General features: G+C 74.9%; 58 protein-coding genes and 2 tRNA genes (1 of these 60 only partly in view). 33 read left to right on the top strand and 27 right to left on the bottom strand.

Annotated features, from left to right (window positions below):
* The 4 genes from KK617_RS08335 to KK617_RS08320 form a co-directional block, all read left to right on the top strand.
* Positions 1 to 342: the final stretch of a DNA polymerase Y family protein gene (locus KK617_RS08335; RefSeq protein WP_277499432.1), read on the top strand. It extends 1,245 nt beyond the left edge of the window; 342 of the gene's 1,587 nt are visible here — the last part of the coding sequence; its start codon lies off the left edge, out of view; it ends in the stop codon at positions 340 to 342.
* Between the two features lie 45 nt (positions 343 to 387).
* Complete coding sequence (locus tag KK617_RS08330; protein ID WP_277499431.1) at positions 388 to 1,380, top strand: D-2-hydroxyacid dehydrogenase family protein; 993 nt, start codon at positions 388 to 390, stop codon at positions 1,378 to 1,380.
* A gap of 35 nt (positions 1,381 to 1,415) precedes the next feature.
* Complete coding sequence (locus KK617_RS08325; RefSeq protein WP_277499430.1) at positions 1,416 to 2,030, top strand: NAD(P)H-dependent oxidoreductase; 615 nt, start codon at positions 1,416 to 1,418, stop codon at positions 2,028 to 2,030.
* A gap of 85 nt (positions 2,031 to 2,115) precedes the next feature.
* Positions 2,116 to 5,445 carry an error-prone DNA polymerase gene (locus tag KK617_RS08320; RefSeq protein WP_277499429.1) on the top strand — a complete coding sequence of 1,110 codons (3,330 nt, stop codon included), beginning with the start codon at positions 2,116 to 2,118 and terminating at the stop codon, positions 5,443 to 5,445.
* Between the two features lie 47 nt (positions 5,446 to 5,492).
* Here the strand turns inward: KK617_RS08320 and KK617_RS08315 are convergent, their stop codons facing one another.
* Complete coding sequence (locus KK617_RS08315) at positions 5,493 to 6,509, bottom strand: NADP-dependent oxidoreductase (RefSeq protein WP_277499428.1); 1,017 nt, start codon at positions 6,507 to 6,509, stop codon at positions 5,493 to 5,495.
* A 93-nt stretch (positions 6,510 to 6,602) separates the two neighbouring features.
* Here KK617_RS08315 and KK617_RS08310 point away from each other — a divergent pair, with 93 nt between their 5' ends.
* Genes KK617_RS08310 through KK617_RS08300 form a run of 3 tightly spaced genes read left to right on the top strand, consistent with a single transcriptional unit; the run spans position 6,603 to position 9,048 of the window.
* Entirely contained in the window at positions 6,603 to 7,247 is a 645-nt protein-coding gene (locus KK617_RS08310) for a TetR/AcrR family transcriptional regulator (protein ID WP_277499427.1), read from the top strand.
* Between the two features lie 17 nt (positions 7,248 to 7,264).
* The gene (locus tag KK617_RS08305) at positions 7,265 to 7,561 is read left to right on the top strand and encodes a Dabb family protein (RefSeq protein WP_277499426.1); all 297 of its coding nucleotides are present in this window, start codon (positions 7,265 to 7,267) and stop codon (positions 7,559 to 7,561) included.
* Between the two features lie 35 nt (positions 7,562 to 7,596).
* Complete coding sequence (locus tag KK617_RS08300; RefSeq protein WP_277499425.1) at positions 7,597 to 9,048, top strand: MFS transporter; 1,452 nt, start codon at positions 7,597 to 7,599, stop codon at positions 9,046 to 9,048.
* A gap of 15 nt (positions 9,049 to 9,063) precedes the next feature.
* Here KK617_RS08300 and KK617_RS08295 read toward each other — a convergent pair whose 3' ends face one another.
* Both KK617_RS08295 and KK617_RS08290 read right to left on the bottom strand, forming a co-directional pair.
* Entirely contained in the window at positions 9,064 to 9,687 is a 624-nt protein-coding gene (locus KK617_RS08295; protein ID WP_277499424.1) for a TIGR00730 family Rossman fold protein, read from the bottom strand.
* A gap of 42 nt (positions 9,688 to 9,729) precedes the next feature.
* Positions 9,730 to 10,479 carry a ZIP family zinc transporter gene (locus KK617_RS08290; RefSeq protein ID WP_277499423.1) on the bottom strand — a complete coding sequence of 250 codons (750 nt, stop codon included), beginning with the start codon at positions 10,477 to 10,479 and terminating at the stop codon, positions 9,730 to 9,732.
* A gap of 79 nt (positions 10,480 to 10,558) precedes the next feature.
* On the opposite strand from KK617_RS08290, the gene KK617_RS08285 reads away from it, so the two are divergent.
* Entirely contained in the window at positions 10,559 to 11,029 is a 471-nt protein-coding gene (locus tag KK617_RS08285) for a Fur family transcriptional regulator (protein WP_277499422.1), read from the top strand.
* Positions 11,026 to 12,657: a catalase gene (locus tag KK617_RS08280; RefSeq protein ID WP_277499420.1), complete on the top strand. Its 1,632-nt coding sequence runs from the start codon at positions 11,026 to 11,028 to the stop codon at positions 12,655 to 12,657. Before KK617_RS08285 ends, KK617_RS08280 begins: the two co-directional genes overlap by 4 nt.
* An 81-nt stretch (positions 12,658 to 12,738) precedes the next feature.
* On the opposite strand, the gene aztD is transcribed toward KK617_RS08280, so the two are convergent.
* The 4 genes from aztD to aztB all read right to left on the bottom strand — a co-directional run bounded on the left by aztD (position 12,739) and on the right by aztB (position 17,178).
* On the bottom strand, positions 12,739 to 13,956 hold the full coding sequence (gene aztD / locus KK617_RS08275; protein WP_277499419.1) for a zinc metallochaperone AztD: 1,218 nt from the start codon (positions 13,954 to 13,956) through the stop codon (positions 12,739 to 12,741).
* 35 nt (positions 13,957 to 13,991) lie between these two features.
* Positions 13,992 to 14,939, bottom strand: coding sequence for a zinc ABC transporter substrate-binding protein AztC (gene aztC, locus KK617_RS08270; protein WP_277499418.1), 948 nt, complete (start codon positions 14,937 to 14,939; stop codon positions 13,992 to 13,994).
* Positions 14,940 to 14,941: 2 nt separating this feature from the next.
* On the bottom strand, positions 14,942 to 16,198 hold the full coding sequence (locus tag KK617_RS08265) for an ABC transporter (RefSeq protein WP_277499417.1): 1,257 nt from the start codon (positions 16,196 to 16,198) through the stop codon (positions 14,942 to 14,944).
* A gap of 104 nt (positions 16,199 to 16,302) precedes the next feature.
* Complete coding sequence (aztB, locus tag KK617_RS08260; RefSeq protein WP_277499416.1) at positions 16,303 to 17,178, bottom strand: zinc ABC transporter permease AztB; 876 nt, start codon at positions 17,176 to 17,178, stop codon at positions 16,303 to 16,305.
* A 56-nt stretch (positions 17,179 to 17,234) separates the two neighbouring features.
* Between aztB and aztA the strand changes: the two genes are divergently transcribed.
* Positions 17,235 to 17,936 (top strand): zinc ABC transporter ATP-binding protein AztA, encoded by a 702-nt coding sequence (gene aztA, locus KK617_RS08255; RefSeq protein ID WP_277499415.1) that lies wholly within the window; start codon positions 17,235 to 17,237, stop codon positions 17,934 to 17,936.
* On the opposite strand, the gene KK617_RS08250 is transcribed toward aztA, so the two are convergent.
* The gene (locus KK617_RS08250; RefSeq protein ID WP_277499414.1) at positions 17,903 to 18,529 is read right to left on the bottom strand and encodes an acyltransferase; all 627 of its coding nucleotides are present in this window, start codon (positions 18,527 to 18,529) and stop codon (positions 17,903 to 17,905) included. The genes aztA and KK617_RS08250 overlap by 34 nt on opposite strands.
* A gap of 169 nt (positions 18,530 to 18,698) precedes the next feature.
* On the opposite strand from KK617_RS08250, the gene KK617_RS08245 reads away from it, so the two are divergent.
* Positions 18,699 to 19,685 (top strand): cation diffusion facilitator family transporter, encoded by a 987-nt coding sequence (locus KK617_RS08245; RefSeq protein WP_277499413.1) that lies wholly within the window; start codon positions 18,699 to 18,701, stop codon positions 19,683 to 19,685.
* An 11-nt stretch (positions 19,686 to 19,696) separates the two neighbouring features.
* On the opposite strand, the gene KK617_RS08240 is transcribed toward KK617_RS08245, so the two are convergent.
* The 5 genes from KK617_RS08240 to KK617_RS08220 are packed head-to-tail and all read right to left on the bottom strand — an operon-like array spanning position 19,697 to position 24,378.
* A complete protein-coding gene (locus tag KK617_RS08240; protein ID WP_277499412.1) occupies positions 19,697 to 19,972 on the bottom strand; it encodes a hypothetical protein in 276 nt (91 codons plus the stop codon).
* Positions 19,969 to 20,340, bottom strand: a complete 372-nt coding sequence (locus KK617_RS08235) for a DUF202 domain-containing protein (protein ID WP_277499411.1) — start codon at positions 20,338 to 20,340, stop codon at positions 19,969 to 19,971. Before KK617_RS08235 ends, KK617_RS08240 begins: the two co-directional genes overlap by 4 nt.
* Entirely contained in the window at positions 20,337 to 21,611 is a 1,275-nt protein-coding gene (locus KK617_RS08230; protein ID WP_277499410.1) for an alkyl sulfatase dimerization domain-containing protein, read from the bottom strand. The genes KK617_RS08235 and KK617_RS08230 overlap by 4 nt, the downstream gene beginning before the upstream one ends.
* Entirely contained in the window at positions 21,608 to 22,786 is a 1,179-nt protein-coding gene (locus tag KK617_RS08225) for an acyl-CoA dehydrogenase family protein (protein ID WP_277499409.1), read from the bottom strand. Before KK617_RS08225 ends, KK617_RS08230 begins: the two co-directional genes overlap by 4 nt.
* 11 nt (positions 22,787 to 22,797) lie before the next feature.
* A complete protein-coding gene (locus tag KK617_RS08220) occupies positions 22,798 to 24,378 on the bottom strand; it encodes an AMP-binding protein (protein WP_277499408.1) in 1,581 nt (526 codons plus the stop codon).
* An 84-nt stretch (positions 24,379 to 24,462) separates the two neighbouring features.
* On the opposite strand from KK617_RS08220, the gene KK617_RS08215 reads away from it, so the two are divergent.
* The gene (locus KK617_RS08215) at positions 24,463 to 25,110 is read left to right on the top strand and encodes a TetR/AcrR family transcriptional regulator (protein ID WP_277499407.1); all 648 of its coding nucleotides are present in this window, start codon (positions 24,463 to 24,465) and stop codon (positions 25,108 to 25,110) included.
* A gap of 68 nt (positions 25,111 to 25,178) precedes the next feature.
* The gene (locus KK617_RS08210) at positions 25,179 to 26,528 is read left to right on the top strand and encodes an MFS transporter (protein WP_277499405.1); all 1,350 of its coding nucleotides are present in this window, start codon (positions 25,179 to 25,181) and stop codon (positions 26,526 to 26,528) included.
* Positions 26,529 to 26,561: 33 nt separating this feature from the next.
* Here the strand turns inward: KK617_RS08210 and KK617_RS08205 are convergent, their stop codons facing one another.
* Positions 26,562 to 26,969 carry a hypothetical protein gene (locus KK617_RS08205; RefSeq protein ID WP_277499403.1) on the bottom strand — a complete coding sequence of 136 codons (408 nt, stop codon included), beginning with the start codon at positions 26,967 to 26,969 and terminating at the stop codon, positions 26,562 to 26,564.
* Positions 26,970 to 27,067: 98 nt separating this feature from the next.
* Between KK617_RS08205 and KK617_RS08200 the strand changes: the two genes are divergently transcribed.
* From KK617_RS08200 to KK617_RS08190, 3 genes are all read left to right on the top strand, one after another.
* Positions 27,068 to 27,217, top strand: a complete 150-nt coding sequence (locus KK617_RS08200) for a hypothetical protein (protein ID WP_277499402.1) — start codon at positions 27,068 to 27,070, stop codon at positions 27,215 to 27,217.
* Positions 27,218 to 27,219: 2 nt separating this feature from the next.
* Positions 27,220 to 28,140 carry a DUF72 domain-containing protein gene (locus tag KK617_RS08195; RefSeq protein ID WP_277499400.1) on the top strand — a complete coding sequence of 307 codons (921 nt, stop codon included), beginning with the start codon at positions 27,220 to 27,222 and terminating at the stop codon, positions 28,138 to 28,140.
* Between the two features lie 271 nt (positions 28,141 to 28,411).
* A tRNA-Pro gene (locus KK617_RS08190) sits at positions 28,412 to 28,485 on the top strand.
* A gap of 94 nt (positions 28,486 to 28,579) precedes the next feature.
* Here KK617_RS08190 and KK617_RS08185 read toward each other — a convergent pair.
* The gene (locus KK617_RS08185; RefSeq protein WP_277499399.1) at positions 28,580 to 28,963 is read right to left on the bottom strand and encodes a CrcB family protein; all 384 of its coding nucleotides are present in this window, start codon (positions 28,961 to 28,963) and stop codon (positions 28,580 to 28,582) included.
* Positions 28,960 to 29,412 carry a CrcB family protein gene (locus KK617_RS08180; RefSeq protein WP_277499397.1) on the bottom strand — a complete coding sequence of 151 codons (453 nt, stop codon included), beginning with the start codon at positions 29,410 to 29,412 and terminating at the stop codon, positions 28,960 to 28,962. Before KK617_RS08180 ends, KK617_RS08185 begins: the two co-directional genes overlap by 4 nt.
* A 147-nt stretch (positions 29,413 to 29,559) precedes the next feature.
* Here KK617_RS08180 and KK617_RS08175 point away from each other — a divergent pair, with 147 nt between their 5' ends.
* Together KK617_RS08175 and KK617_RS08170 are read left to right on the top strand one after the other, a co-directional pair.
* Complete coding sequence (locus KK617_RS08175; RefSeq protein WP_277499396.1) at positions 29,560 to 30,204, top strand: TetR/AcrR family transcriptional regulator; 645 nt, start codon at positions 29,560 to 29,562, stop codon at positions 30,202 to 30,204.
* An 84-nt stretch (positions 30,205 to 30,288) separates the two neighbouring features.
* On the top strand, positions 30,289 to 31,122 hold the full coding sequence (locus KK617_RS08170; protein WP_277499395.1) for a siderophore-interacting protein: 834 nt from the start codon (positions 30,289 to 30,291) through the stop codon (positions 31,120 to 31,122).
* Between the two features lie 48 nt (positions 31,123 to 31,170).
* Here the strand turns inward: KK617_RS08170 and def are convergent, their stop codons facing one another.
* Positions 31,171 to 31,773 (bottom strand): peptide deformylase, encoded by a 603-nt coding sequence (def, locus tag KK617_RS08165; protein ID WP_277499394.1) that lies wholly within the window; start codon positions 31,771 to 31,773, stop codon positions 31,171 to 31,173.
* A 106-nt stretch (positions 31,774 to 31,879) separates the two neighbouring features.
* Between def and KK617_RS08160 the strand changes: the two genes are divergently transcribed.
* A complete protein-coding gene (locus KK617_RS08160) occupies positions 31,880 to 33,244 on the top strand; it encodes an acyl-CoA dehydrogenase family protein (protein ID WP_277499393.1) in 1,365 nt (454 codons plus the stop codon).
* Between the two features lie 42 nt (positions 33,245 to 33,286).
* Positions 33,287 to 34,498: an acyl-CoA dehydrogenase family protein gene (locus tag KK617_RS08155; protein WP_277499392.1), complete on the top strand. Its 1,212-nt coding sequence runs from the start codon at positions 33,287 to 33,289 to the stop codon at positions 34,496 to 34,498.
* 85 nt (positions 34,499 to 34,583) lie between these two features.
* On the opposite strand, the gene KK617_RS08150 is transcribed toward KK617_RS08155, so the two are convergent.
* A complete protein-coding gene (locus KK617_RS08150; protein ID WP_277499391.1) occupies positions 34,584 to 34,880 on the bottom strand; it encodes a YiaA/YiaB family inner membrane protein in 297 nt (98 codons plus the stop codon).
* On the opposite strand from KK617_RS08150, the gene KK617_RS08145 reads away from it, so the two are divergent.
* From KK617_RS08145 to KK617_RS08135, 3 genes are all read left to right on the top strand, one after another.
* On the top strand, positions 34,879 to 35,844 hold the full coding sequence (locus KK617_RS08145; RefSeq protein ID WP_277499390.1) for a methyltransferase: 966 nt from the start codon (positions 34,879 to 34,881) through the stop codon (positions 35,842 to 35,844). The genes KK617_RS08150 and KK617_RS08145 overlap by 2 nt on opposite strands.
* A complete protein-coding gene (gene glpK / locus KK617_RS08140; protein ID WP_277499389.1) occupies positions 35,841 to 37,379 on the top strand; it encodes a glycerol kinase GlpK in 1,539 nt (512 codons plus the stop codon). Before KK617_RS08145 ends, glpK begins: the two co-directional genes overlap by 4 nt.
* A gap of 72 nt (positions 37,380 to 37,451) precedes the next feature.
* Entirely contained in the window at positions 37,452 to 38,888 is a 1,437-nt protein-coding gene (locus KK617_RS08135) for a GuaB1 family IMP dehydrogenase-related protein (protein WP_277499387.1), read from the top strand.
* Here the strand turns inward: KK617_RS08135 and KK617_RS08130 are convergent.
* Positions 38,783 to 40,762, bottom strand: a complete 1,980-nt coding sequence (locus KK617_RS08130) for a BCCT family transporter (protein WP_277499386.1) — start codon at positions 40,760 to 40,762, stop codon at positions 38,783 to 38,785. The two genes, KK617_RS08135 and KK617_RS08130, sit on opposite strands and share 106 nt — an antisense overlap.
* A 91-nt stretch (positions 40,763 to 40,853) precedes the next feature.
* Positions 40,854 to 41,450 carry a LysR family transcriptional regulator substrate-binding protein gene (locus KK617_RS08125; protein WP_277499384.1) on the bottom strand — a complete coding sequence of 199 codons (597 nt, stop codon included), beginning with the start codon at positions 41,448 to 41,450 and terminating at the stop codon, positions 40,854 to 40,856.
* A 93-nt stretch (positions 41,451 to 41,543) separates the two neighbouring features.
* On the opposite strand from KK617_RS08125, the gene KK617_RS08120 reads away from it, so the two are divergent.
* The 3 genes from KK617_RS08120 (at position 41,544) to KK617_RS08110 (ending at position 43,011) form a co-directional block, all read left to right on the top strand.
* On the top strand, positions 41,544 to 42,221 hold the full coding sequence (locus KK617_RS08120; RefSeq protein WP_277499383.1) for a SatD family protein: 678 nt from the start codon (positions 41,544 to 41,546) through the stop codon (positions 42,219 to 42,221).
* Positions 42,222 to 42,260: 39 nt separating this feature from the next.
* Positions 42,261 to 42,345 (top strand) — tRNA-Leu (locus tag KK617_RS08115).
* A 102-nt stretch (positions 42,346 to 42,447) separates the two neighbouring features.
* On the top strand, positions 42,448 to 43,011 hold the full coding sequence (locus KK617_RS08110; RefSeq protein ID WP_277499382.1) for a hypothetical protein: 564 nt from the start codon (positions 42,448 to 42,450) through the stop codon (positions 43,009 to 43,011).
* A gap of 39 nt (positions 43,012 to 43,050) precedes the next feature.
* Here KK617_RS08110 and KK617_RS08105 read toward each other — a convergent pair whose 3' ends face one another.
* A complete protein-coding gene (locus KK617_RS08105; RefSeq protein WP_277499380.1) occupies positions 43,051 to 43,839 on the bottom strand; it encodes an inositol monophosphatase in 789 nt (262 codons plus the stop codon).
* An 81-nt stretch (positions 43,840 to 43,920) separates the two neighbouring features.
* On the opposite strand from KK617_RS08105, the gene KK617_RS08100 reads away from it, so the two are divergent.
* Positions 43,921 to 44,688 (top strand): MBL fold metallo-hydrolase, encoded by a 768-nt coding sequence (locus KK617_RS08100; protein WP_277499379.1) that lies wholly within the window; start codon positions 43,921 to 43,923, stop codon positions 44,686 to 44,688.
* Positions 44,688 to 45,413 carry a hemerythrin domain-containing protein gene (locus KK617_RS08095; protein WP_277499438.1) on the top strand — a complete coding sequence of 242 codons (726 nt, stop codon included), beginning with the start codon at positions 44,688 to 44,690 and terminating at the stop codon, positions 45,411 to 45,413. The genes KK617_RS08100 and KK617_RS08095 overlap by 1 nt, the downstream gene beginning before the upstream one ends.
* Before the next feature lie 216 nt (positions 45,414 to 45,629).
* Here the strand turns inward: KK617_RS08095 and KK617_RS08090 are convergent, their stop codons facing one another.
* Together KK617_RS08090 and KK617_RS08085 are read right to left on the bottom strand one after the other, a co-directional pair.
* Complete coding sequence (locus KK617_RS08090) at positions 45,630 to 46,772, bottom strand: putative manganese transporter (RefSeq protein WP_277499378.1); 1,143 nt, start codon at positions 46,770 to 46,772, stop codon at positions 45,630 to 45,632.
* Between the two features lie 11 nt (positions 46,773 to 46,783).
* A complete protein-coding gene (locus KK617_RS08085; protein WP_277499377.1) occupies positions 46,784 to 47,701 on the bottom strand; it encodes a manganese catalase family protein in 918 nt (305 codons plus the stop codon).
* 357 nt (positions 47,702 to 48,058) lie between these two features.
* On the opposite strand from KK617_RS08085, the gene KK617_RS08080 reads away from it, so the two are divergent.
* Entirely contained in the window at positions 48,059 to 48,781 is a 723-nt protein-coding gene (locus KK617_RS08080) for a BTAD domain-containing putative transcriptional regulator (RefSeq protein WP_277499376.1), read from the top strand.
* A gap of 27 nt (positions 48,782 to 48,808) precedes the next feature.
* Positions 48,809 to 49,579 carry an isocitrate lyase/phosphoenolpyruvate mutase family protein gene (locus KK617_RS08075; RefSeq protein ID WP_277499375.1) on the top strand — a complete coding sequence of 257 codons (771 nt, stop codon included), beginning with the start codon at positions 48,809 to 48,811 and terminating at the stop codon, positions 49,577 to 49,579.
* Between the two features lie 11 nt (positions 49,580 to 49,590).
* Here the strand turns inward: KK617_RS08075 and KK617_RS08070 are convergent, their stop codons facing one another.
* Entirely contained in the window at positions 49,591 to 50,364 is a 774-nt protein-coding gene (locus KK617_RS08070) for a hypothetical protein (protein ID WP_277499374.1), read from the bottom strand.
* Between the two features lie 133 nt (positions 50,365 to 50,497).
* Between KK617_RS08070 and KK617_RS08065 the strand changes: the two genes are divergently transcribed.
* On the top strand, positions 50,498 to 51,838 hold the full coding sequence (locus KK617_RS08065; RefSeq protein WP_277499372.1) for a M20/M25/M40 family metallo-hydrolase: 1,341 nt from the start codon (positions 50,498 to 50,500) through the stop codon (positions 51,836 to 51,838).
* Here KK617_RS08065 and KK617_RS08060 read toward each other — a convergent pair.
* On the bottom strand, positions 51,835 to 52,071 hold the full coding sequence (locus KK617_RS08060; RefSeq protein WP_277499370.1) for a DUF5703 family protein: 237 nt from the start codon (positions 52,069 to 52,071) through the stop codon (positions 51,835 to 51,837). The two genes, KK617_RS08065 and KK617_RS08060, sit on opposite strands and share 4 nt — an antisense overlap.
* Before the next feature lie 43 nt (positions 52,072 to 52,114).
* On the bottom strand, positions 52,115 to 53,074 hold the full coding sequence (locus KK617_RS08055; protein WP_277499368.1) for an aldo/keto reductase: 960 nt from the start codon (positions 53,072 to 53,074) through the stop codon (positions 52,115 to 52,117).
* A gap of 129 nt (positions 53,075 to 53,203) precedes the next feature.
* Here KK617_RS08055 and KK617_RS08050 point away from each other — a divergent pair, with 129 nt between their 5' ends.
* A complete protein-coding gene (locus KK617_RS08050) occupies positions 53,204 to 54,028 on the top strand; it encodes an undecaprenyl-diphosphate phosphatase (RefSeq protein ID WP_277499366.1) in 825 nt (274 codons plus the stop codon).
* A gap of 51 nt (positions 54,029 to 54,079) precedes the next feature.
* Here KK617_RS08050 and KK617_RS08045 read toward each other — a convergent pair whose 3' ends face one another.
* Entirely contained in the window at positions 54,080 to 55,063 is a 984-nt protein-coding gene (locus KK617_RS08045; RefSeq protein WP_277499365.1) for a magnesium and cobalt transport protein CorA, read from the bottom strand.
* A 35-nt stretch (positions 55,064 to 55,098) separates the two neighbouring features.
* On the opposite strand from KK617_RS08045, the gene KK617_RS08040 reads away from it, so the two are divergent.
* A partial coding sequence (locus tag KK617_RS08040; RefSeq protein WP_277499364.1) for an MSMEG_4193 family putative phosphomutase occupies positions 55,099 to 55,836 on the top strand: 738 nt, incomplete at its 3' end.

The following is a 55,836-nucleotide window of genomic DNA, read 5'->3' as shown; positions in this document are numbered from 1 at the left end:
GCCGTCGACCGACCGTGGCCGGGCCGCATCCCGGGGCCGGCGCCCGCCCGGGTCTTCGCCGAGCCGCTGCCCGGCGAGGTCCACGACGCCTCCGGGGTGCCGGTGCGCGTGGACGAGCGCGGCTGGGTGACGGGGGAGCCGACCACGGTCCGGGTGCCCGACGCGGGCTGGCTGCCGGTCGACGCCTGGGCCGGCCCGTGGCCGGTCGACGAGGCGTGGTGGGAGGAGACGGGCTCGCCCGTGCGGCGCGCGGCCCGCTTCCAGGTGGTCGGCGTCGACGGTCGCGCCTGGCTGATGGCGTGCGTCGACGGCGCCTGGTGGGTCGAGGCCGGTTACGACTGAGCGACGCGGGCGCGGGTGGCATGCTCGCCGGGAGGGCCACCGCCGGTGGCGGACGGACGGAGGTCGACCGTGCGGGTCGCGGTGCTCGACGACCACCAGGGCGCGTTCGCCGGGCTGGCGGCGGCGCGGCCGCTGCTCGACGCCCCCGAGCACGAGGTGGTCACCTTCCCCGACGCCGTGACCGGCGACCGGCTGGTCGCGCGGCTCGACGGCTTCGACGCCGTCGTCCTGCTGCAGCAGCGCACCGCGCTGCCACGGGCCGTGGTCGAGCGGCTGGACACGGTGCGCCTCGTCAGCCAGACGGGCCGGCACACCGACCACCTCGACCTCGACGCCTGCCGCGAGCGGGGGATCGCCGTGTCCGCCGGCGGCGCGGGTGACCCGGCCGCGACGGTCGAGCTGACGTGGGCGCTCGTGCTGGCGGCGAGCCGCCGGGTCCCCGAGGAGGTCGCGCGGCTGCGCTCCGGCGGGTGGCAGGGATCGGTCGGCACCCTGCTGCGGGGCCGCACCCTCGGCGTGCTCGGGCTGGGGCGCATCGGCACGCGGGTGGCCGACGTCGGGCGCGCGTTCGGCATGCGGGTCCTCGTCGACGGGCGGGAGGGCTCCCGGGCGCGGGCGCTCGCGGCCGGGCACGAGGTCGCTGCGGACCGGGCCGAGCTGTTCGCGACCAGCGACGTCCTCACGGTGCACCTGCCGCTGGTGCCGGCCACGCGGGGCGTCGTCACCGCCGACCTGCTGGGCCGGATGCGGCCCGACGCCCTCTTCGTCAACACCTCGCGGGCGGGGCTCGTCGCGCCCGGGGCGCTCGCCGCGGCCGTCGCCGCCGGACGGCCGGGACGTGCGGCCGTCGACGTGTTCGACGTCGAGCCCGCCGAGGGCGACCCGCTGCTGCGGCTGCCGGGCGTCACCGCCACCCCGCACCTGGGCTACGTCGTCACCGAGGTGCTCGAGAGCCTGTACGGCGCGGCCGTCGAGCAGGTGCTGGCGTTCGCCGCGGGCCGGCCGGTGCGGGTCGTCGTGTCCGCCCCGGGGGCCTGATGGTCGCGACGGGCGCAGGCCGGGAGGATGGGGGCGTGCGCACCCTGATCGTCACCGCCCACCCGGACACCGGCTCGCTCACCCACCACGCGGCCCGACGGCTGCAGGAGGAGCTCGGGGCCGACCGGACGACGCCGGCCCACCTGGCCCAGGAGGGGTTCGACCCGCGGTTCGCGGCCGGCGACCGGCGGGACTACCTCGAGCGGACGCTGACCGACCCCGCCGTCGCGGCGGAGCAGGCGAGGATCGACACGGCCGACCACCTCGTGCTCGTCTTCCCGGTCTACTGGTGGTCGCTGCCGGCGCTGCTCAAGGGCTGGATCGACCGCGTGTTCGTGGGCGGGTGGGCGTTCGGCTTCGACGACGAGGACCGCGTCGTCCCGTGGCTCGACCGGCTCACGCTCCACCTGCTGCCGCTCTCGGGGACCTCCGCGGCGTCCTTCGCCCGGCACGGCTACGACCGGGCGTTCACCACGCAGGTCGAGGAGGGCATCGTCGACTTCTGCGGCATGCGCCGCGGGGCCCGCGCCTTCGTCCACGACTCCGAGTCCACCGACCGCGAGGCCGTCGGCGCCGCCGTCGAGACCGCCGTCGCCTCCGTGGTCGCTGCGATCACCGGCGCCGCCAGGACGACGACGATCGCGGGGTAGCCCGACCCTGCCGGCCCCGCCCGACGTTCCGGGAAGCCGGGGAACGCCGCTCGCACATCGAACACGTGTTCGATACGGTGGGTGCGTGGGATGGAACAACCCGGCGGTGCCGTGGAGCGAGCTGGAGCGCCGTCTGTCGGGGCGCCCCGGCGCCGACGACGCGCCGGTGTCGCGCCGCAAGCGCGCGCCCGTCGCCATCCCGCCGGCCACCGGGTCCGCGGGGGGCGTGCCCTACGCCGAGTTGCACTGCCACAGCCACTACAGCTTCCTCGACGGGGCGAGCGCCCCCGACGCGCTGGTCGCCGAGGCGGTGCGCCTCGGCCTGCACGGGCTGGCGCTCACCGACCACGACGGCTTCCACGGCGCGCCGATGCTCGCCGAGGCGGCCCAGGGCCAGCCGCTGCGCACGGTGTACGGCGCGGAGCTCTCCCTCGGCCTGTCCGGTCCGCAGAACGGCGTGCCCGACCCGGAGGGTCACCACCTGCTCGTGCTGGCGCGCGGGGTCGAGGGCTACCACCGGCTCGCGGGCGCGATGACGGAGGCGCACCTGCGCGGCGACGAGAAGGGCCGGCCGGTCCACGACGTCGACGAGCTCGTCGACCGCGGCCGGGGCCACTGGCTGGTGCTGACCGGCTGCCGCAAGGGCGCCGTCCGGGCGGCGCTCGCCCACGGCGGCCCGGCCGCCGCGGCCGCGGCGCTCGACGACCTCGTCGACCGGTTCGGGGCGGAGCACGTCGTCGTGGAGCTCACCCACCACCGCCGCCCGGGCGACACCGAGGCCAACGACGTGCTGGCCGGCATCGCCGCCGACCGCGGGCTCCCGGTGGTCGCGACGGGCAACGTCCACCACGCGACGCCGTCCGAGCACCGGCTGGCCACGGCCATGGCCGCCGTGCGCGCCCGCCGCAGCCTCACGGACATGGACGGCTGGCTGCCGCCCGGCCCGTCGGCGTACCTGCGCAGCGGGGTGGAGATGACCCGCCTCCTGGGCCGGTACGACGGAGCGGTCGCCCGCAGCGTGCAGCTCGCCGACGAGCTGGCCTTCGACCTGCGCAAGGCCTCGCCCGAGCTGCCGACGCGCAACATCCCGCCCGGGCACACGGCGACGAGCTGGCTGCGCGAGCTGGTGCGCCGCGGGTTCGCGGAGCGCTACGCCGGCACCGAGAACGAGGCCGAGGCCGCCCCGCGGATCGAGCGGGAGCTGGACGTCATCGAGCGCAAGAACTTCGCGGGCTACTTCGTGATCGTGCACGACATCGTCGCCTTCGCCCGCAGCCAGGACATCCTCTGCCAGGGCCGCGGGTCGGCGGCGAGCTCCGCGGTCTGCTACGCCCTGGGCATCACCGCCGTGGACGCCGTCTACTACCGCCTGCCGTTCGAGCGGTTCATCTCCGAGCACCGCGACGAGGAGCCCGACATCGACGTCGACATCGACTCCGACCGGCGCGAGGAGGTGATCCAGTGGGTCTACGACACCTACGGGCGGCGCAACGCCGCCCAGGTCGCCAACGTCATCACCTACCGCCCCCGGATGGCGGTGCGCGACGCCGCGAAGGCCCTCGGCCACTCGACGGGCCAGCAGGACGCGTGGAGCAAGCAGGTCGACGGCTGGGGCCGCGAGATCGACCGCAGCCTCGACATCCCCGGCCCGGTGCTCGACCTCGCCGAGCAGCTGGTCGGGGCGCCGCGCCACCTGGGCATCCACTCGGGCGGCATGGTGCTCACCGAGCGGCCCATCGGGGAGGTCGTGCCCATCGAGCGGGCCCGGATGGACCGGCGCACGGTGCTGCAGTGGGACAAGGACGCCTGCGAGACGATGGGCCTGGTCAAGTTCGACCTGCTGGGCCTCGGCATGCTCGGCGCGCTCGACCACATGATGCGGCTGGTCGAGCAGCACCTCGGCGTGCGGTGGCGGATGGACACGGTGCCCCGCGAGGAGCCGTCCGTCTACGACATGCTCTGCCGCGCCGACTCGATCGGCGTCTTCCAGGTCGAGAGCCGCGCGCAGATCGGCACGCTCCCGCGGCTGCAGCCGCGCTGCTTCTACGACCTGGCCATCGAGATCGCCCTCATCCGCCCCGGACCCATCCAGGGCGGCGCCGTGCACCCCTACGTGCGCCGGGCCACGGGCAAGGAGCCGATCCGCTACGAGCACCCCGACCTCGAGCCCGTGCTCGAGCGCACCCTCGGCGTGCCGCTGTTCCAGGAGCAGCTCATGGCGATGGCGGTCGCGATCGGCGACTGCACCCGCGACGACGCCGACCTGCTGCGCCGCGCCATGGGCTCCAAGCGGGGCGTGGAGCGCATCGAGTCGGTGAAGGAGAAGCTCTTCGCCGGCATGGAGCGCCGCGGCATCACCGGGGAGCGGGCCGAGGGGATCTACCTGCAGATCCTGTCGTTCGCGAACTTCGGTTTCGCGGAGTCCCACGCGCTCAGCTTCGCGCTGCTCGTCTACTACTCGTCGTGGTTCAAGCTGCACTACCCGGCGGCCTTCCTCGCCGGCCTGCTGCGCAACCAGCCGATGGGGTTCTACTCCCCGCAGTCGCTCGTCGGCGACGCCCGGCGCCACGGGGTGCGGGTGCTGCGTCCCGACGTGGCCCGCTCCTCGGCCCAGGCCGACCTCGAGCCGCTCGAGGCGGGCACGGCGCCGCCCACCCGGTTCCCCGAGCAGGTCGAGCACCGGTACGACGGGGAGCTCGCCGTCCGCCTCGGGCTCGACGGCGTGCAGGGCATCGGGCTGGACGTGGCCCGGCGCATCGTCGCCGAGCGGGAGCGCGCGCCGTACGAGAGCGTCACCGACCTGTCGCGGCGCGCGGCCCTGACGACGCCGCAGCTCGAGGCGCTCGCCACGGCCGGCGCGCTGGGCTGCTTCGGGCTCGAGCGGCGCGAGGCGCTGTGGAGCGCGGGGTACGCCGAGAGCGCCGAGCACCTGCCCGGCACGACACCGGCTCCCGCGCCGCCGACGCTGCCGGCGATGGCGGAGGTCGAGGAGACGCTGGCGGACCTGTGGGCGACCCGCATCTCCCCGGAGCACCACCCCGTCGAGCACCTGCGGGGGCTGCTGCGGGAGGCGGGGGTGCGCTCGGTGGCCGACCTCGAGCACACGGAGGCCAACCGGCGGGTGCACGTCGCCGGCCTCGTGACCCACCGGCAGCGGCCCGGCACGGCGCAGGGCACGACGTTCCTCAACCTCGAGGACGAGACGGGGATGCTCAACGTCGTCTGCTCGGTGGGGGTGTTCGCCCGCCACCGGCACGTGGCGCGCAACCGGGTGGCCGTCGTCGTCCGGGGGATCCTCGAGCGCAGCGACGGGGTGACGAACCTCGTCGCCGACCGGCTCGAGGCCATCGACACGGTGGTGCCGGGCGCGGGGGAGGTGCTGCAGTCCCGCGCCCGGTCCCGCGACTTCCGCTGAGCCGTCCTGCGGGTGGGACGGTCGCAGCGGACGGGCCTGCGGCCGCCTCAGTCGCCGGTGCGGACGACCATCTTGCCGACGTTGCCGCCGCGCATCATGGTCAGCAGCGCCTCGACCGCGTTCTCGACGCCGTCGACGACGGTCTCGTCGTACGCGATCCGCCCGTCGGCGAACCAGCCGGCCATCCGCTCGCCGAACTCGCCCGCGAGGTCGCGGTGGTCGCCGAGCGTGAAGCCGCGCAGGGTGAGGCCCTGGGTGATGATCCGGAACATGTTGCGGGGGCCCGGCACGGGGGCGTCGGCGTTGTACGCGGCGATCGCGCCGCACAGCGCCATCCGCCCGCCGCGGTTCATGGCGCCCAGCGCGGCCTCGAGGTGCTCGCCACCGACGTTGTCGAAGTAGAGGTCGACCCCGTCGGGCGCGGCCTCGGCGAGCTGGTCGCGCACCGGCCCGGCCTTGTAGTCGAAGGCGGCGTCGTAGCCGTACTTGTCGCGGAGCAGGGCGACCTTCTCCGGGGAGCCCGCCGAGCCGACGACGCGCCCCGCGCCCAGCAGCCGCGCGACCTGCCCCACGGCGGTGCCCACGGCGCCGGCGGCGCCGGAGACGAAGACGGTGTCGCCCTCGCGCAGGCCGGCGATGCGGGTCAGCCCGACGTACGCCGTCAGCCCCGTCATCCCGAGGATGCCGAGGTGCAGCGAGAGCGGCGCCCCCGGGACCTCGCGCACCGGGCGGAACGCCCGGACCGGGCCCTGGGCGACGTCGCGCCACCCGAGGTCGTGGAGCACCGGCGTACCGACCGCCAGGGCGTCGTCGCGGGACGCGACCACGCGGCCGACCGCGCCGCCCGTCATCGTCTCGCCGAGCACGAAGGGCGGGATGTAGCTCTTGCCCTCGTTCATCCGCCCGCGCATGTAGGGGTCGACGGAGACGAACGCGTTGGCGACGCGCACCTCGCCGGGCTCGAGGTCGGGCAGCTCGACCTCCACCGTGCGGAAGTCGTCGGGCTCCGGCCACCCCGTGGGGCGGCGGACGAGCTGGACCTGGGTGCTGGTGGTGGGGACCACGGTGCTCCTCTCGAGCGGTTCGGGCGCTTGTTGGACCGGTCGATCCAGAATAGGCTCGAACAGGAGGACCGCAAGTCGTCGAGGAGGTGCGTCGTGGCCCGGACCCAGGCGTTCGACACCGGGGCCGCCGTGCGCGCCGCCCGGGAGGTGTTCTGGCGCGACGGCTTCGAGAGCGCGGCCCTGCCGGCGCTGGAGCGGGCGACCGGCCTGTCGCGCTCCAGCATCTACAACACGTTCGGCAGCAAGCAGGGCCTCTTCGAGCGGGCGGTGGCCAGCTACCTCGACGAGGTCGTCCGCCCCCGGCTCGCGCCGCTGCTCGCCGACGAGGTCGACCCCGGCGCGCTCGCGGCGTACCTGACCGGCCTGCGCGCCGTGCTGGCCGACGAGCGCACGACCTCCGCGCGGCACGGGTGCCTGCTCATGAGCGCCGCCGGCGCCCCCATCGGGCGCGACGACGTGGTCCGCGCGGCCGTCGCCGACTACCGCGCCGAGCTGCGCCGGGCGATCGGCCGGGGGGTCGACGCCCGCGACCCCGCCCACGGCACCTCGCCCGACCCCGCCGACCCCGCCCCCGAGGCCTCGGGCGGCGGTCGGTCGGCGGCCTGGCGCGGCGCCGTCGCCGACGCCGTCAGCGCCCTCGTCCTCGCTGCACTTGCCCTCGTGCGGATCGACCGGGGCGAGGCGCTGCGCTCCCTCGACGCGGCCCTCGTGCTGGTCGACGGTCCCGTGGGGACCTGACCCGCACACTGGAACCCATGATCCGCAACGTGGTGCTCGGCGTCCTCAAGCCCGGAGTGACGACCGAGCGCCTCGACGCGGCCCTCGCGGCGGTGCGGGGACTGGCGGTCACCGGGCTCGACGCGCGCGTGGTCGCCGGGCGCGACCTCGGCCTGCGGCAGGGCAACGCGTCGTACGCGATCACCGTCGACGTGGCGAGCGAGGCCGACCTCGTGCGCTTCGACCGCGACCCCGAGCACGACCGCGTCCGGCGCGAGCTCCTCGTGCCCATCTCGCGCAGCATGCAGCAGGTGCAGTTCCGGCTCCCCGGCTGAGGAGCGCCGTTGCGGCCGGTGGCTAGCGTGTCGAGGTGACCGGGACGACGCAGGAGACCGAGGAGACCGCGTCGTACGAGCCGGACCCGCGGCGCTGGCGGATCCTCGGCGTGAGCCTCGTGGTCGGGTTCATGGTGCTGCTCGACGTGACGATCGTGAACGTCGCGATCCCGTCGATGAGCGCCGGCCTCGACACCGGGCCGGGCACCATCCAGTGGGTCGTGTCGGGCTACGCGCTCGCGTTCGGCCTCACCCTCGTCACCGGCGGGCGCCTGGGCGACGCGTTCGGCCGGCGCCGCCTCATGGTGGCCGGCCTGCTGGGCTTCATCGCCTCCAGCGCGGCGGCCGGGCTCGCCCCCGACGCGACGTGGCTGATCGTGGCCCGCCTGGTGCAGGGCGCCTCCGCCGGCCTGCTGACGCCCCAGAACTCCGGGCTCATCCAGACGCTGTTCCGGGGCCACGAGCGCGGCGTCGCGTTCGGCACCTTCGGTCTCGTCGTCTCCGTCTCCTCGGCGCTCGGCCCGGTCCTCGGCGGCCTCCTCATCGCGCTCGCGGGGGAGCAGGACGGGTGGCGCTGGATCTTCCTCGTCAACGTGCCCATCGGGCTGCTGCTCGTCGTGCCGATCCTGCGGATGGTGCCGGGCCGCGACCCGGCCGCCGCGGGGGAGAGCGTGCACCTCGACCTCGTCGGCGCCCTGCTGCTGGGCGCCACCGTCCTGGCCGTCCTCGTCCCCGTGATCAGCCTCGAGGGCGGGGCGCTGCTGCCGCTCGTGCTCCTCGTGCTGGTGCCCGGGCTCGCCGTCGCCTTCGTGCGCTGGGAGCGGCGGGTCGTGGCGCGGGGCGGGGCGCCGCTGCTCGACGTGAGCCTGCTCGTGCGCACGCCCGGCTACGCGAGCGGCGTGACCATCGGGACGCTGTACTTCACCGGGTTCACCGGCGTGTTCCTCGTGCTGAGCGTCTTCCTCCAGGAGGGCCGTGACCTCTCCGCCCTCGAGGCCGGTCTGCTGCTGTGCCCCTTCGCCGTCGGCTCGGCCGTCGCCTCGCCGCTCGCCGGGCGGGTCGTGGACCGCGTCGGGCGCGTGCTGACCGTCGTGGCGCTCGTCGTGCTGATGACGGGCCTCGTCGTGCTCGCGCTCGCCGTACCGCTGCAGGGCGCGCCGCTGTGGCTCGTGCTGTCGGTGCCGCTGCTCGTCGCGGGGGCCGGCGGTGGCGCGGTCGTCTCGCCCAACATGACCCTCTCGCTCGCCGACGTGCCCACCCGCATGGGCGGCGCCGCCGGCGGCGCGCTGCAGACCGGGCAGCGCATCGGCGCGGCCATCGGCGCGGCGGTCGTCATGACGGCCTACCAGCTGGCGGTCGACGCCCTGGGCGACCCCGACGCCGCCCTGCGGTGGGGCATCGGGGTGTCGGTCGTGCTGCTGGCCGCGGCCCTCGCGGCCGCGACGTGGTCGTGGCGGCGCGAGTCGCAGCCGCTCGTCCGCGGCTGACCGCGCCCGGGAGCCTCAGACCGGCGGGGGTACGGCGTCGCGCCGGCCCCACTTGTCGGTCCATGTCGGCGGCGAGGCGAGCGTGGCGAGCAGCCGGTCGAGGTCGTCGTCGAAGGTCACGATCCCGCCCTGCTCGGGACGCACGAAACCGCGCTCGACCATCCGGTCGCGCATGTCCCGCAGCGGGGCCCAGAAACCGTCGACGTCGAGGAACCCGCTGCGCTTGTGGTGGATGGACAGCTGCGCCCACGTCCACTGCTCCGCGACCTCCTCCAGCGTGCCCGCCCCGCCGGGCAGGGTGAGGAAGGCGTCGGCGCGCTCGGCCATCAGCGCCTTGCGCTCGTGCATCGACTCGACCACCACCAGCTCGGTGCACCCGGTGTGGGTGAGCTCGCGCTCGTCGAGCGCGCGGGGGATCACGCCCACCACCTCGCCGCCGGCCGCGAGCGCAGCGTCGGCGACCGTGCCCATGAGCCCGACGCGGCCCCCGCCGTACACGAGGGTGGTGCCGCGCTCCGCGAGCGTGCGCCCGACGAGGCGGGCCGCGTCGGCGAAGGCGGGGGAGTCCCCGTAGGACGAGCCGCAGAACACGGCGACGGCCGAGAGCGGGCGGGGTGCGGCGGCAGGCTGGACGGTCACGCGAGGACGGTATCCGCCCGTCCCAGCGGCCCGTCGCAGGGCTCAGCCGCGACTGATGGCGAAGGCGCTGATGAAGCCGAGCACGCACAGCGCGCCGTTGTAGAGGCCGGTCTCCTCGAACGCCTCGGGCACCATCGTGTCGACCACCATGGCGAGGATGGCGCCCGCCGCGAGCGCGGTGATGACGGCGACCGTGCCGCCCGGGGCGCCGGCGAACACGACGTACCCCAGCAGGCCGGCGATCCCGCTGGCGACCGCGATGGCCGACCACACGCCGAAGACGAAGGCGGCGCTGCGCCCGCTGCGCTTCATGCCGGCGGCGCTCGAGAGACCCTCGGGCAGGTTGGAGAGCAGGATGGCGGCGAGCACCGCGAGCCCGACCCCCTCGCCCCCGGTGAGCGACAGGCCGAGGACCGTGGACTCCGGGACGCCGTCGAGCAGGGCGCCGATCGCGATGGCCGCGCCGCTGCCGCTCACCTGCCCCTCGCTGGGCTGCTGGTCGCCCGACCGCTTCCGGTGCCGCGCGCCCCGGCGGGCCAGGGCGACGTTGGCCGCGACGTAGGCGCCCGCGCCCACCAGCAGGCCGACGACCGTGGCGCCGAGCCCGCCCGTCCGCTCCGCCTCGTCGACGAGCTCGAACGACAGCGCCGAGACGAGCACGCCGGCGCCGAACGCCATGATCGCGGCGATGACGAGGCGCGGGACGCGCACGAACCAGGCGATCGCGGCGCCCACGACGAGCGCCCCTCCGGACACCAGCCCCCACAGGCCGGCCTGCATCCACTCGGGCACCCGCCCATCATGCCCCGGGCGCTGGTCGCACCCGGACCGAGGGCGCATGCCACCCCCGACCTCGGGTACCCGGACGGACGTGGGCGACGACGCGGGACGACTGAAGCGCGCGGGGCTGCGGGTCACGGGCCCGCGGCTCGCGGTGCTCGCCGCCCTCGACCGCGCCACGGACGCCGGGCGTCACCTCGCCGTGGCCGAGCTGGCCGAGGAGGCGCGGGCGCTACGCCCGCGCACGTCGACGCAGACCGTCTACGACTGCGTCGACGCGCTCGCCGAGGGCGGGCTGGTCCGCCGGGTCGAGATCCCCGGCTTCCCGGCGCGCTACGAGGCCCGCGTCGACGACAACCACCACCACCTGGTCTGCCGCTCGTGCGGCCGGACCGTCGACGTCGACTGCCCGGTCGGCTCGGCGCCCTGCCTGACGCCGGCCGGTGGTCACGACTTCACGGTGGACGAGGCCGAGATCGTGTTCTGGGGCCGCTGCGGCTCCTGCACGGACGAGGCAGGCGCCGTGGACCACGCCGTACCCGAGGAGAGGACAACGCGATGACCGCACCCGACCGTCACCTGACGACCCGGCAGGGCCACCCGGTCTACGACAACCAGAACACCCGCACGGTGGGCCCCCGCGGCCCGGCGACGCTGGAGAACTACCACTTCCTCGAGAAGGTGAGCCACTTCGACCGCGAGCGCATCCCCGAGCGGGTCGTGCACGCGCGGGGCGCCGTGGCCTACGGCACCTTCGAGGCGACGGGGCAGTGGGGCGACGAGCCGATCGCGACCTACACCCGGGCGAAGCTGTTCGCCGAGGCCGGAAAGACGACCGACGTGGCCGTGCGGTTCTCGACCGTCATCGGGGGTCGGGACTCCTCCGAGGCGGCGCGCGACCCGCGCGGGTTCGCCGTGAAGTTCTACACCGAGGACGGCAACTGGGACCTTGTCGGCAACAACCTGGGCGTCTTCTTCATCCGTGACGCCATCAAGTTCCCCGACGTCATCCACTCGCTGAAGCCGGACCCGGTCACGTTCCGCCAGGAGCCGGCGCGGATCTTCGACTTCATGAGCCAGACGCCCGAGTCGATGCACATGCTCGTCAACCTGTTCAGCCCGCGGGGCATCCCGGCGGACTACCGCCACCAGCAGGGCTTCGGGGTCAACACCTACCGCTGGGTCAACGCCGAGGGCGTCTCCCACCTGGTCAAGTACCACTGGCTGCCGCGTCAGGGCGTGAAGTCGCTGACCGAGGCCGACGCCGCCGCGATCCAGGCGACCGAGCTCGGTCACGCGTCGAAGGACCTGTACGAGGCCATCGAGCGCGGCGAGTTCCCCCAGTGGGACCTCTACGTGCAGCTCATGGAGGACCACGACCACCCGGAGCTGGACTTCGACCCGCTCGACGACACCAAGGTGTGGCCGGAGGAGGTCTTCGAGCCGAGGCTGGTCGGCACGATGACCCTGGACCGCAACGTGGCGGACTTTCACAACGAGAACGAGCAGATCGCCTTCGGCACCGGCGTGCTCGTCGACGGGCTGGAGTTCTCCGACGACAAGATGCTCGTGGGGCGCACGTTCTCCTACAGCGACACGCAGCGCTACCGGGTCGGTCCGAACTACCTGCAGCTGCCCGTGAACCAGGCCAAGAACGCCTCGGTCGCGACGAACCAGCGCGGCGGGCAGATGTCGTACGGCGTGGACCTCGCGGAGGGCCAGAACCCGCACGTCAACTACGAGCCGTCGACGACCGGCGGCGTGCAGGAGGCCCCGCGGCCCGGCCCCGCCGAGGTCGGGCCCGAGCTGGGTGGCCGGCTGACCGGTGCCCGGATCCCGCGGACGAACGACTACGCGCAGGCGGGCGAGCGGTTCCGGCTGCTGGAGGACTGGGAGCGCGACGACCTCGTCGCCAACCTGGTGGCCAACATCGGGGAGGCGACCCGTGAGGTGCAGGAGCGCATGGTCTGGCACTTCTTCCTCTGCGAGGACGAGCTCGGCCAGCGCGTCGGCGAGGGCCTCGGCATCACGGCCGACGACGTCCGCCACCTCGAGCCACTGGCGACGCAGACGTTGTCCGAGGAGGAGCAGCAGCGCGCCGCGAACCTCGGGAAGAACGGCCCCCGGGACGTCGAGGGCCACACGATGACGCACTGCGTCCCCAACGAGCGGGTGGTCCTCGCGGGCTGAGGGCCCGGACCACCCCTCGGGGTACGGCGACGCCCCGGCCTGCTCGGCAGGCCGGGGCGTCGCTGCGTCGTACGGCGGGTCTCAGCCGGCGGCGGGCGCGAGCTCGTTCGGCGTGGCCTCGAGCTCCGTGCTGGCCAGCACCTCGCCGGTCGTGAGGTCGACGGCGTGCACCTCGTTCGTGGCCGGCTCGGTGACGTAGCCGGTGTCACCCGACACGACGATCGCGGGGTGCGGGTCCTGCCAGTCGGCCGGGCCCTCCCAGGCCTCGATCACGGGGAAGGACTCGGTGAGCTCGCCGGTGGCCGGGTCGAGCACGTGGATCGAGCCGTCCGTGGCCAGGACGTAGGCCAGGTCGTCCGGGCCGCGGGCCACGTCGCGGAAGGTGTACTCCACGCCCTCGGGCAGGTCGACCACCTCGAGGGTGCCCGCCTCGGTGTCGATGAGGGTCACGGCACCGAGCAGGTAGCCCTCGGCGTCGGGGTCGGTCTTGTAGTCGCCCACGACGAGCGGGCTGGTCTCGCTCACGTACGCGTTGCCCATGCGGCCGTAGGGCTGGTCCGGCGCGGCCAGCTTCGTGAGCTCGCCGTCGACGTACAGCAGCGCGCCGTCCTCGCAGCCGAAGACCACGGCCTCGCCCTGCGCGGTGCCCTCGCCGTGCACGCCCGGGCACTGGTCGCTCTGCGCGACGACCGCGCCGGAGGCGTCCTTCACCACGACGCCGTTGCGGCCGTCCGCGTTGCCGACGGTCGTGAGGAAGGTGCCGTCCTCGAGCACGACCGAGACGCCGTGGTGGGCCTCGACGCCCTCGACGGTCTCGTGCTCCGGCAGGTCCTCGGTCGCCGCCAGGTCCGCGGTGTCGAAGATGGTGGTGTCGCTGGTGCCGTCGGCGTACAGGATCGTCTTGCCGGCGTGGCGCACGACGTGGCCGGGGGTGTCGGCCTCGAAGAGGCGGTCGGTGAGCTCCGGCTCCTCGGTGGTGCCGGCGCCGGTGTCGAGCACCTGGAAGCCGTCGCTCACCGTGACCATCACGTTCCGGTCGTCACCGGCCTGGTTGAGCCGGGTGAACTCCTCCGAGGGCAGGTCGGCGAGCGTGTCGAGCGAGGTGCCGTCGAGCACGAGGATGCCGCCCTCGTAGGAGACGGCGAGCCGGGGACCGGCCGCCGGTCCGGACGAGGACGAGCCGGCGGCGTCGCTGCCGGAGTCGTCGGCGGCGTCGCCGGAGGAGCAGGCCGCGAGGCTCGCGACCGCGCCGAGGGCGAGGGCCGCCGTGCCGAGGCGGAACGGGCGGGGAGTGCGCATCGTCATCTCTCTCTTTCCAGGGTGGGGGTGGGCGCTCACGCGGAGAGCCCGGTGGCGATGCGCTCGGTGTTGACGCGCATCATGGTGAGGTAGTCGGGGGCGCCGCCGTCGGGCCCGGTGAGCGACTCGGTGAACAGCTCGACGACGTCGACGTGCACGTCGGCCTCGCTGGCGAGGGCCTGCACGAGCCGGTCCGGGGACGACGACTCCGCGAAGATGGTGGGCACGCCGGTCTCCTCCACCGCCTCGACGAGGTCGGCGAGGTCGGAGGCCGAGGGCGCCGCCAGCGTGGTGCCGCCGGGGATGACCGCGCCGACGACCTCGAAGTCGAAGCGGTCCGCGAGGTAGCCGAAGACGTGGTGGTTGGTGACGAGCGCGCGCCGCTCCTCGGGGATGGCCGCGAACGCCTCCGTCATCTCGGCGTCGACCTGCTCGACCTTGGTGCGGTAGTCCTCGGCGCGCTCCGCGAGGGCGTCGGGGTCGACACCGTCGAGGTCCGCGAGCACGGGGCCGAGGGCGTCGACGACGTCGAGCACCCGGGCGGGGTCGGTCCAGAAGTGCGAGTCGGGCGTGCCCGCGGCGTCGCCCTCGGCGTACTCGAGCACCTCGACGACGTCCCCCGCCACGAAGGTGGGGACGTCCTCGTCGGCGGCCGCGTCGAGGTGCTGCTGCAGCCCCTCCTCGAGACCGAGACCGTTCGACACGACGAGGTCGGCCGAACGGAGGCGGGCCGCCTCCTGCGCCGAGATCTCGAACGAGTGGGGGTCGGCGTCGGGCTTCATGAGGGTCATGACCTCGACCTGGTCACCGACGAGGTTGTCGACGACGTCGCCCAGGATGTTCGTCGAGACCACCACCAGCGGACGGTCGTCGTCCGTGGCCGAGCACGCCGACAGGGCGCCGGCCGCCAGGGCGGTGGTCACGGCGGTCGCCAGGGCCCCGGCCAGGGGCCGGCGGGTGCGGGGTGCGGGGGTACGGCGCACGGTCAGCGTCCCGTCTCGGCGGTGAACGCCGGCTCGGTGGTGGTCTCGAAGGTCCGCGCGACGCGGGCGGCGTCGGCGAAGTCGATCTCGTGCAGCCGCTGCTCGAGGGGGGCGCTGAGGTAGGCCCGCTGCTGGTCGGCGACGAGCGTCGGCCGGACGCCCGCGGCGAGGGACGCGGCGGCGAGCGGCTCGGTCGCGGCGAGCACGGCCCCGTCCTCGCCGGACAGCACGAGCACGCGCCCGGTCGCGGTGAGCGCGAGGACGTGCTGGTCCGCGTCGTCGACCGCGCTCACCGCCACGAGGGGCTCGGGGGCGGGCAGCAGCGTCCACGCCCGCTCGCGGGTGTCGAGCAGCCAGATGCCCGCCTCGCCCGCGTCGCCCGCCAGGGCCGCCACGGTCGGCCGGCCCTCGCGGTTGGCGAAGGTGGTGGCCGGGGGAGCGGTGGTGCCCGCCGGGTAGGGGATCCGCTCGACGACCAGCTCCTCGTCCTCCACGTGGGCGAGGAGGGCGCCGTCGGCGCAGCCGATGACGGCTCCCACGCGGGTGGTGATCGTGCCGGAGGCACGAACGCACGGCTCCTCGAGACCGGTGGGCTCGCCGTCCGCGCCGCGGGCGACGACGGACGCCGCGACGCCGTCGGTGGCCTCGGTGACGAGCGCGAACGAGCCGACCGGCACGACCAGGCCGGCGTGCGGGTCCACCTCGACGCGGAACTGCTCGGAGATCTCGCCCTCCGACAGCGCCTCGGTGTCGAGGAGCACGGCCTCGCCGGAGTCGGGGAAGAACAGGCCGGTGCCGCCCGTGGTGGACAGGTTGGTCGTCGCCACGGTCGCGTCCCCGTCGCCCTCGACGGTACCGAGCAGGGCCGGGTCGGCGCGGTAGTAGTGGAAGTGGTCGACGTGGTCCCACGTCCAGACCCCGCTGTCGACGACCTCGACGCCGGCGTCGGTCTGCGCGAAGAGGTAGCGGCCGTCGGTGGTCAGGGCGCTCGGCGCGCCGACGCTGCCCAGGTCGCTGACGCTCTCGTCGAGGAGGTCGAGGTGCGTGACGGCGCCGGCCGGGTCGATCGTGGTGAGGCCGAGCTGCGGCTCGGAGACCTCGGCGGCGCCGGCGACGGCGCCGTGGCCGTCACCGGTCGCGTCACCGGCGGCCGCGTCGGTCGCGTCGGCGCCGGACGACCCGGCCGGGTCGCCGGAGCAGGCGACCAGGGCGAGGCCGAGGACGCCCCCGAGGGCGAGGGAGGAGATGCGTGGACGCACGGGGTCCTTCCGTGGGGTGGGCGCAGCGCCGCGCGCCGGGACGGCGGACGGTGGTGCGTCGGGTGGGTGCGGTGGGTGCCGCGGGTGAGGTGGGCCGGGGTGGATCAGGTGGTCGCGGGTGTGGTCGCGGGTCTGGCGGTGGTGCGGGCGCGGACGGCGTCGAGCGCCGCGCGGGTGGCCCAGGACAGGACGGCGAGCGCGATGGCCGCCGCGGCGACGGAGGCGCCCGCCGCGGTCGCGGCGTGCCACGACACGAGGAGCCCGACGAGCACGGCCACGACGCCGAGCACGGCGGCCAGCGCCATCCGCGTCGGGATCCGGGTGGTCCAGTGCTCGGCCGCCACCGCGGGGGCGAGCAGTAGCCCGACCACGAGGAGCGAGCCGACGGCCTGGTACGACGCGACCACCGCCAGCGTGACGAGGCCGACGAGCGCGGCCTGCGCGAGCCGGGGCCCGAGGCCGAGCACGGCCGCGATCCGCGGGTCGAGGGCCAGTGCGACGAGCGAACGGTGCGCGACGACCGCGACGACGAGCCCGACCGCCGCGGCGATCGCCAGGAGCACGAGGTCGACGGGCGCGATGGCGAGGATGTCGCCGAAGAGGATCGACGTGGCGTCGGTGGCGAAGCTGCCCGAGTGGGACACGATGATCACGCCGAGCGCCAGCATGGCGACGAACAGCAGGCCGATGCTGGTGTCGTACGACAGCCGGCCGCGGCGCTGCAGGCCCCCGATGCCCAGGCTCATCGCGATCGCGCTGACCGCGCCGCCGGCCATCGCCGGCCACCCGAGCACCGTGGCGAGCGCCACGCCGGGGAGCATGCCGTGCGCCAACGCCTCCCCGAGGAACGCCATGCCGCGGATGACCACCCAGGTCCCGACGACGCCGCAGAGCACAGCGACGAGCGCACCCCCGAGCAGGGCACGTCGCAGGAAGTCGAGGGCGAAGGGCTCGAGCAGCCCCTCGGTCAGGGTGGTCACGAGGAGCGACCCTAGACCGAGATAGGAATGATTATCAAAAGCGGTAGGGTGTGCGGGTGAGCACGTTCCCCGCCCCCGGCGATCTCGTCCCCCTGGCCGCCCGCCTCCGCGGGGTCCGCGTGGACTTCGGCGCCCACCCCGCCGTGCGCGGCGTCGACCTCGACGTGCCGTCCGCCTGCGTGACGGTGGTGGCCGGCCCCAACGGCGCGGGGAAGTCGACCCTGCTGGAGGTCGTCGCGGGCACCCGCCCCCCGAGCGCGGGCACGCGCTGGGCCGTCGACGCCGTGGCGTTCGTGCCGCAGCGGGCCGCCGTGCCCGACCGGCTGCCCCTCACCGTGCGCGACGTGGTGAGCGTCGGGGCCTGGGGACGCCGCGGTCCGTGGCGGCGGCTGGACGCCGCGGCGCGCGCGGCCGTCGACGAGGCCATGGAGCGGATGGAGGTGGCGGCGCTCGCCCGCCAGCCCTACTCCGCGCTGTCGGGTGGCCAGCGCCAGCGGGCCCTGCTCGCCCAGGGACTCGCCCGCGGGGCCGAGCTGCTCCTCCTCGACGAGCCGACGACCGGCCTCGACGCCGACAGCGGGGACCGGATCCGCGCCATCGTGCGGGCGGAGGCGGAGCGCGGCGCCGCCGTGGTCTGCGTCTCCCACGACTCCGCGGTGCTCGCCCTAGCCGACCGGCTCGTGCGCCTCGTCGACGGGCGCGTGGCGGACGACACCTCGCCGGGTCAGCGCCCGGCCGCCTCCCTCGCGGCGAGGTAGGCCGTCACCTCCTCCGGCGACCACGCGGGGCGGACGTCCGCGGGGTCGTCGCCGACCCACCCCACGCCCGGCTCCAGCCGGCGGACGACGCGGGCGGGCACACCGGCGACGACGCAGTGGTCGGGCACCTCGCCCCGTACGACGGAGCCCGCCGCCACCACGACGTTCCGCCCCAGGACGGTGCCGGGCAGCAGGATCGCGTGGTGCCCGACCCAGGTGCCGGAGCCGACCCGCACGGGCTGGTGGCGGCCGAGCTGACGCCCCACCGGTGTCGCGGGGTCCTGGTAGCCGTGGCTCGCGTCGGAGACGAAGACCCCCTGGCCGAACCAGACGTCGTCGCCGATCTCGATGGACTCGTGGGCGGTCAGGGTGCTCCGCGCGCCGATGACGCAGCGCTCGCCGAGGACGAGCCCCCGCTCCGGGAGCGGCCGACCGTCGCCGTACCCCACCGTGAGGGTGGCCGAGCGGCCGACCAGCGTGTCCGCGCCGACGTGGATCGCCGCGGTGCCGGCCAGCGTGGCGGGCGGGAAGGCGATGCAGCTGCCGGGCCCCATGCTGCCGAAGGAGTCGGCCGCCCGGGTACCGGGGGCCACGGAGCCGGCGAGGGGACGGCAGTGACGGCAGGGTCGGGAGGACCGGCAGGGACGGGAGGGCGGGCACCCGCGCAGGCTAGCGACCGCGGTGCGACAGTGGCCCGATGGGCGGGAGGCGCACCAGCCCGCACCAGCCCGGACCAGCAGGGCATCAGACGGAGGAGGAGCGGTGGGCGGGGAGCAGGAGACGGGGGAGCCCCGGCCGGCGGGCGGCGGCGAGTCGCTGCTGACCGTCGTCGTGGCGCTGGTGGCCAACGCCCTCATCGCGGTGGCGAAGTCGGTGGCCGCGGCGCTGACGGGGTCGGCGTCGATGGTCGCCGAGGCGGCCCACTCGTGGGCCGACACGGGCAACGAGGTCGCGCTCCTGGTCGCCGAGCGCCGGGGGAGCCGACCGCGTGACGCGGCCCGGCCGCGGGGCTACGGCCGCTCGGCCTACCTGTGGTCCCTCGTCGCGGCGTTCGGGCTGTTCACCGCGGGCTCGGTGGTCTCCCTGTGGCACGGCGGCACGGAGCTGTGGGCGGACCTGCAGGGGGAGGCCGAGACCGAGGCACCGGCGTACACGCTCAACTACGTCGTGCTCGCCGTGGCCTTCCTGCTGGAGGGGGCCTCGTTCCTGCAGGCGCTGCGGCAGGTGCGGCGGGAGTCGCGCCGCTGGCACCTGCGCCCGCTCGCGTTCGTGTACCGCACCTCGGACCCGACGCTGCGGGCCGTGTTCCTCGAGGACTCCTCGGCGCTCCTCGGCCTCCTGCTCGCCGGGGCGGGGGTCGCGGCCCACCAGGCGACCGGCGACCCGGTGTGGGACGCGCTGGGCTCGATCGCGGTGGGCCTGCTGCTGGGTCTGGTCGCGCTCTTCCTGATCCGCCGCAACATGGACTACCTGCTCGGCGAGGCGGTCCCGCCGGTGCTGCGCGGGCGGTTGCTGGACCTGGTCGCCGGCCACCGCACCGTCGCGCGGGTCACCTACCTGCACGTGGAGTACGTCGGTCCTCGCCGCGTCTTCCTCGTGGCGGCCGTCGACCTGGTGGGCGACGAGCCCGAGCCCGAGGTCGCGCGACGGCTCCGCGCGCTCGAGGCCGACCTCGAGCGCGACCCGATGATCGAGGACGCGGTGCTGACCCTCGCCGCCCCCGAGGAGGCGTCGCTGCCCCGGGGCTGAGACGGGCGGGCTCAGGTCACGACGACCACGAGCGCGACGGCCGCGAGCAGCACCACCCCGGCCGCCAGCGCCGGCACCGGGGGCCCGCCGGGCCCGCGGGACCGGCTGCGGGTACGGCGACGTCCCAGCAGGACCGTGCCGGCCAGCACCGCCACCGCCCCGGTCGTCGCCGGTCCGGGCTCGAGCCGCACCAGGGCCGCCGCGGTGCCGAGCAGCAGGGCCCAGATGCGGGTCCGCGCCAGCGCCGTCCGCTCGACGGCGAGCCCGGGGTCGCGTTCCGCGCTCACCCGCCGAGCCCGAGGCTCGCAGCGGCACCGACTGCGGCCACGACCAGGTAGGCCACCAACCACACCGGCGCGGCCCGGGGGAGCGGACGGCCCGACCGCAGGGCCGCCTCCACGGCCCGCCAGTGCACGCAGCCCTGCACGGCGACCGCCGCCGCCACCCCCAGCGTCGCGACGACCAGGACGCGCCCGGCCGGTCCGGGCAGCACCAGCTCGCGGGCGGCCTCGAGGGCGAGCGCGGCGACGACGAGCGCGAGCGCGGTGCGCGTCCACGCCAGGAACGTGCGCTCGTTGGCCAGCGTGAAGCGCGCGTCGGGCTCCTCGCCCTCGACCAGCGGTCGTCGCCAGGCGGCCCGGGGACCCGGTCTCACGCCTCCGGACCGTCGGGCACGTCGGCGACCCGGCGGGACTCGGCGGCCGCCCAGGTGTAGACGCCCCGGGCCATCAGCGACTCCTCGACCTCCGCGCGCGCCGCGTAGACGGCGGCGCGCACGGCGTGCAGGCGGGTGTCCTGCGGATCGGCCTGGACCGCCATCTCGGCGAGGTGGGCGGCGAGGCGGTGGTCGGCCGCGTCCCGGGCCCGCTCGGCGGCGTCGGCGAGCCGCCCGGCGCCGCCGGCGAGGTCCGCGACGGCCCGCGCGAGCTCCGCGTCGGGGGCCGGCTTCAGCCGCGCCGGGTTGCCGTCGTACCACCCGCCGTAGCGGCGCCACAGGTTGCGGACGATGAACTCGGGCTCGTCGTAGCGGGCGCGGAGGTAGGACCGCTGCGCGAGGGCCGCGGGTGGCCGCACCCGCTGCACGACGTCGTCCAGACGCAGCCCCTCGTTCATCATCGCGAGGGTCTGCTCGACGATCGACTCCAGCCACTCCGCGGTCTCGAGCAGCGCCTGCTCGATGCGGTCGGCGCCGAAGACCGGCGCGCCGTGGGAGGGCAGCATGGTCTCCGCCCCCAGCGCCGCCATCCGGCGCAGTGCGTGCGCCCACTCCCGCGGGTAGCGCTGGGCCTTCTGGGGGTTGCCGCAGTTCGGCACCAGCCAGATGAACAGGTCGCCCGGGAGGAGCAGGCGGTGCTCGGGCACGTAGGCGACCGTGGCGTCGTCGGTCTCGCCCTCGGCGTGGAACAGCTCGAACGTCAGCCCGGCCCGGGTCACCGTCAGGGCGTCGCGGTAGGTCACGTCGGGCAGGCGGTACTGCGTCGGCCAGCGCAGGTCGGGGATCTGGAACTGCCGCTGGTTGACGACCGCGTTGTAGCCGGCGGTCAGCGCGTAGCGGTCGAACCGGTCCCGGACCCGCTCCTGCGCGACGACCTGCGTGCGGGCGCCCGGCTCCGCGTCGAACGGCGCGAGGCCGGCGACGTGGTCGACGTGCCCGTGCGAGTAGAAGGCGGCGGTGAGCGGCGCGGTCGACCAGCGGCGCAGGTGCGCGTGCGAGCGCTCCGCCGTCAGTGCGTTGCCCGTGTCGAACAGCAGCAGCTCGTCGGCGGCCTCGAAGGCGATGACGTTGCCGAAGCCCGGCAGCCAGCCGAGGCCGTCGGCGACGTCCACGACCTCGCCGCCGCCCCGGGCGCTGTGCGCGATGTCGTCGTCGAGCCGACCCGCCCAGACGTCGTCGGCGTACCGGCGCAGGTCCGCGGCGGCGCTCACAGCACCGCTCCGACGAGGTCGCGGACGATGCCGTTGCGCTGGATCTCCGAGGGACCGGTCAGCACGCGGAACATCCGCAGCGCGTGCCACAGGTGCTCGATCTCGGTGCCCTGCACCATCCCGGCCTTGCCCAGCAGCTGCAGGGAGCGGTCGGCGATGGCGAACGCCGTCTCCCCGACGTAGAGCTTGCACATGAAGGACTCCATCCGTGGTCGGGCGCCGGCGTCGAGGTCGGCCAGCGCCGCGTAGGTCATGGAACGGGCGGCGAACAGCTCGGTGGCCATGTCGGCCAGGGTGTGCTGGACGGCCTGCTTCTCCAGCAGCAGCCCACCCGAGACGGGTCGGGCGGCGGCGTGGCGCAGGGCGATCTCGAGCGCCCGGCGGGCGCCACCCAGCGCCGTCGGGCAGTGCAGGAGCCGGTTGGCGGTGATGCGCCCCAGGGCGATGCGCAGGCCCTCGCCCTCGGCGCCGAGGAGGTTGAGGGCGGGGACGAAGCAGTCGTCGAGGACGACGTCGCTCTCCACGTTCTGGCCGGTCAGCGGCAGCCGCCCCGGCACCACCCGCACTCCCGGAGCGTCGAGGTCGACGAGGAACGCGGAGTACGCCTCCTGCTCGCCGGCCATCCGGGCGACGACGACGGCGAAGTCGGCGAAGGTGCCCCCGGTGCTGAACACCTTGCGGCCCGTCAGGCGGTAGCCGCCCGGCGCGGGGGTGGCGGTGGTGGTCATGCGACGCACGTCGGAGCCGGCGTCGTCCTCGGTGATGGAGAAGCAGCACGCCCGGTGCCCGTGGACCACGGGCAGGAGGAACTCCTCGACCTGCTCGGGCGTCGCCACGTCGAAGAGGGAGCCGACCCGCAGCGGTCCGCCCATGTCGCCGAGCACGCTGGTCGCCAGCACCCGGCCCGACGCGCCGATCTCCTCCTTCAGCGCGGCCAGGGCCGTCCAGCTCAACCCCTCGCCACCCAGCTCGGGCGGGAGGTGGATGCCGTAGAAGCCCAGCTCGCGGCTGCGCAGCCACACCTGCTGCAGCGTCGCGCGGTCCAGCGTGCTCGTGTGCTCGAGGCCCAGCTCGCGCTCGTGGTCGGCGAGCTCGCCCTCGAGGTAGTCACGCAGCCGCTCGACGAGCGCCTGCACCGTGGGGTCGTCGTACGTGGGTCGCAGGGAGAACGTCATGGCCCCGCCCCTCAGCCGACCCGGCGCGCGGCGCCGGCCCAGTCGCGCTCGCGCAGCGCGCGGCGGTCGATCTTGCCCGTGCGGTTGCGCGGGAGGGCGTCGAGCACCTCGACCACGCGCGGGACCTTCACGCGCGAGACCTGGCGGGCGCAGGCCTCGACCAGCTCCTCGGCCGTCACCGCGGCGCCGGGCGCGAGCACCACGCTCGCCTTCACCGTCTCGCCCCAGCGCTCGTCGGGTACGCCGTACACGCAGGCCTCGAGGACCGCGGGGTGGGAGTAGAGGGCGGCCTCCACCTCGGAGCAGTACACGTTGTATCCGCCGCTGACGATCATGTCCTTCACCCGGTCCACGAGGAACAGGTAGCCGTCGGCGCGGAAGCGGCCGAGGTCGCCGGTGTGCACCCAGCCGTCGCGGAAGGTCTCGGCGGACGGTCCCGGCGCGTGGTGGTACTCCCGGACGCAGTCCGGTCCGCGGGCCACCACCTCGCCGACCTCGCCGGGCGGCAGGGGGCGTCCCGCGTCGTCGACGACGCGCACCTCGGTGTCGAAGACGGGCCGGCCGCAGGACAGGAGCAGCTCCGGGTCGTCGGTGATGCCGCGCACGACCTCCTCGGCGGACAGGTAGGTGATGGCGCTGGTCGTCTCGCCCTGGCCGTAGCCCTGGTTGACGACCGGGCCGAACAGCTCGACGGCCTGGCGCAGACGGGTGGGGGAGACGGGGGCGCCGCCGATCGTGACCGAGCGCAGGCTCGACAGGTCGCGCGTGGGGGCGCTCGGGCTGGCCAGCACCAGGTTGAGCATCGCGGGCACGAGGAAGGTCGAGGTGACGCGCTCGCGCTCGAGCGTCGCCAGGTAGTCCTCGACGTCGAACGCGGGCAGCACCACCACCGTCGATCCGCGGAAGAAGCAGGCCAGGATGCCCATGCCGCTGGCGTGCGTGATGGGGCCCGGGGCCAGGTACACCTCGCCGTTCGCCGAGCGGTCCCCGTTCATCACCACCTTGCGCAGGTTGGCGAGGCGGTTGCCGACCGTCTGCACGGCGGCCTTCAGCGTCCCGGTCGAGCCGGAGGTGAAGTTGAGGACCGCCGGGTCGTCGAGGGAGCGGTCGACGGCCACCGCCGCGGGGTCGCCCGCGGCGACGAGGGCGTCGTACGACGTGGGGCGGGGCCCGCTCGCGGCGCCGCCCGTGGTGTCGCCCGCGGCGTCCAGCGTCACCACGAGCAGCGGCGGGGTCGCCGCGGCGGCGACGTCGAGGACGGTGTCGAGGTGGGTGCGGTCGGCCAGGACGACGCGGGCGTCGGCGTCGACGAGCACGTGCCGGACCTCGGCCGGGGCGAGCCGGGTGCTGACCGGCACCCGCAGGTGGCCGGCCTTCGCCATCGCCATCTCGGCCACGACGAGCTCCCCGCGGTTGCCCGCGACGGTCGCCACGGCGGTGCCCGGGCCGTGGCCGGCGGCCAGCAGGGCCGAGGCCAGCCGGTTCGACTCCTCCTCGAGCTGGGCGTAGGTCCACCGCCGCTCCCCGCACACCAGGGCGGTGGCGTGAGGGCGGTGGGTGGCGGTGCGGGTCAGGTAGTGACCTAGGTTCACGGATGCTCCTTGTGACGACGTTCCGACCAGTTATAGACACACTGTCCAGGAAAGTCCGGGGCGATCAGTGCTAGAACCTCGTCCATGGCCACCGAGGACCGCCGCAGTCGTCGTACCCGTTCCGCGCTCCGCAGCGCCCTGGTGGACCTCGTCCTCGAACGGGGGTACGCGGCCGTCACCGTCGAGCAGGTCGTCGAGCGCGCCGACGTGGGCCGCGCGACCTTCTACACGCACTTCAGCGACAAGCAGTCGTTGTACGACGACCTGGTCGCCGCCCTGCTCGCCGACCTCGCCGCCCGGCTCGAGCCGGGCGACACCGCCGGTCCCGGGTTCACCGGCCGCCCGGTGCACGCGCTCTTCGAGCACGCCGAGGACCAGGAGGCGACGTACCGCATGGTGCTGCGGGGCGACGGGGACGGCCGGGCCCTGCGCTCGCTGACCGACGCCCTGGCCGGCGCCGCCCTGCGCGTCTTCGAGGACCGCGTGGCCGAGCAGGGGCTGGCGCCGCGCGTCGACCTCCGGGTGCTGGCCCGGGCCTGGGTCGGCGAGCAGCTCGCCGTGCTGACCTGGTGGTTGGCCGAGGAGCCGCGACCCCTGCCCCGCGCCGACGTCGTCGTCATGCTCGCCGACCTGGCGCGTCACGGCCGGTGGTGGGCCACCGGCTTCGGCGACGACGCGCCCGACGCGCCCGACGTGCTCGGCGGGGCGGATTCGCCGGTGCCTCTTGTGTGACGGGGGCCACGCGGCTTTTCTGGACACGGCAGCCAGAACTGGCCGTTCTGTCCGATTAGGAGAACCCCGTGCTCCCTCACCGCCGCGAGCTCCAGACCTACCCGACCGGCGCCCGACGGCGGCGGCTGCTCGCCGTCGTCATCCTCGCCCTCTTCATCTCGGCCTACGAGGGCCAGCTGGCGCCCGTCCTGCCGCTGCTGCTCGACGACCTGGGCATGTCCCTGCGCCTCTACGGCCTCCTCACGGCGGCCTCGCTGCTGTTCGGCGCCCTCGCCGGGTTCGTCGGCGGCTCGCTGGCCGACCGGTTCGGGCGGGTGCGGCTGCTCGTGCCGTTCATGTTCCTCTCGGGCCTGGCCTGCCTGTTCATGGCGACGTCGCAGAGCATCACGCAGTTCGCCCTCGCCCGGATCCTGCTGGCGTTCGTCGAGGGCGTGGCCGTGGCGGGGACCGCACCGCTGGTCCGCGACTTCACGCCCCGGCTGGGCCGTGCGCAGGCCTACGCGTTCTGGTCGTGGGGGCCCGTCGGCGCCAACTTCTTCGCAGCCGGGGTCGCCGCCGCGACCCTCGACCTGCTCGGCGGCACCTGGCAGTCGCAGCTGTACCTCATGGCCGCCGTCTCGCTCGCCGGGTCGGTGGTCATCGCCCTGACCCTGCAGGACCTCGCCCCGCACCTGCGCCGCGAGGTGCGGTTCTCCGACGACAGCGCCCGGGCGGCGCGGGCCCCGCTCGCCCGTCCCGGCGCCCGGCACCTCGTGGGCCACGCCGTGGTCTGGCAGCACGTGATCGCGATGTCGTCGCTGTTCGTGCTGCTCGGCACCATGAACGCCTACGGCCAGGTGCTGGTCGTCGACACGTTCGGCGTCAGCGTCCGCACGGCCTCCCTCGTCGTCGTCTTCTTCTGGGCGGCGAACCTCGTGACGAGCCTGGCGGTCGCCCGGTGGTCCGACACGGTGCAGCGGCGCTCCCCGTTCCTCCTCGGCGGCGGCGTCGGCATCCTCCTCGCCCTGTCGGCGCTGTTGCTGCTGATGGGCCGCGGCGAGGCGGCGTCGCCGGCCGCCGTCGTCGGCGTGCTGGTCGTGCTCGGCGCCGCGATGGGTGGGGTGTTCGGCCCGTGGATGGCGAGCTTCTCCGCCCACACCGAGGAGATCCACCCGGACCTCCAGGGGAGTGCGTTCGGCCTGCAGCACCTGGTGAGCCGACTGCTCGTGCTGGCCTCGGTGGTGCTGGCGCCGCGGGTGGCCGAGGCCGCGGGTTGGCGCACCTGGCTCCTGGTGGCGCTCGTCCTCGCCGGGGTGTTCACCGTTCTCGCCGGCTGGTTGCACCGCGCCGAGCGGCGGCTGCTGCGCCGACCGACGCAGGCGACCGGTGCCGACGTGCTGACGCGGACCGGTGGGGCGGGCGCCACGGCCACCGGCTGACCCGCCGGCTGACCCGCTGGTCGTCCGCGGCCCTCAGAGGTGGTCGGGGACGATCAGCGCGTCCGGGTCCTGGCGCACCGGCATCGCCTCGACCGCGATCCGGAGCAGTGCGGCGGCACCCGCCACGGTCTTGCGCCAGCGGCGGGAGCCGTCGTCGGTGCCCTCGGGCGAGCGGGAGCGCAGCACGCCCGCGACGGCGGCCTCGTACTCCTCGTCGGTGAAGGCGGGGGTGGCGCCGACCGTCGGGCGCTCGGGCAGGTCGGTGAGGGCGGGGAGCACGAGCTCCCCGGCGGCGGCGAGGTGCGGGTAGCGCGCGCCGCGGGACAGCTCGTCCCACGACGCCGCCCCGGCCCGGCTGCGCACCAGGCGCGGCAGCGCCGCGAAGGACCGGGCGGCCACCGCCTCGACCGCGACCGTCATCTCCCGTTCGGTGAACTTCACGGGTCTCCCTCCTCGTGCCGCGCGCCGTCCGGACCCGCGCGCCGTGGGCCTACCGTACGGCGCGGCTCGACCCCCGACGGGCCGGGTACCGGCGCGACATGACCACCACCGGACACGACGGCGCCGTACCCGACCACGACCAGGACGCCGAGCCCTCGACCCCGACGGGGGAGGAGCCCGACACCGACCAGCTCGAGCCGGGCTCCGAGCCGGCCAGCCACCCCGACCCCGAGCCGGGGAACGCCTGACGATGACCGCGCCCGAGCGCGGGCGGGTGCGCGTCGGCATCTCGGGCTGGCGCTACCCGCGCTGGCGCGGCGACTTCTACCCGAAGGGCCTCGCGCAGCGCCGCGAGCTGGAGTACGTCGGGCAGCGCATGTCGACGGTCGAGCTGAACGGCTCGTTCTACTCGCTGCAGCGCCCGAGCAGCTACCAGCGGTGGCGCACCGAGGTGCCGTCCGACCTGGTGTTCGCGGTGAAGGGGTCGCGCTACATCACCCACATGCTGCGGCTGACCGACGTGTCGCAGGCGCTGGCGAACTTCTTCGCCTCGGGCGTCCTGGCGCTCGACGACCAGCTCGGCCCGGTGCTGTGGCAGCTGCCCGAGCGCCACGTGTTCGAGCCCGCGGCCCTCGAGACCTTCCTCCGCCAGCTGCCGCGGACGACGGGCGAGGCGCTCGACCTCGCCCGGAACCACGACGCCCGGCTCGACGACCGCACGTGGCTGGAGATCGACGAGGACCGGCCGCTGCGCCACGCCTTCGAGCCCCGGGCGCGCAGCTTCACGGACCCGGCGGCGGCGGACCTGCTGCGCCGGTACGACGTCGCCCTCGCCGTCGCCGACAACGCCGGCCTGTGGCCCGGGTTCGGCGAGGTCACGGCCGAGCGGATCGTCTACGTGCGCCTCCACGGGGCGCACGACCTCTACGCCAGCGGCTACACCCCCGACGAGCTCGACGGCTGGGCCGCGCGCATCGACGGGTGGGCTACCGGCGCCACGACCCCGGACGGTCGCCCGCGCGACGTCTACGTCTACTTCGACAACGACGCCCGCGGCTTCGCCCCGCACGACGCCATCGCCCTCGCCGGGCGCGTGGGCGACACGTGGGATCGGGCGGGCGCCGCCCAGCCGTCGCCTGCCGCGCCCGCGGAGGCGTCGAGTCGTCGCTAGCCGCACGCGCCGGGGCGCCGACTCCGTCGCTAGCCGCACGGTCGGTGACCGGTACGGCGGCGCGCGGGCCCGCCGTACTGCTGCGGCGTCTGCTGCGGTGCTGGTGTCAGGTGCGGTGCTGGGGTGTCTGGTGCGGTGGTCGGCGGCGTGTGCAGTCGCCCGGACACCGCGTCACAGCGCCCCGCGCCGCCCCTGGACGACCCGATTCGAACGGCGCCGAGGTGCTGCGGTAGTGTTCCGACCGCTCCGCCCGGTGATCCCGGGCGAGCTTCGGGCTGTGGCGCAGCTTGGTAGCGCACTTGACTGGGGGTCAAGGGGTCGCAGGTTCAAATCCTGTCAGCCCGACCGGAGAAGGCGCAGGTCAGAGGCCGTTCCTCACGCAGGTGGGGGACGGCCTCTGCTGCGTCCCGGGCCCGCCCGATCGCGAGCCCGTTGCGGCTCACGCCCCGAGCCACCACCCCAGCGCGGCGAGACCCACGCCGGCGACGAGCATCCCGGGGCCGTGGACGGCGGCGTACCCCCAGCGACGTTCCTCCACCAGGCGCACCACCTCGACGACGGCAGTGCTGAACGTCGTGTAGCCGCCGAGCAGCCCCGTGCCCAGCACGGCGACGAGATCGATGCCCGACCCGTCCCCGAGCGACCCGCGGTCGGCCAGGCCGACGACGAGGCCCAGCGCGAACGCGCCGGTCAGGTTCACCACGAGCGTGCCGAGCGGGCGCGCTCCGCCGGTGCGGCGCCGTACCGCGTCGTCCACCAGGAAGCGCAGCGCGGCGCCCACCCCGCCGGCCACCGCCACGAGCACGAACAGGGCGGGACTCATGCGAGGCCTCGGCGGGCCGCACGCGCCCGCCGGCCACCCAGGAGCAGACCGACCGCGGCCGCCACGAGCCCGAGGAGCAGGCTGCCGACCGCGTACGCCGCCCCGGTGGCCGACCGGTCGCCCAGCAGGCCGGCGGCGTCGACCGCGAGCGCGCTGTACGTCGTGAACCCACCCAGCACCCCGGTGCCGAGCAGCAGGCGCGCGCGACGCCGGCCCCCGGTGTCCGGGCGCCCGCCGAGCACCCCCAGCAACAACCCCAGGAGCAGCGCCCCGCCGACGTTCACGACGCCCACGGTCCACGGCACCGCGCCCTCCGCCGTCGGCACCAGCAGCACGGCGGCCGCCCGCGCCGCCGTACCGACCGTGCCGCCCACGGCCACGACGAGCACGTCCGCCGGACGGGGGCGGGCGGGGGGCGCGGTGGTGGGCACGGACACGGGCGCGGGCACGGGGAGACCGTAGGTCAGGCCCGGTGCCCGGTCCCGCTAGGCTCCCGACCGTGCGCTCGGGCGCAGCTGGGGGAAGTCGTTGTCGGATCGACCTCGAAGGCGGTAGGCGCAGTGAGCGACGAGGGCGGACGCCCCAGGCGGAAGTACGTGTCCCCGGTCCGCGAGGCCGCGCTGGCGGCCACGCACCGACGCATCGTCGACGCGGCCGCGGAGCTGTTCGGCCGCGACGGCTACCGGGCGACGACGCTGGCGGCCATCGCCGGCGCGGCCGGCGTCTCGGTGCCCCGCGTCAACCTCTCCGGCTCCAAGCCCGCCCTCCTCGTGGAGGCCTACGAGCTGCGGGCGGGTGGCTCGTCCGAGCTGCGCCCCATCAGCCGGGAGCCGGAGCTGGCGGCCATCATGGCGCTGCCCACCGAGGAGGCGTTCGCCGCGTACGCCGCGTGGCTGCCGCGCACGCACGCCCGCTCGGCGGGCCTGTGGTTCGCGCTGCGCGAGGCCGCCTCGACCGACCCCGAGGCGCGCACGGCCTTCGAGGAGACCGAGGCGCGCAACCTGACCTCGTGCCGCGACGCGGTCGCCTTCGCCCGGTCCCGCGACCTGCTGACCGGCGACACCCCTGACGAGGACCGGGCGCGGATCTGGAACCTGCTGACCCGGGCCGACACCTTCCAGCTGCTCGTCGGCGACGCCGGCTGGTCGCACGAGCGCTTCGCCGCCTGGGTGCTGCGGGCGCTGCGGGCCCAGGTGTTCGACCTGGCCGACGCCGACGGGGCCACGCCGCCCCACTCCTAGGTTAGGGTTCCCTTAGTCCGGGCGGTGGTACGCCGGACGCGCGGTCCGGCGTCCCCGGCCCGCGCCCGAGGGGACGAGGAGCACATGGCCAGGACGAACGCGCAGGCGACCCGCACGAAGCCCGCCGACACCGAGCTGATCCTGCTGGAGGTGCTGCGCAGCGAGCGCGTCACGCCACACATGACGCGCGTGACCCTCGGGGGCCGCGACGCCGCGCGGTTCGTGCCGCGGGGCTTCGACCAGTGGTTCCGGCTCTTCATCCCGGTGGGGGAGGCGTCGGTGCGGCGCATGCCGAGCAAGCTGACGACGGTGAGCTACCTCCGCCTGCTCGCGGTCTCCCGCACCGAGCGCCCGGTGCTGCGCAACTACACCGTGCGCGCCCACCGCGCCGACGGCCCGCACGGGCCCGAGCTCGACGTCGACCTCGTCGTGCACGGCTCGGTGGAGGACGGCACGTCCGGGCCCGCCGCCACGTGGGCGCAGACCTGCGCGGTCGGCGACGTGGTCGGCATCATCGACGAGGGCTGCCTCTACGCCGCGCCCGACGACACCGACCAGGTGCTGCTCGTGGCCGACGAGTCGGGCCTGCCCGCCGTCGCGGGCGTGCTCGCCTCCCTGCCGCGCGACGCCCGCGGCAGCGCGCTCGTGGAGGTCCCGAGCGCCGAGGACGCCCAGGAGGTCGACGCCCCCGACGGGGTCGAGGTGCGGTACGTCGTGCGCACCGACCCGCACGCCGTCCCCGGCCGGGCCGTGCTGGCCGCCGCCCGCGAGGTCGCGGTGACGGGCGCGGCGCCGTACGCCTGGGTCGCGGGCGAGCAGGGCCTCGTCAGCCAGCTGCGCCGCCACTGGGTGCAGGTCGGCGTCGACAAGAGCCGCATCTGCTTCACCGGCTACTGGAAGGTCGGCAAGACCCACTGAGCCCTCGGATCGCCTGGCTGGCAGTCAGGTAGTCAGGCGGTCAGGCGGTCAGGCCGGCCAGTCCGCCGGGAACTCGTCGGCCGCCTTGTCGTGGGCCTTGGCCAGCCGCTTGCGGGCCTTGGTGCCGAGCCGGTCGCCGAACACGACGCCGCGGGTGTGGTCGGTCTCGTGCTGGAAGCAGCGGGCGAGCAGCCCGTCCCCGGTGAGCCGGACGGGGGAGCCGTCGAGCCCCTGGCCCTCCACGGTCGCCTCGTCCGGTCGCGCGCACTCGACGAACGCGCCGGGGTAGCTCAGGCAGCCCTCCTCCGCCTCGTCCAGGCGGCGGCCGGTGCCCTCCGGGGTGGTGACGACCGGGTTGCACACCACGCCCGCGACCCGGCGCCCCTCGGCGTCCGGGCAGTCGAAGACGAAGACGGCCCGGTCGACCCCGATCTGGCAGGCGGCGAGCCCGACGCCGTCCGCGGCGTACATCGTCGCCACCATGTCGGCCACCAGGGCCCGCAGCTCGTCGTCGAACGCGGTGACCGCGGCCTGAGGCGCGTGCATCACCGGCGTGCCCCAGCGCGTGATCGGCCGGACGGTCCCCCCGGTCGGCAGCGGACCGTACGGCGTCAGGTCGGGCCCGTCGTCGGCTGCGGCGTGGTCGCTCATGGGGGCCGATCGTAGGAGGGGCGGCGCACGGGCCGTGCGGGGTGTCGGGAGAACGGGTCGGCCGAACCTGTGGCGCACTGTGTAACTCCCCGTTACATTAGGCCGCATGTCCCTCCCCAACAGCCTCAGGCCGGGCGGCAGGAACGGGCTCGCCCGCAACGAGTCCCGCGACCCGATCGGGTACGCCGTCGCCGCCCTCAACGTCGTCGCCCAGAGCGACCTCATCGACCGACTCGGGCTGCGCAAGCGCGCCGAGCAGGCCGTCTTCACCTCGACGCGCGGCGGGTTCAGCGCCCTGGGGGCAGCCAGCCGCACGTTCGCCCGACGGGGGAAGAAGGGGGAGCCGGGAGTGCGCGTGCCTGCCGCCACCCCGAAGGGCCTCTTCGACCTCACCCCGACCGAGGACGAGCAGATGCTCGTCGACGTCGTGGGGGAGTTCGCGACCGAGGTCGTCCGCCCGGCGGCCGCCGAGGCCGACGAGGCGTGCCGGGCCCCCGAGGCGCTGCTGAAGGGCAGCCTCGAGATCGGCCTGCCGATCCTCGGCGTGCCCGAGCAGCTCGGCGGTATCTCCGAGGAGCGCTCCGCCATGGCCGGCACGCTGGTGGCCGAGGCGTTGGCGAAGGGCGACATGGGCCTCGCGGTCGCCGCGCTCGCGCCCGGCGCGGTCGCCACCGCGCTCTCGCTGTGGGGCACCGACGCGCAGCAGGCGACGTACCTGCCCGCCTTCACCGGTGACGACGTGCCCGCCGCGGCGCTCGCCCTGGCCGAGCCGGCCGTGCTCTTCGACGTGCTGCGCCCCTCGACCACCGCGGTGCGCGACGGCGACGGGTTCGTGCTGACGGGCACCAAGTCGGCCGTGCCCCGCGGCGACGACGCCGAGCTCTTCGTGATCGGTGCCGCGCTCGACGGGAAGCCCGCGCTGTTCCTCGTGGAGTCGAGCACCACCGGCCTCCGTGTCGAGGCGGACCCCTCGATGGGCGTGCGGGCGGCGACCCTCTCGCAGCTCCACCTCGACGGGGTCCGCGTGCCGGCCGACGCGCTGCTCGGCGCCGCGGACGGTACGACGTACACCGAGGCCGTGCGGCTGTCCCGGCTCGCCTGGTGCGCGCTCGCGATCGGCACGGCCCAGGCGGTGCTCGACTACGTGACGCCGTACGTGAAGGAGCGGGAGGCGTTCGGCGAGCCGATCGCCCACCGGCAGTCGGTGGCCTTCATGGTCGCCAACATCGCCATCGAGCTGCAGTCGATGCGCCTCGTGACCTACAAGGCGGCCTCGCGAGCGGCGCAGGGCGAGGACTTCGCCCGCGAGGTCGCGCTGGCCCGCAACCTGTGCGCTGCGAAGGGCATGCAGATCGGCCTCGACGGCGTGCAGCTGCTCGGCGGCCACGGCTTCGTCAAGGAGCACCCGGTGGAGCGGTGGTACCGCGACCTGCGGGCGCTCGGCGTCATGGAGGGAGGGGTCCTGGTCTGAGTCGTCCCGTCCCGACGGAACCGACCCCCCAGGAGAGAAGCCATGATCAACCTCGAGACCCCCAAGAAGCACCGCGCACTCATCGACCAGGCCCACCAGGTCGCGATGAACATGTTGCGCCCCATCTCCCGCAAGTACGACCGCGCCGAGCACTCCTACCCCAAGGAGCTCGACATGCTGGCGGCGATGATCGACGGGCTGTCCGAGTCCGGCGCCTCCGAGGGCGCGGGCGCCACCGGCGTGCGCCGCGACGAGAAGAAGGACGACGGCAGCGTCAAGAACGGCTCCAACCTCGCCTCCGTCATGTCCGTGGCCGAGATGTGCTGGGGCGACGTCGGCCTCCTGCTGTCGATGCCGCGCCAGGGCCTGGGCAACTCGGCCATCGCGTCGGTCGCGAACGACGAGCAGCTCGAGCGCTTCAAGGGCACGTGGGCCGCCATGGCGATCACCGAGCCGGGCGTCGGCTCCGACTCGGCCAACATCACGACCACCGCCACCCTCGACGGCGACCACTACGTCATCAACGGCGAGAAGATCTACGTCACCTCGGGGGAGCGCGCCGACTCGGTCGTCGTGTGGGCCACGCTCGACCGGTCGCTGGGCCGCGCCGCCATCAAGTCGTTCGTCGTCGAGAAGGGCACGCCCGGCATGCGGGTGGAGCGGCTCGAGCACAAGCTCGGCATCCGTGCCTCCGACACCGCGGTCATCATCTTCGAGGACTGCCGCGTCCCCGCCGAGAACCTCCTCGGCTCGCCCGAGGTGGACGTCAAGCAGGGCTTCGCCGGCGCGATGGCGACCTTCGACAACACCCGGCCGCTCGTCGCCGCCATGGCCGTGGGCTGCGCCCGCGCGTCGCTCGACCTCACCCGCGACCTGCTCGCGCAGGCCGGCGTGGAGGTCGACTACGACCGCCCCGGCGTCCTGCAGTCCGCGGCCGCGGCCCGTTTCCTGCAGCTGGAGGCGGACTGGGAGGCGGCCCAGCTGCTGACCATGCAGGCCGCGTGGATGGCCGACAACCGCAAGCCCAACTCGCTCGAGGCGTCGATGGCGAAGGCCAAGGCCGGACGCGTGGGCTCCGACGTGACGCTCGGCTGCGTCGAGCTGTGCGGCACGCTCGGCTACAGCGAGAACGAGCTGCTCGAGAAGTGGGCGCGGGACTCGAAGATCCTCGACATCTTCGAGGGCACCCAGCAGATCCAGCAGCTCATCGTGGCCCGGCGCCTGCTGGGGCTCACCAGCACGCAGCTGCGCTGAGGACGGCGCCGCCGTCGCGTGGGACGGCCCCCGGCACCGAGTGGTGCCGGGGGCCGTGCTGCGTCGGGAGGGGTACGGCGGTGCGTCAGGCGACCGCGCGGAAGGGGTCGTGCTCGGCGAGGATGCGCTCGATGCGGGCCTGGTCGATGCGGCTGACGACCGACGAGCTCTCCTGGGCGTCGCGCACGCACTTGGCGAGCGTGAACGACGACGTGACGAGGAAGAGGCTGCCGAGCGCCAGGAAGGCGCGGATCCAGGGGTCGACGGGCACGTAGATGATCGCGACGATCATCGTGGTCAGCGCGACGGCGAAGGCGATACCGGCCTGCGCGTAGAAGGCGCTCGTGTTCTTGGCGGGCTGCTCGGGCAAGGAGGAGGTCATGCGGAACAGCCTCGTGGGGGGCGGGGGGCCGGCGCACCCGTCGTCGTACTCAGGTCGGCCTGAGTCGATCAGCGCGCCGACGCTGGTCGCGCGCCTCCGGGCCGCCGGCTGCGTGTACGCCGAGGACGAGGCGGCCGCGCTCCTGGCGGCCGCCGCCGGGCCCGGTCGTGGGGCGCCGTGGCTGGAGCACGTGGTGGCGCGCCGGGTCGCCGGTGCGCCGCTGGAGCACCTGCTCGAGGAGGTCGAGCTGGCGGGGGAGCGGATGGCCGTCACCGCCGGGATGTTCGTCCCCCGGGCGCGCACCCGGGTGCTCGTCGACGTCGCCCGTGCTCGGCTGCCGCTCGGCGGCGTGCTGCTCGAGCTGTGCTGCGGCGCGGCGCCCGTCGCCACCCTCGTCGGTCGCGCCCGCCCCGACGTCACCGTGCTCGCCGCCGACGTCGACACGGCGGCCGTCGCAGTCGCGCGCCGCAACCTCGCGGGGATCGTCGGTCTCGCCGGCCCCGCCGAGGCCCACGCCGGGGACCTGTACGACGCGCTGCCGCCCCGCTGGCGCGGCCGGGTCGACGTGCTGGTGGCGAACGCGCCGTACGTGCCGAGCGCGGCCGTGGCGACGATGCCGCGGGAGGCCCGCGAGCACGAGCCCCGCGTCGCCCTCGACGGCGGGCCGGACGGCACAGCGGTGCAGCAGCGCGTGGTCGCGGGGGCCGCGGCGTGGCTGCGCCCGGGCGGGTTCCTGGCAGTCGAGACGTCCCGGGCCGGAGCGCCCACGCTCGCCGCCCGCTTCCGCGCGCACGGCCTCGTGCCCGAGGTCCACGTCGACGACGACGTGGACGGGACCGCCGTCGTGGGGCGCCTCGCCGGGGCCCGCGCCGGTCAGTACGGTGACGGGGCGTCGTCCGACCCCGCACCACCCGGGCGGGGACGTGACCACGGTGGACCCGAGCGCAGGGGAGGACACGCATGACGACGGACCGGGAGGGCTCGGGGCGCTACGTCGGCGCGATCGACCAGGGCACGACCAGCACGCGCTTCATGATCTTCGACCACGACGGCGTCGAGGTCGCGCGCCACCAGCTCGAGCACCAGCAGCTGCTGCCGCGTGCCGGCTGGGTCGAGCACAACCCCGTCGAGATCTGGGAGCGGACCAGCGCGGTCGTGCAGACCGCGCTCGGCAAGGCCCGGCTGTGCGCCGACGACCTCGTCGCCCTCGGCATCACGAACCAGCGGGAGACCACCGTGGTGTGGGACCGCCGTACCGGCCGGCCGCTGCACAACGCGATCGTGTGGCAGGACACCCGCACCGACCGGATCGCCACCGCGCTCGACCGTGACGGACGCGGCGACGTGATCCGGCACCGCGCGGGGCTGCCGCCCGCGACGTACTTCGCCGGCGGCAAGATCCAGTGGATCCTCGAGAACGTCGACGGTGTCCGCGCCGCGGCCGAGCGGGGCGACGCGCTCTTCGGCACCACCGACACGTGGCTGCTGTGGAACCTCACGGGTGGGCGCGACGGCGGGGTGCACGTCACGGACGTGACGAACGCCAGCCGCACCATGCTGATGGACCTCGAGACCCTGGACTGGGACGACGAGCTGCTCGGCTTCTTCGACATCCCGCGGGCGATGCTGCCCGAGATCCGGCCCTCGTCGGTCGCCGACGGGTACGGCGTCACGCGCGCGAGCGGGCCCTTCGCGGGCGAGGTGCCCATCACCGGCATCCTCGGCGACCAGCAGGCCGCCACGGTCGGGCAGGTGTGCTTCGCGCCCGGCGAGGCCAAGAACACCTACGGCACGGGCAACTTCATGCTGCTCAACACCGGCACCGAGATCGTGCGGTCGAAGGCCGGCCTCGTCACGACCCCGGCGTACCAGCTCGGCGACGCCCCGTGCGTCTACGCCCTCGAGGGCTCGATCGCGGTGACCGGCTCGGCGGTGCAGTGGCTGCGCGACCAGCTCGGGATCATCTCGGGCGCGGCCCAGTCGGAGTCGCTGGCCCGCCAGGTCGAGGACAACGGCGGGGTCTACTTCGTGCCGGCCTTCTCCGGGCTGTTCGCGCCGCACTGGCGCAGCGACGCGCGCGGCGCCATCGTCGGGCTGTCCCGCTACAACACGAACGCGCACCTGGCGCGCGCCACCCTCGAGGCGATCTGCTACCAGAGCCGCGACGTCGTCGACGCCATGGAGGCCGACTCCGGGGTGCGCCTCGAGGTGCTCAAGGTCGACGGCGGCGTCACCGCCAACGAGCTGTGCATGCAGATCCAGGCCGACGTGCTCGGCGTGCCCGTCAGCCGGCCCGTGGTCGCCGAGACCACGGCGCTGGGCGCGGCGTACGCCGCCGGCCTCGCGGTCGGCTTCTGGCGCGACACCGACGAGCTGCGGGAGAACTGGCACGAGGCGCAGCGCTGGCAGCCGACGTGGAGCGAGGAGCAGCGCGAGGACGGGCACCGCGGCTGGCGCAAGGCCGTCGAGCGGACGCTGGGCTGGGTGGACGTCGACTGACAGGCCCCCGGGAGGGTCGTTCGGGCCCTCGGAATCGAGATCGGTGGGTGCCCTGACGTAGCGTGGACCCACGTGCGTTTCCTCCACGACCGGGCCCCGGCCCACGACCTCACCTACGACGACGTCTTCATGGTGCCGCGGCACTCGACGGTGACGAGCCGGTACGACGTCGACCTGGCCACCACGGACGGCACGGGCGCGACCCTGCCGATCGTCGTGGCGAACATGACGGCCGTCGCCGGCCGCCGCATGGCCGAGACGGTCGCCCGCCGCGGGGGCATCACGGTGCTCCCGCAGGACATCCCCACCGACGTGGTGCGCGACGTCGTCGCCGACGTGAAGTCGCGCCACCTGGTCTTCGACACGGCCATCGAGCTGCGGGGCGACCAGACGGTGGGCGAGGCGCTGGCCCTCATCCCCAAGCGCTCCCACCGCGCGGCGGTCGTCGTCGAGGACGGCCGGCCCGTCGGGGTCGTGACCACCGACGACTGCGTCGACGTCGACCGGTTCACCCAGGTGCGCGACGTGATGTCGTCGTCGCTGGTGACCGTGCCGGCCGACGCGGACCCGCGGGAGGCCTTCGACGTGCTCGACCGGGCCCGCGTGCGGATGGCCCCCGCCGTCGACGCCGACGGTCGGCTCATCGGCGTGCTCACCCGGGTGGGCGCCCTGCGCGCCACGCTCTACACGCCCGCCACCGACGACGCCGGGCGGCTGCGGGTCGCGGCGGCCGTGGGCGTCAACGGTGACGTCGCCGGCAAGGCGGCGGCGCTCCTCGACGCCGGGGTCGACACCCTCGTCGTCGACACCGCGCACGGCGACCAGGGCCGCATGGTCGAGGCGCTCAAGGCGGTCCGGGCGCTCGACCCGGGCGTGCCGGTCGCGGCCGGCAACATCGTGTCCGCCGAGGGCACCCGCGAGCTCCTCGCCGCCGGTGCGGACATCGTCAAGGTCGGCGTCGGCCCCGGCGCCATGTGCACCACGAGGATGATGACCGGCGTCGGCCGGCCGCAGTTCTCCGCCGTGCTCGAGTGCGCCGAGGCGGCGCGCGCCGAGGGCGGTCACGTGTGGGCCGACGGCGGCGTGCGGCACCCCCGCGACGTCGCGCTCGCCCTCGCGGCCGGGGCGTCGTCGGTCATGGTCGGCTCCTGGTTCGCCGGCACCCACGAGTCGCCGGGCGACCTCCAGCTCGACGCCGACGGCCGGGCCTACAAGGTGTCGTTCGGCATGGCGTCCGCCCGCGCGGTGGCGCACCGCACCGCCACGGAGTCGGCGTACGACCGCGCCCGCAAGGGCCTCTACGAGGAGGGCATCTCCTCGTCCCGCATGTACGTCGACCCGCAGCGCCCCGGGGTCGAGGACCTCGTCGACCAGATCTGCGCCGGCGTGCGCTCGGCGTGCACCTACGCCGGTGCCCGCTCGATCGCCGAGCTGCACGAGCGCGCCGTCGTCGGCGTGCAGTCGGCGGCCGGCTTCCAGGAGGGACGCCCGCTGCCCGCCGGCTGGTGACGACACGGGTACGGCGTGCGGTCGACCGGGGGAGCGCCGGCGATCCCGGTGCTACCCGGGGCGGCCGTGACCGCGTCGGGCTCGGCGGTGGCGCTCGCGGGGTGGCCGTTGGCCATGTAGTCGCCCAGGCCCTCGCCGGGCTCGGTGCCCTCGTAGGAGAGCACGAAGTCGTCGCCGTGCTCCGTGACGCCGGCGAGGACGGCCTGCTCGACGGCCTGCACGGCGTACTGGCGGCGCACCACGACGGGGTCGGTGCGCAGGTCCTTCACCAGGGCGAAGCACAGGCCGATCATCACGAGCACGAACGGCACCGAGGCCGCGATGGTGATGTTCTGCAGGCCCTGCAGGGCGTCGGAGCCGCCGACGAGCAGCATCACGGCGGCGACCGCACCGGTCGAGCAGCCCCAGAACACGACGGTCCAGCGTCGCGGCTCGCTGGCGCCGCGCTCGGAGAGCTGGCCCATCACGATGGAGGCGGCGTCGGCGCCCGAGATGAAGAAGATGCCGACGAGCACCATGACGACGAAGCCCGTGAGCCACGCCAGCGGGTAGGCGTCGAGGACGGTGAAGAGCTGGTCCTCCAGGCCGGCGGCGCCGGCGATGTCGCGGCCCATCTCCTGCAGGTGGATGGCCGCGCCGCCGAAGATCGCGAACCACACCAGGCTCACGGCGGTGGGGACGAGCAGCACACCGGCGACGAACTGGCGGATGGTGCGTCCGCGCGAGATGCGCGCGATGAAGAGGCCGACGAAGGGCGTCCAGGACAGCCACCACGCCCAGTAGAAGATCGTCCAGCCCGAGAGCCAGGACGCGGCGGTCGAGCCGTCCGAGGCGGTCTCGGTGTCGGAGGGCACGCGGCCGGCCATCTCGGCGAGGTCCCCGCCGTACGACGCGAGGGCGCTCGGGACCATGTCGAGGATGAAGACCGTGGGGCCGACGACGAAGACGAAGAGCGCGAGGGCGAGCGCCAGCACCATGTTGATGTTCGAGAGCCACTGGATGCCGCGGGCGACGCCCGAGACGGCCGAGACGACGAACGCGGCGGTCAGGCCGGCGATGATCGCGACGAGCACGACGTTGCCGACCTCACCGACGCCGGCCACGATCTCCAGGCCGCTGCTGATCTGCAGGGCGCCGAGACCGAGGGAGGCGGCGGAGCCGAACAGCGTGGCGAAGATCGCGAGGATGTCGATGACCTTTCCGATCGGCCCGTGGGCGCGGCGGCCGAGGATCGCCTCGAAGGCGGCGCTGACGAGCTGCACGCGGCCCTTGCGGTAGACGCCGTACGCGACCGCGAGGCCGAGGACGGCGTAGATGGCCCAGGGGTGCAGGCCCCAGTGGAAGAGGGTGGTGGCGAGCGCCGTCTTCTGGTCGCCCGCCTCACCGGTGCCGGGCGGCCCGGTGGTGAAGTGGGAGACGGGCTCGCTGACGCCGTAGAACATGAGGCCGATGCCCATGCCGGCGCTGAACATCATGGCGATCCACGAGATGGTGCGGAACTCCGGCTCCTCGTCGTCGCGACCCAGCGGGATGGAGCCGTAGCGGCTCAGCGCCAGCCACAGGACGAACACGACGAAGCCCGACGAGGCGAGCACGAAGAGCCAGCCGAGGTGCTCGACGATCCAGGTGAGGGCCTGCGACGAGGCGCTCGAGAGCGAGTCGGTGCCGAGGAACCCCCAGAGGAGGAAGGCGAGCGCGAAGACCGCGGTCACGCCGAAGACCCACGGGTCGAGCGCGGCGGTCGCGGGTCGGCGCTCCACGGGCGGGGAGACGTCGAGCGCGGGGTGCGACCCCGTCTCGGTGGACGGCTCCGCGGTCGGCTCGTGCTGCGCCTCCGCGTCGTCGGCAGGGGACTTCGGGTCGAGAACGGTCACGCGTTCCTCTCGGGCTCACGGAGCGACGGCCCGTTGCTCGGGTCGCCGCCGGACCTCGCGACACTGCCTCAGATCGTTGCGGCGTGCAACTTCATCCCCGGCTGCTGCGCGCCGTGCGGCCCTTCGTGATGCCGACCATCTCCTGCGTGCGGTCGTCGTCGCGCTCCACGCGCCAGGCGAGGGCGACGGTCGTCGGGGGCAGGTCCGTCACGGGGCGGTGGACGACGTCCTTGCGGTGGTGCAGCCGGGCGACCGCCAGGGGCAGCACCGCCACCCCCGAACCGCTGGCTGCGACCTCGACCGCCTCGCGGTCGCTCATCACCGGCCAGGGCAGGCGCTCCACGCGGGCGACCTCGTGCCAGCCGGGCACCCGGGCGGGGTCGGTGACGAGCTGCTCGTCGGCGAGGTCGGCGAGCTCGACCTCCTCCACCGCGCCGACGACGTGGTCGAGACCCGCGACGACGACCTGCTGCTCGTCGTACAGGCGCACGACGTGGAGCCCGTCGGTGGCGACGGGCAGGCGGACGAGGCACATGTCGACCTCGTCGTCGCGCAGCACCCGCTCCTGGTCGCTCGCGGTCACCGGCACCAGCTCGAGGCGCTCGCGGGGGTGGCGCTCGCGCCAGCGGGCGGCCCACTTGTCGGGGGTGGCGCCGTCGACGAAGCCGAGGCGGAAGATCGTGGTCACGGGGCCAGCACATCACGAGCGGGACGCCGAGCCTGACGGCGGACTTAAGCGTATGCCTTCATTCTCGCGAAGTTAAGGAATATGCTTAACCCCATGGTCGTCTACGCCGTCATCGGCGACATCGTGGGCTCGCGCCGGGCCGCCTCCCGCGCCGCGGTGCAGGACGCCCTCGGGCCCGCCCTCGCCCGCGTCGACGCCGTCGTGCCGTCCCTCGACGGGCTCCTGCCCACGGTGGGCGACGAGTTCCAGGGCGTCTACGCGACCCTGGAGGACGCCGTCTCCGCCACCCTCCTCGCGCGCCTGCACCTGCTGCCGCACGCCGACACACGGTACGGCGTGGGGGTCGGCGAGCGCGAGGTCCTCGACGCGACGCGCACGCCACCGGTACAGGACGGCTCGGCCTGGTGGACGGCCCGCGCCGCCATCGACGAGCTGGGCCGCCCGTCCGCCCGGGCCCGCCGCGGCTGGTACGACGCCACCCACGCCCCGGGGGGACCCGGCGGGGCCGGCCTCGTCAACGCCTACCTCCTGTGCCGCGACGCCCTCGTCGACCGGCTGGGGGAGCGCGGGCAGCGCATCCTGGCGGCCTCGCTCGCCGGCGCGAGCCAGCGCGAGATCGCGGCGGCCGAGGGCATCTCGGAGCCGGCGGTCTCCCAGCACCTGCGGCGCGGCGTCGGCGCGGTGCGCGACGCCCACGCCGAGCTGCGGCGGTTCGCCGCGGCCGGCGCCGCCCACGCCGACGGGACAGGTGGACGCCCGACCCCGATGTGAGGATCGGGCGAAGATCCTGCTAACGTCTCCTCCGCACTCGTCCGGGTGGCGGAATTGGCAGACGCGCTAGCTTGAGGTGCTAGTGCCCTTATTGGGCATGGGGGTTCAAGTCCCCCCTCGGACACCGGAACCGGCCCCGGATCTCCTCGGAGATCCGGGGCCGGTCGCATTCCCGGGGACTGCACTTCTGGAGCGCGGCCGCCCGCGCTCTGGTACGACGTGGGGTGTGAGCGACTACGAGCCCGACGAGGCCCTCCACATCAGCCCCTCCGCACGGGGGCAACTTCCATCGCTCGTGCTGGTCCTGGCCCTCCTCGGCCTCTGCGTGGTCCTCGGTGTGACCGGCGCCGTCGAGCCGTGGCTGGCTGCGACCGGCAGCGCCGTGGTCGGTGCGGTCATCCTGGTCGGCCTCTGGGGGATGTGGCGGACCCGCGGGCCGTCGTGGGAGCTCCGCCTCGCCCGGGACGGGGTGACGGTGCGGGACGAGACGAACGTGCCGTGGTCGGACGTGCTCGAGGTCAGGATCACCGGGTTCCGCCCCCGGTGGATCTTCCTCGTGTCGCCCTACCGGGTCGTCTCCTTCGTGGGGCGCCCCGGCGTGGAGCTGCCGATGCTGCCGTCGACGCGGTGGCGAGCGTCAGGGACCGGGAACCGCGGGCTGCTGACTGCACTCCGGCAGCGCTGGTACGGCACGCAGCTGCTCGTCATGCCCTACGCCGTGGACGCCTCCGCCGCCACCATCGCCGACGCGGAGCAGCGGTTCAGCGACGTCCCCGTGCGCCGCGGCTGAGCGGCGCCCGCGGCCGGGGCCCAGCCGAGCCCCGGATCCTCAGCGCCGCGGCAGCGGGAGCGCGCCGGCCAGGCCCTGGACGAGCGCGAGCACCTCGGCGTCGGCCGCGGCGACCAGCCCGAACGGCGGGTCCTGCTGGGGGCGGTACGCCGTACCGTCGAAGTGTCCGACGGCGCCGCCCGCCTCGGTCAGCAGCAGGGAGCCGGGGGCGTGGTCCCACGGCTTGGTCGAGCCGAACACGGCGTAGTCGGCGGCACCCTCGACCAGCTTCGGGTAGTCGACGCCGCAGCACACCCAGGTCAGCTCGAGGGCGCGGAGCGTGCCGAGCGCGCGCCCGACCCAGGAGCGGCGACCGGTCACGCCGTGCAGGTCCGCCGCCACGGGCGGTCGCTGCAGCCGCTCGCCGTCGCGCCAGGCCCCGGCGCCGCGCTCCGCGACGTACGCCGCCTCGTGCTGCGGCTGCCAGATCCAGCTGCGCACGACCTCGCCCGCCCGCAGCTCCGCGACCATCACGGCGTGGTCGGGGGAGCCGTGCACGAAGTTCCGCGTCCCGTCCACGGGGTCGAGGGTGAAGGCGTGGTCGGCGGTGCGGAACGCGTCCAGCAGGCCCGCGTCGTCGGCGACGGCCTCCTCGCCCAGCACGAGGGCGGACGGGTAGGCCCGGCGCAGGGCCTCGCCGATGCGCGCCTCGGCCTCGCGGTCGGCGGCGGTGACGAGGTCACCGGGACCCTTCTCGCCCACCTCGTCGTCGGTCAGGTGACCGAACCGTGGCGTCACCACCTCGGCGGCGACCTCCTGGATGAGCCTGAGCACGTCGTCGGTGTCCACGGGAGGCAACGTAGCGCCCGCCCCCGGGCCGGCGGCCCGCAGAGCGACGTATCCCACCCGGGGGCCCGGGTACCAGACGGCATGGCCCATCCCCTCCGCCCGTCCGTCGTGATCGAGCAGGTCGCGCCGGGGCTGCACCGCCTCGGTCACGGTCCCGTCAACCTGTACGTCGTCCAGGACGGTGACCGCGTCGGCCTCGTCGACGCGGGCCTCCCCGCCACGCAGCCGGCCGTCGTCGAGCTGCTCGACCGGCTCGGTCACGCGCCGGGCGACGTCGAGGCGATCGCCGTCACCCACGCCCACTTCGACCACCTCGGGTTCGCCCGCTGGATGCAGGAGGAGCACGGCGTCCCCGTGCTCGTGCACCCCGACGACGGCCACCTCGCGGCCCACCCCTACAGCTACCGCCCGCGGCACAACCGGTTCGCGTTCGCGGGCCGCCACCCCGGCGGGTGGCCCCACCTGGCGGCCATGACGTCCCTGGGGGCGTTGCGCGTGCGGCCACCGCTGCGCACCACGCCGATGCTGCCGGGCGCGCTGGCCTCGTTCCCCCAGGGCCCCCGCGTCATCGCGACGCCGGGCCACACCGACGGCCACACGGTGCTGCACTTCCCGGAGGCCTCGGCGGTGGTGACCGGCGACGCGCTCGTCACCCTCGACCCCTACACCGGACGACGCGGCCCGCGCGTGGTCGCGTCGGGGGCCACGAAGGACCCGGAGGTGGCGGTCCGCTCGCTCGAGGCCATCGCAGCCACGGGCGCCGAGGTGGTGCTGCCGGGCCACGGCCTGCCCTGGTACGACGGAGCCGCGGCCGCCGCCGACCGCGCGGCCGAGGCGGGGGTGGCGTGATGGCCCGCTCGATCGCCGACCAGACGGACGCCGAGCTGGGCGGCACCTGGAGCATCCTCGTGCGCCAGAAGCGGGACCACGTCCACCTCGACCGGCTGCTGCACCAGCTGGGTGAGACCAGGCCCAGCAGCACCGAGCGGCGCGACGTGCTCCACCGGGTCGCCCGGCTCGTCTTCCCGCACGCCTTCGCGGAGGAGTCCGTCGTCTGGCCCGCCGCCCGTCGCGTGCTGCCCGACGGGGAGGCGCTGACGCTGCAGGTGGAGCAGGAGCACCAGGAGGTCAACGAGCTCTGGACCGAGCTCGAGTCCGACGGTCTCCCGCTCGAGCGGCACCAGGCCCTCGTCGACCGTCTCGTCGAGGTGCTCCGCGAGGACGTCCGCGACGAGGAGGACGCGTTGCTGCCGCGCCTGCAGGACGCGCTGTCGACCGCCCGCCTGCGCGCCCTCGGGGTGGCCTGGGAGGCGGTGCGGCGCACCGCCCCGACCCGTCCGCACCCGCTGGTGGCCCGGCGCCCGCCGGGCAACGCCCTCGCGGCGCTGCCGCTGACGGTCATCGACCGCAGCCGCGACCTGCTGGACGTCGGGGCCCGGCACGGGTCAGCCGCGATGGCCCCCGCGCTGCACCGGGGCAGCACCGCCCTGGCCGGCGTCGCCGGACGCGTGGAGCAGGCCGGCGTGCTGCGGCACGGCGACCGCTCCAGCACCCACCGGGGCCGCGATCGCTGAGGCGGTCGCGACCACCACCGACCGGACCGACAGGCCCGGAGCCACCGCGGCGCGCGCCCACCGGCGCGCGCCGCGGCGCGCGGCGAGGAAGACGGCACCCAGCACGGCCAGGTAGAGCGTGGCCAGCGCCGGGGCGGCCGGGGTCGAGGCGAGCTGGGACAGCAGGGCGACGGTCATGGCGGCCTCCGGAGTCGGTGGGCGGGTCAGGTGGGCGGGTCAGGTGAGCAGGAGCAGCAGGGTGCCGACGAGCAGCGCCGGCACGGTGGTCACCGCCGCGGCGACGACGGCCGAGCGGGGCTGCAGGGCGAGCATGGGGATGAGCGCGTCGCCGTCCTGGCTGAGGGCGTTGGCGACGAAGGTCGAGACGGGCATGCCGCCGGCGGCGAACAACCCGCAGAACACGATCTGGAGCGCGCAGCCGGGCACCAGCCCGACGAGCGCGGCCACCAGCACGCCGACGAACCCGACGAGCGGCAGGTCGGCGGGGGAGAAGCCGGTGGTGGCGGAGAGCAGGGACCAGCCGACGAACGCGAGCGCCACCCAGCTGGTGACCACCGCGACGTCGTGCGCGCCGGCCCGCAGCACGCCGGCCATGTCGCTGGGGCCCGCGGGGCACTGCTTCCCACGGCCGGCGAGCAGGTAGCAGAGCGCGGCCAGGGTGCCGGCGCACCCGACGACCAGCGACGGGTCGACTCCGCCGAGGGCGGGACCGAGCGCCGCGGGGTCGAGCAGCCGGAACGTGGCGGGGATGCTGAGCGCTGCGCCCACCACCAGCAGCAGCCACAAGACCGCCACGGGCGCCCGGGAGGCGTCGGCGAGGGAGACGGCGGGGACCGCCGTACCCGGCACGGGGCCCGGGAGCGGACCCGGCCGGCCCGTCGGAGCTGCCGGGCCGGTCGGGGGAGCGACGGCGGCGGCGCCGACCAGCACGGGTACGGCGGGTGCGGCCGCCCGGGGGGCGTCGGCGCGGGGGTCGAGGCCGAGGGCGTCGACGACGTACCCGGTCACCGCCCCGACCACGAGCATCAGCGCCTTGATCTGCACCATCAGCAGGGGGTCGGCCGCGAGGAGGACCCAGGAGGCGTCCCCCATCGTGGCGACGAGGGCGGCGACCGCGGTGCCGTAGGACACCGCGCCGCGGCCGTGGAGGCTGACCACCAGGATCGCGCCGCCGCAGCCCGGGGGCATGGTGAGGGCGGCCCCCGCCAGTGGGGCCAGCCCGCGGCGACGACGCAGGACGTCGTCGATCCGGTGGCCCCACCGCAGGCGCGCCCAGCCGAAGGGGGCGACCAGGAGGGCGACGAAGACGCCGACCCCGAGGAACGCGTCCGCCATCGGGCGCCAGAGGAGCTCGGTCATGGGTGGTCAGCTCACTCGCCGGTGAGCTTCTCCTTCGCCTTGTGCAGGAGGTTCTCGGCACCCTGCGCGTAGGCGCCGGCCGCGTTGCCCGGCTTGCCGGGGCCCTTGCTCCCGTCGTACGTCGCGAAGAGCAGCGGGTCGGGGGCGGGCACCTCCTGGATGTCGTCCCCGAGCGGGCGGCCCTCCTCGAAGGCGATCGTGTGGCCCCCGATGATCGTCGTGCCCTGCGCCCAGCGGCCCTCGTGGGCGGTGCTGCCCTCGTGGAAGCTGTAGAACGTGCGTCCGGGCTCCGTCTTCTCCTCGGCGGCGAGGGAGTCCTCGATGCCGTCGGTGAAGCCGTCCTCGATGAGCTGCTCGATGCCGAGCAGCCACTGCTGCTGGTGGAACGTGTCGCGGGCCAGGTTGAACTGCAGCGTCTCCTTGACCCCCGGGTCGTCCGTCATCTGGTAGACGCGGGCGGTCTGCAGCCGGCTCTGCGCCTCGGCCGCGACGTTGCTGCGGAAGTCGGTGAGCAGGCTGCCGCTGGCCACGATGTAGCCGCCGTTCCACGGCACGCCCTGGCTGTTGGTGGGGGTCGCGGCGCCGCCGGTGACGATGGCGTGCTGCACGTTCTGGCCCCCGAGGACCGCGGCGAGCGCCGGGTTGGCGGCGGCGGCCTCGGCCTGGGTCTCGGACGGGGCGCCCTCGAGGAGGCGGGCCATCATCGTCACGAGCATCTCGACGTGGCCGATCTCCTCCGTCCCGATGTCCATGATCATGTCCTTGTACTTGCCGGGCATCCGGCAGTTCCAGCCCTGCCAGAGGTACTGCATCATCACGGTCATCTCGCCGAACTGACCGCCGACGAGCTCCTGCAGCTTCGCTGCGAAGAGGGCGTCGGGGCGCTCGGGCTTGACGTCGAACTGGAGCTCCTTGCTGTGGCGGAACACGGTGTCTCCTCTCGGCGGCGGCGACGGTCGCTGCCTCCCGACGACGACACTCACAGCCGGCCGTGACGCCGGCGTGGGCGCGACCGTGCGCGGTCGCGTCGAACTCCCGTCGTCACCCCGTGGCCCCACTCGTGGCCCCACTCGTGGCCCCACTCGTGTCGCGCCCGCGCCGCCCCCGTGGCCCGTCGCGTCCGTGGTCCGTCGACCCGGCGTGGGGGCCGGCGCGACCCGGGCGTCACCGCCGCGTCACCGGGGCGTCACGACGGCCGCGAGGGCCCGCCGTACCGGGCAGCAGGGGGCCCGCATGAAGGCGACCGGCGCGGGCACCTGTAGGAGGGAGCAGGGGGAGGTACGAGGATGACCACAGCGCGGCTCACGCTGCTGGGCGGCTTCGCGGTGACGTTCGAGGACGAGCCGCTGCGCGTCTCCCGCGCGGGTCAGCGGCTCCTCGCGCTGCTGTGCCTCGAGCGTCGTCGCGGTCGCGCGCCACGCTCTGCCGCGGCCGAGCGGCTCTGGCCGGACCTGCCTCCCGGACGCGCGGCGTCGAACCTGCGCTCCGTGCTGTGGCGCCTGCCCCGACCGCGCGGCCGGGTGCTCGTGCGCTCCGACTCGGCCTGCGTCTGGCTCGACCCCGACGTCGACGTCGACCTCGTGCGGGCCGAGGGTCTCGCGCAGGCCCTCTGCGCCGAGCCGCCGCCGGAGTCGGTCGACGAGGACCTCGGGCTCCTCGACCTCGACCTGCTGCCCGACTGGGACGAGCCGTGGCTCCACGTCGAGCAGGAGAGCTACCGCCAGAAGCGGCTGCACGCCCTGGAGCGGGGCGCGGTGGGCCTGCGGGGCGTCGGGCGCTACAGCGCGGCGCTCGCTGCCGGGCTCGCCGCGGTCCGGGCGGAGCCGCTGCGCGAGACCGCCCACCGCCAGGTCATCGAGGTGCACCTCGCCGAGGGCAACCACGCCGAGGCCCTGCGGCAGTACGACGGCTACCGCCGCCTGCTCGCCACCGAGCTCGGCCTGCCCCCGTCGCCCGCGATCCGGGCCCTCGTCGGCCCGCTGCTCGGCCGCCCGCTCGACCACCGCTGAGGCGCCCCGGCTGGCATGCTCGGACCCATGAGCACCGACACCGCTGCCGCCGCCACCGCCCTCCTGCGCCTGCACACCGACCCGGCGATCCTCACCGTCGTCAACGTGTGGGACTCCATCTCGGCGAAGGTCGTCACCGACCTGCCGGGCACGACCGCCCTGGCCACCGCGAGCCACTCCATCGCCGCCTCCCGCGGCTACGAGGACGGCGAGAACATCCCCGTCGACGAGATGGTCGAGGAGGTCCGCCGCATCGTCGCCGCCACCCACCTGCCCGTCACGGCCGACCTCGAGGGCGGGTACGGCGACGCCGCCGCCACCGTGCGGGCCGCCATCGCCGCCGGGGCCGTCGGGGCCAACCTCGAGGACCAGCTGAAGCCCCTCGACGAGGCCGTCGCCCAGGTCGAGGCCGTCATGGCCGCGGCGGCCGACGCCGGCGTGCCCGACTTCGTGCTGAACGCGCGCACCGACGCGTTCGTCAAGGGCGCCGCCGACCCGCTGGCCGAGGCCGTCACCCGCGGCCGCGCCTACCTCGAGGCCGGCGCGCCCGTCGTCTTCGTGCCGGGCCCGCTCGACGAGGAGCAGATCGGCACGCTCGTCGACGCCTTCGGCCCGCAGCGCCTGACGGTCATCGGCCTGCCCGGGGTGCCGTCGCCGTCGCGCCTGCAGGAGCTGGGCGTCGCCCGGGTGTCCTACGGCCCGCTCTCGCAGCGGGTGGCGCTGACCGCGCTCGCGGAGCTCGTCGAGGCGGTGCACGCCGACGGTGGTGTCCCGGAGGGGACGCGCCCGCTCAACTGAGGGTCCGCCGCTCAGCGCACCACCGCGACGAGCGCGACGCCTGCGAAGGCGAACAGCCAGCTCGCCAGGCTGCCGACCAGGAAGTACTCCGTCACGTCGCTCGGCCCGCCCGGCGGCGGCGTCCCCGGCGTCGGCGCGCGCAGCTCCGGGAACCGCAGCAGGGCCTTGGCGGCGATGACGAGCGAGGCCCCGGTCAGGTTGCCGGCGAGGCCGAGGCCGACGACGACCACCCGCTCCATCGGGCCCAGCACCCGGCCGCCCTTCAGCTGCTTCTCGTTGTCGTGGGCGGGGACGCCCACGAGGTCGAGCAGGAGGCGCACGACGACGTTCGCGGTCGACACCTGCACCAGCAGCACCCCGGCGACGAGCAGCAGCAGGTCGGCGTCCGTGTCGGCCGCCACGCTCCGGTCCACCAGCCGCTCGAGCGCGGCGACCTCGCCCATGGCCGGGCCGCACAGCACGACCGCGACGAGCCCGGCCAGCAGCGCGACGTACGCCGTCGTGAACAGCCAGCGCCCCCGCACCAGCGGGACCCCCGCCGGCAGGGCGCGGGCGCGGCCCAGCGCGGCGGCCGAGGCGAGCACCCACAGCGCGGCGGACGCCCCGACCCCGGCCCAGCCCCACCAGCCCCGGCCCGACGGGTCGGCCGCGAGCGCGGCGACGACGGTGCCGGCCAGCGTCGCCCCGGCGAGGGTGAGCCGCCGGCGCAGGCTGGTGAGGTCGCGGTGGGCGCGGAACAGGTCGCAGGCGCCCAGCAGCAGGAGCCAGGTCGCGACGCCGGTCACCGCGGGCCCCCGCCCGCCGGGACCCCCGAGGTCGACGTGTGCATGGCAGCAGCCTGCCCCACGCCACCGACGCTGTCGGTGCGAGGTCCGTCCCCGGAGCCGGGGTCTGGTCGCGCCTGCGAGGATGGCGCGCATGAGCGACGAGACGAGCAACCCGGGAGCCGACGCGTCGTACGCCCCCTCCTACGACCCCGCCGCAGAGGTCGTGGAGCTGTGCCGCGACCTCATCCGCATCGACACCTCGAACTACGGCGACGACTCGGGGCCGGGGGAGCGGAAGGCCGCCGAGCACGTGGCCACCCTCCTCGACGAGGTGGGCATCGACGCGCGGCTCTACGAGTCGGAGCCCGGGCGCACGTCCGTGGTGGCGCGCTGGGGCGGGTCCGAGGGCGACCCGCTGCTGCTGCACGGCCACCTCGACGTCGTCCCGGCCGCCGCCGAGGACTGGCAGGTGCACCCCTTCTCCGGCGAGGTGCAGGACGGCTACGTGTGGGGCCGCGGCGCCGTCGACATGAAGGACTTCGACGCGATGCTGCTCTCCGTCGTCCGCGCCCGCGCCCGGGCCGGCCAGGTGCCCGACCGCCCGATGGTGCTCTGCTTCACCGCCGACGAGGAGGCCGGCGGTCACAAGGGGGCCCAGGTGCTCGTCGAGCACCACGCCGACGAGCTCGCCGACTGCACCGAGGCCGTCGGCGAGGTCGGCGGCTTCAGCGCCACGGTGCGCGGGCGCCGGGTCTACCTCGTCGAGGCCGCCGAGAAGGGCATGGCCTGGATGAAGCTGACCGCGCGGGGCCGCGCGGGGCACGGCTCGATGGTCAACACCGAGAACGCCGTGACCGACCTCGCCGGGGCCGTCGCCCGCATCGGCGCCCACCGGTGGCCCGTGCGGCTCACCCCCACGATGGAGGTGCTCCTCGCGACCATCGGCGAGCTCGCCGGCGTGCCCGCCACGCCGGAGAACGCCCCCGCGCTGGTCGAGGAGTTCGGCGGTGCCGCGCGCATGCTCGGCAACGTCATCCGCAACTCCACCAACCCGACGATGCTGAGCGCCGGCTACAAGGTCAACGTCGTGCCGACCGAGGCGACCGCGCACGTCGACGGCCGCTTCCTGCCCGGCTTCGAGGACGAGTTCTTCGCGACGCTCGCCGAGCTGACGGGGGAGGACGTCGAGATCGACTTCGTCTCCCACCAGCAGCCGTGGGAGACGCCGTACGACGGCGACCTCGTCGACGCGATGAGCCGCAGCCTCCTGGCGGAGGACCCCGACGCCCTCGTGGCGCCGTACCTCATGAGCGGGGGCACCGACGCGAAGCACTTCCGGCAGCTCGGGATGCGCTCCTACGGCTTCGCGCCGCTGCGCCTGCCCGCCGACCTCGACTTCACCGCGCTGTTCCACGGGGTCGACGAGCGGGTGCCCGTCGACGCGCTCGAGTTCGGCGCGCGGGTGCTCGACCGGTTCCTCGGCGACGCCTAGCTCGCCCAGAGGGTCGGGCGCTGGCGGATGATCTTGCGGCGCACGACGACGCGGCGCCCGCCGTCGGTGGCGATCCGCACCCGGTCGAGCTCCCAGCCGCCGTGCTCGGCCATCTCGACGAGCGCCTGGCGCACCGCGTTGCGGGAGAGGTGGCGCGCGAGCACCACGTCGCGGTACTCCCACTCCACTCCCGGGGAGAGCGTGCGGCGGGGACGCTGGGGCGGTCGGGTCACGCAGGTCACCTCCGGGGGCGGGTGGGACTCGGGCGGGTGGGACTCAGTCGAGGGCGGACACGTCGTCGAGGGCGTCGGCGATCTCGGCCGGCAGCACCTTGTCCTCGACACCGAGGACCGAGCGTAGCTGGGCGGCGGTACGCGCCCCGACCACCGGTGCGGTGACGCCGGGACGGTCGCGCACCCACGCCAGGGCGACCTCGGCGGGGGACCAGCCCAGCCCGTCGGCGGCCTTCACCACCGACTCGACGACGCCGCGGGAGCGGTCGTCGAGGTAGGGCTCGACGAACGAGGCCAGGTGGGACGTCGCGGCGCGTGAGTCGGTCGGCGTGCCGGTGCGGTACTTGCCCGTCAGCACGCCGCGCCCCAGCGGCGACCACGGCAGCAGGCCCAGCCCCAGGTGCTCGGCGGCCGGCACGACCTCGACCTCGACGGCGCGGTTGAGCAGGGAGTACTCGACCTGCAGCGAGGCCAGCGGCGCCCGGCCCGGCACGGCCTGCTGCCACGTCGCGGCGCGGGCCACCTGCCAGCCGGTGTAGTTCGAGACCCCCGCGTAGAGCGCTCGACCGGTGGCCACCGCGTGGTCCAGCGCGGCGAGGGTCTCCTCGAGCGGCACGTCGTCGGACCACACGTGCACCTGCCACAGGTCGACCCGGTCGGTGCCGAGGCGGCGCAGGGAGGCGTCCAGGGTGGTGAGCAGGGCCCGGCGCGAGGTGTCACGGGCGCCACGGCCGGGGGTGCCGCGGCGCTGGCCCAGCCCCGCCTTGGTCGCCAGCACGACGTCGTCGCGGGCCACCACGTCGCCCAGCAGGGACCCGAGCAGCTCCTCGGCGGCGCCGTCGCCGTACGCCGCCGCGGTGTCCAGCAGCGTGCCGCCGCGCTCGGTGAAGGCGCCCAGCGCCTCGCGCGCCTCGTGCTCGTCGGTGTCGCGGCCCCAGGTCATGGTGCCCAGCCCCAGGCGTGAGACGCGCAGGCCCGTCGCGCCGACCGTTCGCTGATGCATGCGGGCCAACCTATCCACCCCGGTGCCGCGCGGCGCGCGAGGACGCGCCGCCACCGTGAGGTGACCCACACCGCACGCGCCGGCCGCCGCGGGCCGCGCCCCACCGGCGGCCCCGTAGGCTCACCGCCCGTGTGGGACTACCTCCAGGGCGTCGTGCTCGGCATCATCCAGGGACTGACCGAGTTCCTGCCGATCTCGAGCAGCGCGCACCTGCGCATCTTCCCGGAGCTCCTCGGCTGGGAGGACCCCGGTGCGGCGTTCACGGCCGTGTGCCAGATCGGCACCGAGCTCGCCGTGCTCCTCTACTTCCGCAAGGACATCTGGCGCATCGCCTCGTCGTGGCTGCGCTCCTTCGTGCGGCCCGAGCTGCGCGGCCACCTCGACACGCGCATGGGGTGGTTCATCATCGTCGGCTCGCTGCCGATCGTGGTGCTGGGCCTGCTCTTCGAGGACGCGATCGACAGCGCCCTGCGGAGCCTGTGGATCGTCGCCACGATGCTGGTCGTGCTCGGCATCGTGCTGGGCGTCGCCGACCGCTACGGCTCCACCGAGCGCACCCTCAAGGACCTGACGGCCGGGCACGCCGTCCTCATGGGCCTCGCGCAGGCGGCCGCGCTCGTGCCCGGCGTCTCCCGCTCCGGCGCCACCATCTCGATGGGCCGGGCCCTGGGGTACGAGAGGGAGGTCACCGCCCGCTACGCCTTCCTGCTCGCGATCCCCGCCGTCCTGGGCGCCGGGGTCTACAAGCTCAAGGACGTCCCGGGCTCCGACAACCCCTACGGCTGGGGTCCGACGATCACCGCGACCGTCGTGTCCTTCTTCGTCGGGTACGCCGTCATCGCGTGGCTCCTGCGCTACGTCTCCACGCGGTCGTTCCTGCCCTTCGTCACCTACCGCGTCGTCCTGGGCTTCGGCGTCATGGGCCTGCTCGCGGCGGGCGTGCTGAGCGCCTGAGCGCGTGAGCGCGCCGGGGGTCGGGCGTAGGGCGTAGGGCGTAGGGGGCGCCTACATCCAGCCCGACCGCTTGAACTGCCACCACAGGAACCCGGAGATCAGCACCATGAGGGCCAGGGCCATCGGGTAGCCGAGCGTCCAGTGCAGCTCGGGCATGTGGTCGAAGTTCATCCCGTAGACCGCGGCCACGAGCGTCGGCCCCGCCACGAGGGCGACGCCGGACGAGATCCGGCGCATGTCCTCGTTCTGCTGCACCGAGATGCGGGCCACCTGGGCGTCGAAGGCCGCCGCGAGCAGGCCGTCGAGGTACTCCACCACCTCCGTCACCCGCGTCAGGTGGTCGGCGACGTCCCGGAAGTACGGTGCCGCCTCGTCCGCCACGCCGTCGACGTCGACGTCGCCGGCCACGATGCGGCGCAGCGGCTCGCGCAGCGGCAGCACGGCCCGACGTACCTCGGCCAGCTCGCGCTTGAGGGTGTAGATGCGGGCCGTGTCGTCGGTGCGCACCGGTGAGAACACCGACGCCTCGACCTCGTCGACGTCCACCTCGAGGCTCGTCCCGACCTCCGCGTAGTCGTCGACGACGCGGTCGCACAGGACGTAGAGCACCGCCGACGGCCCGTGGCTCAGCACCGACGCGCGCCGCTCCAGGTCGAGCCGCACGCCGTGGAGCTCGCTGCCGGCGCCGTGGCGGACGTGGACGACGAAGTCGCGCCCCACGAAGACGGCGATCTCGCCGGTCTCGACGGCGTCCTCGGCGTCGACGTACCACAGCGTCTTCAGCACGACGAAGAGCTGGTCGTCGTAGCGCTCGAGCTTGGGCCGCTGGTGGGCGTTGACCGCGTCCTCGACCGCCAGCGGGTGCAGGCCGAAGTGCTGCGCGACCTCGCCCATCTCCGCGGCGTCGGGCTCGAACAGGCCGACCCACACGAAGTCGCCCGGCTCCCGTGCGGCGATCACGCCGGCGAGGTCGCTGGCGGCGCAGTCCACCTCGACCCGCCGCCCGGCGCGGTAGAGGGCGTTGTCCACGATCACGGGCACAACCTAGGCCCCCCGATACTGTCGGGCCCATGCCGACCGTCATCCTCCAGCGCCACGGCCGCACCACGGCGAACGCCGGGGGTGTGCTCGCGGGGCGCACGCCGGGCGTCCGCCTCGACGCCACCGGGGAGCGCCAGGCGGAGGACGCCGCCGCCCGGCTCGCCGTCGTGCCGCTCGCCGCCCTCGTCTCCAGCCCCCAGGAGCGGTGCCGGCAGACCGCGTCGTACGTCGCCGCCCACCGCCCCGCGGACGCCCCGGCCCGCCCGGAGGTCGAGGTGGACGAGGGGCTCGCCGAGTGCGACTACGGCGACTGGCAGGGCAGCCCGATCGCGGAGCTCGCGAAGGACCCGCTGTGGAAGGTCGTGCAGCAGCAGCCGTCCGCCGTGCGGTTCCCCGGCGGCGAGACCCTGCGGGCGATGCAGCAACGCGCGGTCGAGGCGGTCCGCCGCCGGGACGCAGAGGTGGCGGCCGCCCACGGCGACGGCGCCGTCTGGCTCGCCGTCACCCACGGCGACATCGTCAAGGCCGTGCTGGCCGACGCGCTCGGGCTGCACCTCGACCTGTTCCAGCGGCTGCACGCCGACCCGGCGTCGCTCACGGTGATCCGCTACACCGCCGCGCGCCCGATGGTGCTGCAGACCAACACGCACTCCGGCGACCTGTCCTGGCTGGCCGCGCCGCCCGCCACGGCCACCCCCGCGGCGTCCGGCGCGGGCGCCACCGGCGCCGACGCGGGGGACGCGGTCGTGGGGGGCGGCGCCGGGCCC

The sequence above is a fragment of the Nocardioides sp. ChNu-99 genome, assembly GCF_029493445.1.
In the GTDB taxonomy this organism is placed as follows: Bacteria; Actinomycetota; Actinomycetes; order Propionibacteriales; family Nocardioidaceae; genus Nocardioides.
This window is presented reverse-complemented; position numbering and strand designations above follow the sequence as displayed.

Excerpts from the sequence above, each read along its gene's own strand:
- glpK (WP_277499389.1), top strand. The coding sequence starts at position 35,841 with ATGACGACGGACCGGGAGGGCTCGGGGCGCTACGTCGGCGCGATCGAC.
- KK617_RS08090 (WP_277499378.1), bottom strand. The coding sequence starts at position 46,772 with ATGACCGAGCTCCTCTGGCGCCCGATGGCGGACGCGTTCCTCGGGGTC.
- KK617_RS08185 (WP_277499399.1), bottom strand. The coding sequence starts at position 28,963 with ATGAGTCCCGCCCTGTTCGTGCTCGTGGCGGTGGCCGGCGGGGTGGGC.
- KK617_RS08055 (WP_277499368.1), bottom strand. The coding sequence starts at position 53,074 with ATGCATCAGCGAACGGTCGGCGCGACGGGCCTGCGCGTCTCACGCCTG.
- KK617_RS08200 (WP_277499402.1), top strand. The coding sequence starts at position 27,068 with ATGACCACCACCGGACACGACGGCGCCGTACCCGACCACGACCAGGAC.
- def (WP_277499394.1), bottom strand. The coding sequence starts at position 31,773 with ATGAGCGACCACGCCGCAGCCGACGACGGGCCCGACCTGACGCCGTAC.
- KK617_RS08225 (WP_277499409.1), bottom strand. The coding sequence starts at position 22,786 with ATGACGTTCTCCCTGCGACCCACGTACGACGACCCCACGGTGCAGGCG.
- KK617_RS08305 (WP_277499426.1), top strand. The coding sequence starts at position 7,265 with ATGATCCGCAACGTGGTGCTCGGCGTCCTCAAGCCCGGAGTGACGACC.
- KK617_RS08280 (WP_277499420.1), top strand. The coding sequence starts at position 11,026 with ATGACCGCACCCGACCGTCACCTGACGACCCGGCAGGGCCACCCGGTC.
- KK617_RS08075 (WP_277499375.1), top strand. The coding sequence starts at position 48,809 with ATGAGCACCGACACCGCTGCCGCCGCCACCGCCCTCCTGCGCCTGCAC.
- KK617_RS08080 (WP_277499376.1), top strand. The coding sequence starts at position 48,059 with ATGACCACAGCGCGGCTCACGCTGCTGGGCGGCTTCGCGGTGACGTTC.
- KK617_RS08160 (WP_277499393.1), top strand. The coding sequence starts at position 31,880 with ATGTCCCTCCCCAACAGCCTCAGGCCGGGCGGCAGGAACGGGCTCGCC.
- KK617_RS08150 (WP_277499391.1), bottom strand. The coding sequence starts at position 34,880 with ATGACCTCCTCCTTGCCCGAGCAGCCCGCCAAGAACACGAGCGCCTTC.
- KK617_RS08100 (WP_277499379.1), top strand. The coding sequence starts at position 43,921 with ATGGCCCATCCCCTCCGCCCGTCCGTCGTGATCGAGCAGGTCGCGCCG.
- KK617_RS08145 (WP_277499390.1), top strand. The coding sequence starts at position 34,879 with ATGCGGAACAGCCTCGTGGGGGGCGGGGGGCCGGCGCACCCGTCGTCG.
- KK617_RS08170 (WP_277499395.1), top strand. The coding sequence starts at position 30,289 with ATGGCCAGGACGAACGCGCAGGCGACCCGCACGAAGCCCGCCGACACC.
- KK617_RS08120 (WP_277499383.1), top strand. The coding sequence starts at position 41,544 with ATGGTCGTCTACGCCGTCATCGGCGACATCGTGGGCTCGCGCCGGGCC.
- aztD (WP_277499419.1), bottom strand. The coding sequence starts at position 13,956 with ATGCGCACTCCCCGCCCGTTCCGCCTCGGCACGGCGGCCCTCGCCCTC.
- KK617_RS08065 (WP_277499372.1), top strand. The coding sequence starts at position 50,498 with ATGAGCGACGAGACGAGCAACCCGGGAGCCGACGCGTCGTACGCCCCC.
- KK617_RS08195 (WP_277499400.1), top strand. The coding sequence starts at position 27,220 with ATGACCGCGCCCGAGCGCGGGCGGGTGCGCGTCGGCATCTCGGGCTGG.
- KK617_RS08155 (WP_277499392.1), top strand. The coding sequence starts at position 33,287 with ATGATCAACCTCGAGACCCCCAAGAAGCACCGCGCACTCATCGACCAG.
- KK617_RS08215 (WP_277499407.1), top strand. The coding sequence starts at position 24,463 with ATGGCCACCGAGGACCGCCGCAGTCGTCGTACCCGTTCCGCGCTCCGC.
- KK617_RS08095 (WP_277499438.1), top strand. The coding sequence starts at position 44,688 with ATGGCCCGCTCGATCGCCGACCAGACGGACGCCGAGCTGGGCGGCACC.